The sequence below is a fragment of the Rhodococcus sp. WWJCD1 genome, from assembly GCF_002258735.1.
Taxonomy (GTDB): Bacteria; Actinomycetota; Actinomycetes; order Mycobacteriales; family Mycobacteriaceae; genus Rhodococcoides.
On sequence record NZ_NOXY01000026.1, the window covers coordinates 173015 to 230685 of the forward strand.

Sequence of the window (57671 nt, forward strand, 5' to 3'; positions counted from 1 at the left end):
TCATGTTCTGCTTGTTCCTTTCGTAATTCCGCGATGCGTCGGGGCCCACTGTGTAGAGCTCTTCGGCTTCGTGGCTATCAGGGAAATCGTTGGGCGCGAACAAATCCGACCTGACGATATCGGTGCCTCGCTTACGTGCGAGGCTCGTGAAGGTTGCGATGGACGCTTCGTTGTCCGGGCTGATCGTCGTTTCCAGATGCGTGATGCCCTGTGGTTCGAGGCGGTCGAGCAGCTCCATCAGCATGCGACCGGCAAGTCCCTTGCCACGCTGGTCCGCATCCACGGCGACCTGCCACACGAACAGTGTGCGGGGGGCGTCCTGGCGGATGTATCCGGTGACGAAACCGACTGCGCGGCCGTCGACATCGGATACGACGGTGGTGGCCGCGAAATCACGGCACCACAACACGTACGAGTAGCTGGAATTGAGATCCAGAACTCGCGAATCTCTTGCGATCTCCCAGAGCCGGACTCCGTCGGAGATCTGTGGCTTACGAAACTTCACTGCGTCCGGCGCAGTGAGCGGGGTACCTCTCAGCAATGCGGGCTTCATTGGAAATACAAACGTAACAACGTTGCCCAGGCATATCGACTGCGCCGGGAAATCGACCCCGGAAACGGACATGCTTCCCCAGGTTAACCGTCGAATGTGATGGTGCTCACACGATCGGCGCCCGGCAGGCGGTACCCAGAAATGCGCGGTATAAACCCCGGTCTGCCGAGAATCTTTATTTCGGTGTTGCGAGCGCGAACGGCAACACCGCCGAAGCACCCGCTGACGTCAGAGCAGACGTGGCACAGGTGAACGTCCACCCGGTGTCGGTCAGCAGATCGATCAACAGAATCGGCCCTGGAACGGACGATACGTCCGGAACCTCCCACGAGTCCACCAGCCCGGCGACCCGAAACGCCGAATTGGCGGCCGATACCGGCGGATGACCGGGCCTGACCTGCATCATCCCCAGATCCTGCAACTTGCCGACGGCTGCCAATCGAGTGGCGATCGACCGCACCAATAGCGGGTGGGTGGGGGAGTCGAGGGCGAGAACGGCAGAGGGCCGCTGCTTCCAGTCCCAATTGGCCAGCACTGTGATGCAGGCTTTCTCGAGAGCATCGGTGGCAGGGGCATCGGGCGCGTCCAGCAGAGCCCGCAAGCGGCTACCCCAGCCCAGGTCGGTCAAGCGACCCAACACACGTCCCGGCTCGTGTGGATCGGCGATCTTGCCCGAGAGGGATACACCCAGCTTCTTCATGCCGCTCGGCCACTGCTTTCTCGGCTGCAGGTCGATGCCCGGCCGATCCAGCCGTGCTCTCGCCGAATCGACCGAGGCCGCGTCGACGGAAGCGGACAGGTGCTCACCCGTGCAGTTGTCACACCGTCCGCAGCGATCGGACTCGCTGCCCGGTGCGCCGAGGTCGGGATCGTCGAGCTGCCGACGCAGGAACTCCATCCGGCACCCGTCGGTGCTCTGGTAGTCGAGCATGGCCTGCTGTTCGCGGTCCCTCGCTTGTTCGAGGCGCTCGTAACGGTCCGCGTCGTACGACCACTGCTCCCCGGTGGCCATCCAGCCGCCACGAACGCGTCTGACCGCTCCGTCGACGTCGAGGACCTTGAGGACCATTTCGAGCCTGCTGCGGTTCAGCTCCACCAACGGCTCCAGTGCCTGCGTCGACTGAGCCTTCTCGGTGTTCAAGGCCTCTATGACCTGCCGCACCAGATGTTCGCGGGGGAAGGCGACCGAGGCGAAGTAGCTCCAGATCTGCCGATCCTCGTGGCCGGGAAGCAGCACCACGTCGGCTCGTTCCGTAGCGCGCCCGGCACGGCCGACCTGCTGGTAGTACGAAATCGGAGACGATGGAGCCCCCATGTGCACCACGAAACCGAGATCGGGCTTGTCGAACCCCATGCCGAGCGCGGACGTGGCGACGAGTGCCTTGACTCGGTTGGAAAGCAGATCACCTTCGAGCGATTCGCGCTCCGTGGGGTCCGTTTGACCGGTGTACGACGCAACGACGTGGCCCTGATCGGTCAACAGGGCCGCGAGGTCCTTGGCCGCCGACACCGTCAGGGTGTAGATGATTCCGGACCCGGGCAGAGTCTTCAGGTGATCGCCGAGCCAGGCGGCCCGTTCGGTGGCGTTGTCGATTTTCACCACCGCCATGCGCAGCGAATCGCGGGCGAGCCCGCCGCGCAGTACGAGGGTGTCGCCACCGCCGACACCCAGCTGTGCCGCAACGTCGTCCACCACGCGGTCGTTGGCCGTTGCGGTGGTCGCGAGTACGGGAATACCGTCGCGCAGCTCGGCGATCAGGGTGCGGATACGCCGGTAGTCCGGCCTGAAATCGTGGCCCCAATCCGAGACGCAGTGCGCCTCGTCGACCACGACCAGGCCGGCGTCCCCGGCCAGGGACGGCAGCACCTGATCGCGGAAATCGGGGTTGTTCAAACGCTCGGGACTGACCAGCAACACGTCGAGCTCACCGGAGTTGACCTGCTGGTGAATGTCGTCCCATTCGGTCATGTTCCCCGAGTTGATCGTGGCTGCCCGAACGCCTGCGCGCTCGGCGGAGGCCACCTGATTACGCATCAGCGCCAACAAGGGGGAGACGATGACGGTAGGACCCAGGCCCTGAGCGCGTAGCAGCTTCGCGGCGATGAAGTACACGGCAGACTTTCCCCAGCCTGTTCGCTGCACCACCAGAGCACGTCGACGGTGCACCACCAGGGCCTCGATCGCCGTCCACTGGTCGTCTCGCAGCACAGCGTCGGGGCCGGCGAGCTCGCGCAACAACCTCTCGGCGTCATCGCGCAAGTTGCCCACGGTCGCGTGCGTCGCTGTCGTCATACCGTCCATCGTGCAGCATCGGTACGACAAGGAACCGTGCTGCGTGCTCCTCGTTCGTTCCGCAGGCTCCAGTCAGGCTTGGCTGACGCGCACCATGTTTCCGGCCGGATCGCGGAAGGCTGCGTCGCGCGCACCCCACGGCTGACTCGTCGGTTCCTGCAGAATCTCGGCGGTACCTGCCGCTCGGATCTTTTCGAACGCTCCGTCGAGGTCATCGGCACGGAAGAGCAAGCCCGGCATTTCGCCCTTGGCGAGCAGAGCCGCGATCTGATCGCCGAGCTCCTGCGAGCGGCCCGCGTGCGGCTGCGACAACACGATCTCGATCTCGGGTTGATCACTGGGAGACAACGTGATCCAGCGATAGCCGTCGTTGGCGACCTCGCTCTTCACCTCGAGACCGAGGGCGTCGCGATAGAAGGCCAAGGAGGCATCGGGGTCGTCGGTGTAGATGTGTACGTGGCTCAGTGAGAGTGTCATGACGCAAGGCTAGAACGCCCCGGTCGTCGTTGCTTCTCCGATTCTGCTCGGTTCGGTGGCGGCGTCGGCTGCAGCGGTGCCACGCATCGGCCGACCGAGAACCATGGCTCGGCAACTCGGTACCGCTCGGCTGTCGCGGTGATCACGGGCGCGATATGCGCTGGGCGTCTCGCCGACGATCTCGGTGAACCGTGAACTGAAGGAACCGAGGCTGGTGCAACCCACCGCGAAGCACGCTTCGGTGACGGTCATATCTCCGCGGCGCAGCAGAGCTTTGGCGCGCTCGATTCTTCGGGTCATCAGATGGGCGTACGGCGTCTCCCCGTATGCCTCGCGGAAGCGGCGGCTGAAGTGCGCGGTGGACATCAGTGCCGTGCGGGCGAGGGTCGGCACGTCGAGAGGTTCGGCGAAGTCGCGGTCCATCCGATCACGTGCGCGGCGCAACAGTCGGAGTTCGTTCACGTCCGGAGCGTTCATCGAGCGGCCGCATCGCGAAGTGTGTCTATCTCGGCCCGGGTGCCTGACGAAGCGCTCGCCCCGGGTCTCGTGGCTGCGAAAGAACCTGCAGTGGTTGCCCATTCGACTGCCACGCGTGGTCCGGCGGACCACGATGCAGCGAGCGCCCCGGCGAACGCATCTCCGGCACCGGTGGTGTCGACTGCCTCGATCCGTGGTGCCGACACCTCGAACGATTCGGATCCGCGGTACCGGGCACCCTTGGCCCCCAGGGTGGTCACCACTTGTTTCACGTCGTCCGCTCGGTGTCCGATGCGGGCTTCCTCGGCCTCGTTGACCACGAGTACGTCGGTGGCTGCAATCAGGGCGTCGGGTAAGTCCTGTACCGGTGAGGGATTGAGCATCGTGATCACACCGCGAGCGTGCGCGTACTCGAATGCGGCGACCACGGTGTCGATGGGAATCTCCAACTGGCACAGTAGGATATCGGCGTCGGCGATGACGGTGCGGTCGTCGTCGGTGAGATCGCGGACGGTGCCGTTGGCACCAGGGACGACGACGATGCTGTTCTCGGCACGGTCGTCGACGGTGATGGTGGCGATGCCACTCGAACCAGCGGCCGTACGCACTGCAGTGTCGTCGATGCCTGCGGCCGTGAGCGTGTGGCGCAGCGTTACTCCGAATTCGTCGTCTCCGACTGCTCCGAGGAAGGCGACCGACGATCCGGCTTTCGCAGCAGCAATAGCCTGGTTGGCCCCTTTACCGCCCGGGGTGGTGGTGAAGGACGTTCCCATCACGGTCTCGCCCGGATCGGGCAGGGACGGAGTGCGGGTGATCAGATCCATGTTGATGCTGCCGAGAACGACGATGCGGGGGTTCGAGGCGGACACGAACGAACTGTATCTCTCCACGAGTCCGGCTCGATAAAAATGCTAATTGCAGATTGTTGACAATCGGAAAGGCGTGAGTGACGATGGCAGTCATGACAGCGTCGACTCGTACCCACCTCAGCCCGGCACTCAAGCAGGCGACCCCGATCGTCGTCGATCACGGAAAGGGCAGCTGGATCATCGGTACGGACGGGCGCAAGTACCTCGACTTCACCACTGGAATCGGTGTCACCAGTACCGGGCACTGCCATCCGCGCGTGGTCGAGGCCGCGCGTGAGCAGGTGGGCAAGATCATTCATGCGCAGTACACGACCGTCATGCACCAACCGCTACTGGAGTTGACCGACAAACTCGGCGAGGTACTGCCGGCCGGGCTCGACAGCGTGTTCTACGCCAACTCCGGCTCCGAGGCCGTCGAGGCGTCGATTCGATTGGCACGCATGGCAACCGGGCGACCCAACATCATCGCCTTCCACGGAGGATTTCACGGACGCACGGTAGCGGCCGCATCGTTGACCACCGCTGGAACCAAATTTCGCTCCGGCTTCTCGCCGATCATGGGGGGAGTGCACATCGCACCGTTCCCGTACGCGTTCCGGTACGGCTGGGACATGGACACCGCGGTCGCGTTCGCGTTGAAGGAACTCGACTACCTGCTGATGACGATGTCGAGCCCCGCCGACACCGCCGCGTTCATCATCGAACCGGTTCTCGGTGACGGTGGATACCTGCCCACGCCGCCCGAATTCCTCGAGGGACTGCGGGAACGCGCCGACACGCACGGCATCGTCCTGATCGTCGACGAGGTGCAAGCAGGTGTGGGGCGTACTGGAAAATTCTGGGGGCACCAGCACTCGTCGATCACTCCGGACATCGTCATCACCGCGAAAGGGCTCGCCAGCGGTTTTCCGATCTCTGCCATCGCGGCATCGACCGAGCTGATGAGCAAGGCATGGCCGGGTTCTCAGGGCGGAACCTACGGCGGCAACGCCGTCGCCGCCGCTGCCGGCGTCGCCACCCTCGATGTGGTGCGCGACGAGGGTCTTGTCGCCAATGCAGCCGTCCAGGGCAAGGTTCTGCTCGACGGCCTGCTGGCACTGAAGGCAGAGCACTCGGCCATCGGTGATGCACGTGGACTCGGACTGATGCAGGCGCTCGAATTCGTCGACAGTGCAGGCAATCCCGATGCTGCCGCCGCCCTCCGAGTACAGCAGGGCGCGATCGACGAAGGGCTGTTGCTGCTCACGTGCGGGGCGCTCGGCAACGTGGTCCGGATCATTCCCGCGCTGATCGTGAACGACGACGAGATGCGGCAGGGTATCGACGCGCTGTCGCGAACGCTGAAGAACGTGCTGTGACGTCTGCGCCCATCCGATCCGATGTCCCCGCACTCGTGCATCGAGTGCGGGAGACGGGGATCGATATCGACGACTCGCCTCGGCGCCTGGCAGAGTATTCCTACGACGCCTCGAACTACCGAATTCCGCCTGCAGCGGTCGTGTTCCCGCGCAGCGCCGACGACGTATCCACCGTGGTGTCGCTGTGCACCGAGGCCGGAGTCGCTGTGATCGGCCGCGGCGGCGGAACGTCGATGGCGGGCAACGCCATCGGCCGCGGAATAGTGCTCGACTTCTCTCGTCACATGAATCGGGTGATCTCGGTCGACACGGATTCGCGGACCGCCGTCGTGGAACCGGGCATCGTGATTTCGGAGTTGCAGCGTGAGCTGGTGGCACGCACGTCGGGGGCCTTCACGTTCGCCCCCGACCCGTCCAGCAAAACACGCGCCACGGTGGGCGGTGCAGTCGGCAACGACGCATGCGGTAACCACTCGGTTCGCTACGGTCGCACCTCGGACCACACGGTGGCGATGGACGTGGTGACAGCCGAGGGGCATCTACTGCGGGTCACCCGTAGTGGCGTGTCGGCCGTGCATGCCGAAGATGCGGCAGCAAGCATTGCGGCCGAACGCATTTCGCACGAGTTGCGCACACTTGCGGCCGACAATCTGGCGCTGTTCAGGGTCGAGCTGGGCCGCATTCCGCGACAGGTGTCCGGATTTCATCTGTCGCATCTGCTGCCCGAGAACGGGTTCGACGTCGCGCGTGCGTTGGTCGGCAGCGAAGGCACCTGTGCAGTGATCGTCTCAGTGACCGTCACGGTCGTGCCCGTACCGCCTGCCGCGTTGCTGCTCTGCCTCGGCTACCAGGACGTGGTCGCAGCTGCAGCCGACGTCATGGCGATTCTGGAATTTTCGCCGGCTGCGGTGGAGGGGATCGACGACAACATCGTGCGGACGATGGAGTACCGGCGTGGGCCGGACTCCGTGCGCGGCTTGCCGGCAGGAAATGCCTGGCTGTACGTCGACCTCGACGGGGCCGACGCGGCCGAGGTCGAGGACAAAGCGGCAAGGCTGCTCGGGGAGCTCGGCCGGCTCGGACGGTTGAAGGAAGGTCTCATCGTCACCGACCCGGCCGATCGAACAGCGCTGTGGCGGGTACGTGAAGACGGAGCGGGCCTGGCCACGCGGATGGCCAGTGGAGTCGAGTCCTGGGGCGGGTGGGAGGACGCCGCCGTGGCACCGGAAAACCTGTCGGCGTATCTCGCCGACCTGAATTCGCTACTGGCCGAGCACGAACTGACGGGAGTGATGTACGGCCACTTCGGTGCCGGCTGCATGCACGTGCGCATCACGTTCGATCAACGCACCGAGGCCGGGCGACGGGTGATGTACGACTTCCTTCGCGCCGCAGCGCGGGTCGTCGTCAAGCACGGCGGCAGCCTGTCGGGCGAACACGGAGACGGCCGGGCACGCTCGGAACTACTGCCGGTGATGTACTCGCCGCGCATGCTCGACGCGTTCGCGCGATTCAAGCGCATCTGGGACCCCGGCGGCATTCTCAACCCGGGATCGATCACCGAGCCCGAGCCGATGATGGACAACCTGATGCTGCAGGGTATTCCGCAACGAGAGTGGAAGACGACGTTCGATCTGCACCAGATCGGAACGCGAGAGGATCTGGATCCTTTCGTTCACGCCACCCAATCGTGTGTCGGTGTCGGTAAGTGCCGCACCACCTCCGGAGGCGTCATGTGCCCGAGCTTCCGAGCGACGGGCGACGAGAAGGATTCCACTCGGGGCCGCGCCCGGGTGCTGCAGGAGATGGTGCGCAGCTCGCCGACCGTCGCCGACGGGTGGGGCTCGAAAGACGTGGCAGAGTCGTTGGACCTGTGCTTGTCGTGCAAGGCCTGTTCCTCGGACTGCCCGGTCGGGGTGGACATGGCGACGTACAAATCGGAGTTTCTCGACCATCACTATGCGGGTCGGTTGCGACCGCTCTCGCACTACTCGCTGGGATGGTTGCCCCGCTGGCTGAAGGTGACGCAGCGAACGGCACCGCTGCTCAACCGTCTGCTCATCCCGCGCATCGCGGCACTGGCGGCTCGACTCGGTGGTCTGACCACCGAGCGGCCGTTGCCGCGCTTCGCGTCGGCGAAGGAACTGGCTCACGAAATACGGATGGGCGGAGGCCGCGCCGCCGACGTGGTGCTTGTCGTCGACACCTTCACTCAGGGCTTTCGCCCCGAGGTCGCGGGCGCGGCGCAGCGCGTGCTCGAGGATTCCGGCCGCAGCACCGAATGCCGGACCGACGTGTGTTGTGGTCTGACGTGGATCTCGACGGGCCAGTTGAAGGCCGCCCGCAAACACCTCACGAAAGCCGTTGCTGCGCTCGACGACGGTACCGATCGGCCGATCGTCGTCACCGAGCCGAGCTGTGCCGCGGCATTCCGCAAGGACATGCCCGAGTTGGTACCGACGGCTGCCGCGAGAAGGGTTGCGGCGCGGGTACAGAGCTTCGCGGGAGCGGTGATCGATCAAGCCGCGGCGGGCTGGGTGCCCTCGGCGCAGGTTCCTGCGTCGGTGACGGTCCAGACCCACTGCCACGAATATGCCGTGTTCGGCAACGCGACCCAACGCAACGCTTTGGCCTCCGTCGGTGTCGAGGCAGTGCGGGAAGCCACCGGATGCTGCGGAGTGGCAGGCAATTTCGGCTTCGAGAGCAGTCACTACGAGCTCAGCATGAAAGTCGCCGAACAGGCTCTCGCACCGGCTGTTCGTGCCACCGAGCCCGACACTCCGATTCTGACCGACGGATTCAGCTGCCACATGCAGGTGCGACAACTCACCGGTGAGCTGACCAGTGATGCGTCCGTGCACCTGGCTCAAATACTCGATCCACGTTCGACGAAAGGACCGCGGCAATGACGACCAGCCTCACTCGACCCCCCATGACGACCCCCACCGACCTGTTCATCGGAGGTGTCTGGACAGCCGCAGCCTCGGCTGCCCGGTTCGATGTGATCGATCCCGCCAGCGGTGACGTGATTGCCACGGTGGCCGACGGTGGCATCACCGATGCCGAGAATGCGATGGCTGCGGCAGTCGACGCCGCTGCCGAATGGGCCGCGACTGCGCCCCGTGCCCGCAGTGAAATCCTGCGTAAGGCTTACGAATTGATCATGGCGCGGTCGGAGGAACTCGCCGCGATCATCACCGCGGAAATGGGGAAACCGCTGGCCGACGCGCGTGGTGAAGTGGCGTACGGCGCGGAGTTCTTCCGGTGGTTCTCCGAAGAAGCAGTGCGTATCTCGGGTGATCACACCCTCACCGGAGACGGTAAGAACCGCATCGTGGTCACCCGAGCGCCCGTGGGACCGTGCATCCTCGTCACTCCGTGGAACTTCCCGCTGGCCATGGGAACCCGGAAGATCGGCCCGGCGTTGGCGGCGGGCTGCACCGTGGTGTTCAAGCCGGCCGAACAGACTCCGCTCACTGCCCTGGCTCTGGCCTCGATTCTGCACGACGCGGGTGTCCCGGCGGGCGTCGTCAATGTCGTGACCACCACCGATGCAGCGGGTGTCGTGGGCTCGTGGATGAGCAGCGGTGCGGCCCGCAAGATCAGTTTCACCGGTTCGACTGCAGTGGGAAAGATCCTGCTCGAGCAAGCTGCATCGACGGTGATGCGCACCTCGATGGAGCTCGGTGGCAACGCACCCTTCATCGTCATGGAGGACGCGGACCTCGGCCGCGCCGTGGACGGAGCGATGGTTGCGAAGATGCGCAACATGGGCGAGGCCTGCACCGCAGCCAATCGATTCTTCGTACACCGCAGTGTCGTAGCGCAGTTCGCGGACGAGCTCGCCCAGCGTATGGGTGCATTGACGGTGGGGGCAGGTACTGCACACGGCACAGAGGTGGGGCCGCTGATCGACGATGCGGGCCGGTCGAAGGTGCAGAGACTCGTCGACGACGCACTCGGTCGTGGCGCGCGTGCGATCGTCGGGGGAGCGGCACCGGACGGGCCCGGCTACTTCTACCCGCCGACGGTGCTCACCGACGTCGACTCGAATTCGGATCTGATGTCGCAGGAAATCTTCGGGCCGGTGGCAGCGATCGTGCCGTTCGACACCGAGGACGAGGTGATCGCCCTCGCGAACGACACCGAATGGGGACTGGTCGGGTACGTCTTCACTCAGGACATCGATCGGGCGCTACGGATGGGGGAGCGGCTCGAGGTTGGCATGGCCGGTCTCAACACCGGTCTGGTCTCCAACCCCGCGGCACCGTTCGGTGGCGTCAAACAGTCCGGGCTGGGCCGCGAGGGCGGAAAAGTCGGAATCGACGAGTTCCTGGAGTACAAATACTTTGCCATTCCCCGAGGCTGAAGGAGGCTTTCGATCATGCCCAGTTCGAGAAGACTGACGCCCATCGACGCACGCAACACGTCGATGGTGATTGCCGACCAGATTCGCGATCGCATCATCGACGGGTCCTATGCCCCGGGGGAGCAGATCAACGAGGCGAACGTGGCGGCCGAACTCGAAATTTCGCGGGGCCCGGTGCGTGAGGCGCTCCAGCGCCTCAATCAAGAGGGTCTACTGGTCAGCTACCGCAACCGGGGCGTGTTCGTCGTCGAACTGAGCAGCGACGATGTCACCGAGATCTACGAGTCCCGTGCGGCGATCGAGGTCGGTGCTGCGTGGACGTTGGTACACGGTGATCGCGGCCGGCTGATCACCGCTGCCGACGAGCTCTCTGCCATCGTGATGCAGATGCAGCCGTTCATCGACCGGGCGGACTGGCGAGGTCTGGCCGAACGAGACCTCGCATTTCACACCGCCCTCGTCGCAGCGACGCGCAACAGCCGAATGTCGCGGATGTACGCCACGCTCGCTGCGGAGGCGCGTATCTGTATGGCCAACCTCGAAACCGCGTACTACCGGCCAGAGGCGTTGGTGGAGGAACATCAACTGATCGTCGATCTTCTGCTCGGATCCGATTGGGACGCACTGGAAAAGGGCGTACACGAGCACATGGACACCGCCATCCACGACTTGACCCGGGCGATGGTCGAGGAGCATGCCGAACACTCGGTTCTGGCCACTCCGGGATAGATCGCTCGGCGTGCAACACAGCATTTACATCTGAAGTCTTGCGTACCTCTGGCGTAAGCGCCTAGCCTGATTGTCAACAATCTACTAAATCTCCACGATCGAAGGGGGTGCCCGTGAACGACTCATCCGACTCCGCCTACGTCACCGCAATCGGACCCGAAGACACCGCAGGACGGGCCGCTCCCGGCCTGGCGCGGTACCCCGATGTTCCGAACAGCACGCCGATCACGTTCACCGACGAGGAGTACGCCGCCCGGCTCGCTGCCGTCCGTGAGCGGATGGCAGCGCAGAACCTCACCGCACTCATCGTCACCGATCCCGCCAACCTCTACTACCTGCTCGGGTACAATGCGCTCTCGTTCTACACCCCGCAGATGTTGTACGTCCCGCTCGAGGGCGACATGTATTTCTTCGCCCGCGAAATGGACGCCAACGGCGCGTTTCGCACGTCGTGGCTGCCGCAGGATCGAACGTTCGGCTACCCCGAAACGTTCGTGCAGCGCAAGGACACTCATCCCTTCGTCTGGGTCGCCGCGAAGCTGCGCGAACTGGGGCTGGTGAACAACTTCGAGCACGGCCAAGTGGGTCTGGAGATGGACTCGTACTACTTCAGTCCCAAGGCATTCGAAGCTCTGGTGAAGTCGCTGCCCGAGTACCGATTCACCGACTCCTACGAGCTCATCAACTGGGTGCGAGTGGTCAAGTCGCCCGCGGAGATCGCCCTGATGCGCGGTGCTGCACAGGTGTGCGAATCGGCGATGTCGGCGGCCTACCAGTCGATCTCGGTGGGTGAGCGGCAGTGCGACGCGGCCGCGGCCATCATGAACGCACAGGTGCGGGGCACCGCGGACTTCGGCGGCGATCATCCGGCAATCGTGCCGATGCTGCCCACCGGTGCCGGGGCCGACACCCCGCACCTGACCTGGTCGCATCAACCCTTCGTGCGGGGCGAGACCACCGTCGTCGAACTGGCCGGAGTGTTTCGGCGCTACCACATCCCGATGGCACGCACGATCGTGCTCGGAAAGCCCAGTCCGCGTTTGGATTACCTCGCCAAGTCCACCGGGGAAGCATTGAACGACGTGCTCGCAACCGTGCGGGCAGGCGTCACCGCCACCGAGCTGGCGCAGGTGTGGAACACCAGCCTGGCCAAGCACGGACTGCACAAACCGTCGCGCATCGGCTACTCGATCGGCATCGCCTACGCACCCGACTGGGGTGAGCGCACCGTGAGCCTGCGCACCGACGACGAGACGGTGCTCGCCGAGAACATGACATTCCACATCATCGGCGGAATGTGGATGGACGACTACGGATACGAGGTATCCGAGGCCGTTCGCGTCACCGAGACCGGCCTCGAAACCTTCACTGCATACCCCCGAGAACTACTGACGAAGGAGTGAGCATGACCGCATCCACCCAAGGTCGTTCCGCAGGCTCCACTCCTGCCACACAAGGTCGATCCGCAGGCTCCACTTCTGCCACACAAGGTCGTTCCGCAGGCTCCCCTCCCAGCATTCCGTGGGCCCTGCGAACCGACAAGCTGGTGGGATCGGTGATCGATTCGTCGACATCGCTCCTTGCGGCGCAGAAACACGACATCGTGCGCTTCGCGATGGGATCTCCTGCCGCCGAGACGGTTCCGGCTGCTGCATTCACCGAGATCGCCGCCGGCGTGCTCACCGCGGACGCGTTCGACTACGGTGCCACCGAGGGTGACCCCGGCCTTCTCGACGCATTGCTCGCCTACCTCGAGTCGGTGGGCGAGCCCACGTCCGAGGAGCGAGTGGTGATCACCTCGGGCGGGATGCAGGGCCTCGACATCGCGTGCAAGTTGTTCGTCGATCCGGGCGACTTGGTGATCGTCGAAAGTCCCACGTACACCAACGGAACCGCCACCGTCCTCAGTTACGGGGGCGACATCCTCGAGGCCCCGATGGACAGCAACGGTCTCATCGTCGAGGCATTGCCCGAGCTCGTCGAGCGCGCGGGGCGGTTGCCGAAGATGATCTACGTGATCCCCAACTTTCAGAACCCGTCCGGGGTGACCCTGTCGCTCGAGCGCCGTCGGTTGCTCATCGAATTGGCACACCGTTGGGGATCGGTGATTCTCGACGACGATCCCTACGGTCTGCTCCGTTTCTCGGGTGAGTCGATCCCCAGTTTCGGCACACTCAGTCCCAACGACCCGTTGATCTTCTCCGTGCGCACGTTCTCGAAGATGATCGCGCCCGGCCTACGGGTGGGATGGGTGGACGCCGCCCCCGAGGCGCGGCAACTGATCGTCAACGCCAAGCAGGCAATGGACACGTGCACCAACCTGCCTGCGCAGCGGATGGTCGCCGAGTACATCCGGCGCGGACTGCTCGACGAGCACCTTCGGTCGTTGGCGTCGGTGTACCTGCCGCGCAAGGTCGCGATGCAGAACAGCATCGCCAGACACTTCGGTGACTCGATGTCGACGACCGACCCCGAGGGCGGATTCTTTCTCTGGGCGACGTTGCGCGGCAACGACGTCGACTTCTCTACTCAGGACCTGTTCGAGACGGCGCTCGCCGAAGGAGTGGCCTACATCCCGGGACCGGCACTGTCGGTGGGCGGCAAATTCCACGATTCGCTGCGCCTGTGCTTCGCCTCGTCGACTCCCGAACGCATCGACGAGGGAATCAGAAGACTGGCGGTGGCAGTGGAGAAGTCCAAGCACCTGCTCGCCTCCGATCCCACTCGATGACGGTCACGAGTTCCGAACGTGCCCTTCTCGATTCGATCGACGAGCACGAAATTGTCGGTCTGACAACCGCTTTGATCGATGCGGGCGGTGAGAATCCCGGGGACACCGAGGAGAAGACCGCGAAGGTCCTCGCCGAACACTGTCGCGCACTGGGTTTCGATGTTCGGACCGTCGAGGTCGCTCCTGGTCGGCCCAACGTCTTCGTGTCCATCGGATCCGACAAGCGGCCAGGGGTGCTGTTCGTGGGCCACTCCGATGTGGTCCCCGCTGGTACGGGCTGGACCACCGATCCCTTTTCCGCCGTGGTTCGGGACGGTCGCATCGTCGGCCGCGGGTCTTGCGACATGAAAGGCGGCCTGGCCGCGGTGGTGGCGGCCATGGCCGCCGTGCTGCGTTCCGGTCTCGCGGACGAGCACCCCATGACGTTGGCGTGCCTGGTCGACGAGGAGGACACCGGACTCGGTATCCGAGCTTTCGTCGCCGAATCTCAGCACCGCACGTACAGCTGTTGCGTGGTGGCGGAGCCTACGGATCTGGTCACCATCTACGGCTGCAGAGGGGCGGCGAACCTGGAGATCGAGGTTCGGGGCCGTTCCGCGCATGCGGGGCAGCCGCGCAACGGAGCCAACGCCATCTCTGCTGCAGCACGCATCATCAGAATCATCGAGGGCTCCCAGGCGGAATTGGATGCGAACCCCGACCCCGAACTGGGGCCGGCCACCTGGAATGTGGGGACGATAGCGGGAGGTACGGGCACCTCGATGGTCGCCGACCGGTGTGTCGTCACCGTCGACCGCCGTCTGTTACCCGGCGAGAGCGCCGCCGGAGTCGTAGGAGATCTGCGATCCCGCATCGAATCTGCGGAACTCACCGGGTCCGGTATCGATGTCGAGATCGGTATCGCGATGGAAATGCCAGGCTTTCTGACCAGCGTGAACAACGGATTGGTCACTACCGCAGTGCAATCGGTTATGGACAACGGATTTGGCCGTTCCACTGACATCTGGACGGCATCGTGCGATGGTGGTTTTGTGGCACAGCAGATGGGAATACCCACCGTCGTGCTCGGTCCCGGGGAGATCGAAGAACAAGCACATCGGCCGGACGAGTCCGTCGCCGTGCGGCAATTGACCGACAGCGCAAGGGCGTACGCGTTGATCGCCACCAGAATTGCTGCACTACCAGGACTTTAGCGCTGCACGAGGGGGTTGGCCGAAACGTATGTTCTGTATCGCCGTAATGTCGAACGCTGCGAAGTACCACACCGACGCTCCACTTTGTCCACAAAAGCGAGAGGTATTTCGACCGTGACCGAAAATTCAGGGTCGGCAGCATCGCCGACCGGATATCCCCCCAGTACCGACACCCTGAGCCCGGACGAGACCAAGATTCTCCACCGCGCCATCGGCGGATCTGCACTCGGCAACGCAGTCGAGTGGTTCGACTACGCGGTGTACGGCTATCTCGCCGTCTACATCGCCGCCAACTTCTTTCCGTCCGAGGACGGGGGAGCGAGCCTGCTCTCCACATTCGCCGTGCTGGCCGCGTCGTTCATCATTCGTCCCATCGGCGGCATCGTGCTCGGCCCACTCGGCGACCGCATCGGTCGTCAGAAGGTCCTCGTACTGACCGTCTCGATGATGACGTTGGCCACGGCGGCGATCGGTGTGCTGCCGACATTCGACACCATCGGCATCGCCGCACCGTTGCTGCTGCTCGTCTGCCGTTTGGTGCAGGGCTTCTCTACCGGTGGTGAGTACGGCGGCGCAGCTGTGTTCATGGCCGAGTACGCGCCCGACAAGCGGCGCGGATTCTTCGGATCGTTCCTCGAATTCGGCACCCTAGCAGGCACGGTGGGCGGTGCCACCCTGTGCACCCTGCTCAACGTCGGGCTCGGTGACGAGACCATGGAGGCCTGGGGCTGGCGAATCCCGTTCCTGGTGACTCTCCCGTTGGGCATCGTTGCGCTGTGGTTGCGAACCCGGCTCGAGGATTCTCCGGTGTTCGCCGAAGCGAAAGAAGACGGCGGCACGGTCGAAGAGGGTGCAGGCGGAGCCGTCACCTCACTCAAGGCCACCATGACGTACTGGCAGCGGATCCTGATTCTGATGGGATTCGTGCTGCTACTCAACATCGCGTACTACACGGTGCTGACTTTCTTGCCCTCATACCTGAGCGACACGTTGGGGCACAGCACGACTCAGTCCAACTTCACCCTCGTGGCGATCATGATCATCATGATGGCGATCATCAACCCGATCGGTGCTCTGTCCGACAGGGTGGGCCGAAAGCCGTTGCTGCTGGCGGCCTGCGTCGGGTACTTCGTGTTCAGCGTTCCGCTGTTCCTGTTGATCATCAACACCGGACTGATCGGCCAGAGCATCGGCCTCCTCGGGCTCGGAGTACTGCTGGTCATCATGTGCTCCTGTGTGTCGTCGACACTGCCCGCACTGTTCCCCACTCAGGTGCGCTACGGAGCGTTCGCCATCGGATACAACGTCTCGACGGCGCTCTTCGGCGGTACGGCACCGCTGATTCTGACGTTCCTGATCGACCGAACCGGTTCCAACCTGATCCCGGGTTGGTACATGATGATCGCGGCTGCCATCGCGTTCGTTCCGATTCTGTTGATGCCCGAGACGGCAGGGCGATCACTGCGCGGAACTCAGTGCCCTGGTGACAACGACGACGAGGTCGCTGCGTCCGGCGTCGAGCTCGTCGGCTACAAGAAGTAGAAGTGGCACCGGTTCTCGTCGTTCTGCACGCCGGCGACCTTCCCGGCGGACTAGAGTCCGTCGCGGAGGTTGCCGACGTCAGGTACGCCACGGCCGACACCCTGGCGGATGCAGTCGACGGTGCCGACGCGTTGCTGCTGTGGGATTTCTTCTCGCCTGCAGTCGAATCCGCGTGGCCGCGCTGCGGGTCTCTGAAGTGGATCCATATCGCCGCTGCCGGCGTCGACTCGTTGATGTTCGACGAGCTGGTGGAATCCGATGTGGTCGTGACCAATTCGCGTGGCGTCTTCGATCGACCGATCGCGGAGTTCGTGCTGGCTCAGATCCTCGCGTTCGCCAAGGACTCCGAACGTTCGCGTGCACTGCAGCATTCGAAGATCTGGCAACACCGCGAGACCGAACGTATCGACGGTGCACACGCGATGATCGTGGGCACCGGAGCGATCGGTCGCGCCATCGCCGCTCTCCTGAGTGCAGTGGGAATGTCGGTCTCGGGTGTGGGTCGAACAGCACGAGAAGGCGACCGAGACTTCGGTACCGTGTACGCCAGTGATGATCTGGCGGACGAAGTAGCACGGGCCGATTATCTGGTTCTGGTTGCGCCGTTGACCGAACAGACGAGAGGTTTGGTCGACGATTCCGTGTTGACCGCAATGAAGCCCGGCGCGCGGGTGATCAACGTGGGCCGCGGTGAGCTGCTCGATACCGAGGCACTGTTGAAGCATCTCGGCAGCAGACACATCACCGGTGCCGCGCTGGACGTGTTCGAGACCGAGCCGCTCTCGGCCGACCATCCGTTGTGGACGGCCGAGAACGTGATTCTCACCCCACACATGAGCGGCGACGCGTCGGGGTGGAAGCAGCGACTCGCAGAGGTGTTCGCAGACAACGCACGTCGATACTTCCGGGGCGAACCCCTGCTCAATGTCGTGGACAAGAAGCTCGGCTTCGTGGTGTGAGACCTCAGTAGGCCCGCTCGTACTGCGGTGCCACGGCCGGAGTCATCTCCACACCGAGTTCGCGGGCAGCGCGCCGTGGCCAGTACGGATCACGCAGTAGCTCGCGCGCAAGCAGCACGGCCGTCGCCTCGCCCAGCGAGACGATGTCCTCCGCCTGCTTGGGTTCGGTGATCATGCCGACCGCGGCAGCGGGCATCGTGGTCTCGTTCTGAATTCGCCGTGCGAACGGAACCTGGTAGCCGGGACCGACCGGAATCTTGGCGTGCACGTTTCCTCCGGTGGAGGTATCGACCAGATCCACCCCGTGTTCGGTGAGGATCTGGGACAACGCGACGGTCTGATCGGAGGTCCAACTCGGAGCCTCCAGTTCGGCTGTGCCCTCAGCATTGTCCGGCTCGTCGAGCCAGTCGGTTGCCGACAGACGAACGAACACCGGAAGCTCGGCCGGCCACACCTCACGGACCGCGTCGACCACCTCGATCAGTAGCCGGGTACGGCCGGCGAAGTCGCCGCCGTAGGCGTCGGTGCGGGTGTTGCTCGCAGGCGACAGGAACTGGTGCAACAGGTATCCGTGCGCGCCGTGAACTTCGGCCACCTTGAACCCGGCCTTCAGTGCGCGCTGCGCCGCAGAGCGAAAGTCGTCCACGATCTTCGTGATGTCGTCGTCGGTTGCCTCGCGGGGCGTCGCGTAATCACCGAAGGCGACCGCGCTCGGACCGACGGTCTCCCAGCTACGGGGATCCTCCGCGGGTAGCGACTTGCCGCCGAGCCAGGGAGCAGCGGTGGAACCCTTGCGGCCCGCGTGTGCCAGCTGGATGCCAGGAACGCTTCCGAAGGACGCGATCTCGGCGACGATCTTCGCCAATGCATCGGCCTGGGTGTCGTTCCAGATGCCGAGGTCCGACGGGCTGATGCGACCCTCCGGGCTGACTGCGGTGGCTTCGGTGATGATCAGGCCTGCCCCGCCGACCGCGCGGCTGACCAGATGGGTGCGGTGCCAGTCACCCGCAACGCCGACGTACTGGCCCGCGTCGTCGGCCGAGTACTGGCACATCGGTGCCATCCATACCCGGTTGGGAAAGGTGACCTCGCGCAGGGTCAGAGGCTCGAACAAGGCACTCACAGGTGGTTCCTCCGGTCTGTCGGTATCGACGTCGATGACGTCGGTGATCTCCACGTCGTGCTGCAACGACACGGCGACACCGCTTCATTCCCGGCCCCATTAGTGTGTAGTTCATGACTGCTTCCGTCTCGGCCGAATCGGTGCCCACGACGCTCGACGAGCGTGAGAGCGTGCATGCGGCCGCTCGTCGTGCGCGGATCGCCTCGCGTGCGCTGGCGTTGCTGACGACCGCCGAGAAGGATTCGTTGCTGCATACCGCCGCCGATGCCGTGGTTGCTGCTGCAGATTCGGTCCTGGCTGCGAACGCGGCCGATATCGAGATCGCGCGGGCAGCGGGTACCGACGAGGGTCTGCTGGATCGACTGCGTTTGACCGCATCGCGCATCGAGGGCATCGCGGCGGGCCTGCGACAGGTCGCCGCGCTGCCGGATCCGATCGGCGGGGTCATCCGCGGTTCGACGCTTCCCAACGGGCTCGAGATTCGGCAGGTGCGGGTCCCGCTCGGGGTGGTGGGCATGGTCTACGAGGCGCGCCCCAACGTCACCGTCGATGCGTTCGGTCTCGCGTTCAAGTCCGGCAACGCGGTGTTGCTGCGCGGTTCGTCCTCGGCGGCACAGTCCAATGCAGCATTGGTCGACGCCCTGCAGGGGGCGTTGCGCGAACACGGTCTGCCCGAGGCTGCCGTACAACTGCTGGGCAGTGCGGACCGTGCCACGGTCACCCACCTGATCCAGGCGCGCGGTCTGGTGGACGTGGTGATCCCGCGCGGGGGCGCGGGACTGATCGCTGCCGTCGTTCGCGATGCCACGGTCCCGACCATCGAGACCGGAGTCGGAAACTGCCACGTGTACGTCCACTCCTCGGCCGATCCGGACGTGGCCGAGAAGATCGTGCTCAACGCCAAGACCCGCCGAGTCAGCGTCTGCAACGCCGCCGAGACCGTGCTGGTCGATGCTGCGATCGCCGACACGATGGTGCCGCGGCTGCTGCAGGCGTTCCAGATGCACAGCGTCACGGTGCACGGCGACCTGCCCGGGCTGGTCCCCGCTCATGACGAGGACTGGTCGCAGGAGTACCTCTCACTCGACATCGCGCTGAAGGTCGTGGGCGGCATCGACGAGGCGATCGAGCACATCGATCGATACGGAACAGGACACACCGAGGCGATCGTCGCATCCGATATCGGTGCCGCGCGCGAGTTCACTCGACGCGTCGACGCGGCTGCCGTGATGGTCAATGCCTCCACCGCTTTCACCGACGGCGAGCAATTCGGCTTCGGTGCCGAGATCGGCATCTCCACCCAGAAGCTGCACGCCCGAGGGCCCATGGGATTGCCCGAACTGACCTCGACCAAATGGACCGTGTGGGGCGACGGACACGTCCGAGATGTCTGACGCCTCTGCCGTACCGGCCAAATCCGATCATCAGGAGTTGTGACGTGGATCGTGCCCTACCGACGACACCCCCGCTGTTCGCGAGCGTGAACGACGTCCTCGAGCGTCTGGCAGAAACGGGCTATCTGGCCGACAAGGCCACGGCCACCTCGGTCTTTCTCGCCGACCGCCTCGGCAAGCCGCTGCTGATCGAGGGCCCAGCAGGTGTGGGCAAAACCGAACTCGCTCGTGCCGTGGCCCAGACGACGGGTGCCGAGCTGGTCCGGTTGCAGTGCTACGAGGGCGTCGACGAGGCCCGCGCCCTGTACGAGTGGAACCACGCAAAGCAGATCCTGCGGATCCAGTCGGGAATCGGTGGCGATTGGGATTCGACCAAGCTGGACGTCTTCTCGGAGGAGTTCCTGCTGGCGCGGCCGCTGCTGCAGGCCATTCGGCGTAGCGACCCCACCGTGCTGCTCATCGACGAGACCGACAAGGCCGACGTCGAGATCGAAGGACTGCTGCTCGAGGTGCTCAGCGACTTCGCCATCACCATTCCCGAGCTCGGCACCATCACGGCGGAGCGCACTCCGTTCGTGGTGCTGACCTCCAACGCCACTCGCGAACTGTCGGAGGCCCTCAAGCGCCGCTGCCTCTTCCTGCACCTCGATTTCCCCGACGCGGACCTCGAGCGTCGCATCCTGGCCAGTCGGGTTCCGGAACTGCCCGAGGCGATCGCCGAGCAGATGGTCAAGACCGTCCGTGTGCTGCGGGGCATGCAGCTCAAGAAGTTGCCTTCCGTGGCCGAGACGATCGACTGGGGTCGCACGCTGTTGGCCCTCGGTATGGACACCCTCGACGACGATGCGGTCCGGTCGACGCTGGGAGTGGTGCTCAAGCATCAGTCCGATCAGGTGCGTGCTGCCGCCGAACTGCGGCTGAACTGACATGTTGGCCCCGCACGGAATTCCCGGGCATCTGGTCGGCTTCGTCGAGGCTTTGAGAAAGCGCGGAATCTCGGTGGGGCCGTCGGAAACCGTCGATGCCGGACGCGTCCTGTCGGTCCTGGATCTACTCGACCGGGAAGCCGTGCGCGAGGGGCTGGCCTGCTCGTTGTTGCGACGACCGACGCATCGCGGGGTGTTCGACGCCTTGTTCGACCTGTGGTTTCCGGTGGCGTCGGGCACGAGGGACTCGGGACAGATCGACACTGCGCTGCCCCGCACGGACGGCGGCGAGGTCGACATCGATGCGCTCCGAGAGTTGCTGGTGGATCTGCTGTCCGACGATTCGGCCGAGGCCGCGGAGTTGACCCAGATGCTGGCGGCGCAGATGGTGGAGGAACTCGGTCAGTACAAATCCTCGAACGGGCCGTCGTTCTCGGCCTATCAGGCCCTGCGCGATGTTGCCCCCGATACGTTGTTGCGCAAGATCCTCGACGGGCTACTCGGCCGCGCCGACGACACACCGGATCGGCCCACCGACGACTACGAATCGGAAGTGGCCAAACGTACTGCAGCGCAACGAATCGCAGACCTTCGCAAGATGGTCGAGAACGAGACGAGGCGGAGGTCGGCCGAGAAGCTGGGCCGCGAGCGGGTGGCGAGTTACGGTGTGCCCAAGCTGGCCGAGGAGGTCGACTTCCTGCGGGCCTCGGACACGGAGATGGCGGCGCTGCGACGCAACGTCACCCCGCTGGCCCGGCTGCTTGCCTCACGACTTGCGGTGCGGCGCAGCAGAAGCAGGCACGGCTCGATCGATCTGCGACGCACCCTGCGCAAGTCGATGTCCACCGGCGGCATTCCGATCGACTTGGTGGAGCGCAAGCCGCGTCGAGCACGCCCCGAATTGGTTGTGCTGTGCGATGTCTCTGGCTCGGTGGCGGGATTCAGTAACTTCACCCTGTTGTTGGTACACGCACTGCGAGAGCAGTTCTCGCGCGTTCGAATCTTTGCCTTCATCGATTCCACCGACGAGGTGACGCGATTCTTCGACTCCGGCTCCGACCTCGGTGCCGCGATGAGCCGCATCATCCGGGAGTCCGATCTGGTGACGTACGACGGCCACTCGGACTACGGACACGCGCTGACGACGTTCGACGAGAAGTACGCGCATGCGGTCACCAGTCGCAGTTCGGTGTTGATTCTCGGCGACGCCCGCACCAATTACCGCGAACCCAAGCTGCCCGCGTTGGCCCACATCGTCTCGGTGGCCAAGCATGCGTATTGGCTCAATCCCGAACCGAAAGCGCAGTGGGGATCCGGCGATTCGGCGGCCAAGGTGTACGCCGACGTGATCGCCATGCACGAGTGCCGATCCGCCCAGCAGCTCGCCACCGTGGTCTCACGTCTGCTGCCGGTGTGAGGCGTGTGACGCCCGGTAACGCCGCGGACGTAGAATCGACGGTTGTGCAGCACGAATACGACCCCGGTGACGACACAGGGAAGCAGTCCGTTCGCCGCTTGGGCGTGATGGGTGGCACCTTCGACCCGATACACCACGGGCACCTCGTCGCGGCCAGCGAAGTGGCGAACAAGTTCGGTCTGGACGAGGTCATCTTCGTCCCCACCGGAAACCCCTGGCAGAAGGAAGGGACCTCGGTCAGCCCAGCGGAAGACCGCTACCTGATGACCGTGATCGCGACCGCGTCCAACCCCCGATTCTCCGTCAGCCGCGTGGACGTCGATCGCGAGAAGTCGACCTACACCGTCGACACCCTGCGCGATCTGCGGGCGCAGCACCCCAATGCCGAGCTGTTCTTCATCACCGGCGCGGACGCCCTCGAGTCGATCCTGACGTGGCAGAACTGGGAGGAGCTGTTCGAGCTCGCCAAGTTCGTCGGAGTCTCGCGTCCGGGGTTCGAGCTGGGCGTCGAACATCTGGCCAACCACCTCCGGTCGTTGCCTGCCGGCACCCTCACATTGATGGAAATCCCGGCACTCGCGATATCGTCGACGGACTGTCGACTTCGAGCCGGTGAGAATCGGCCGGTCTGGTACCTCGTACCGGACGGCGTCGTGCAATACATCTCGAAGAGAAATCTCTACAGACCACGAGGCGCGCTGCGCCTCGACGGATCCGTCACCATGTCGGAGCCGGCACCCCAGAAGAAGCAACCGGAAGGGCCGGTCACCAGCGCAATGACCGCGAACCCGAACCATACGAGTGGGAGTACACCCAAGTGACTGCAACAGCCGAAGCCGCCGAGATGGCGCGTATCGCCGCGCTCGCAGCCGACGACAAACTGGCCAGCGACGTGGTGATCCTCGACGTCTCCGACCAGCTCTACATCACCGATTGCTTCGTGATCGCCTCAGCGCCCAACGAGCGTCAGGTCAACTCGATCGTGGACAACATCGAGGATCAGCTGCGTGAAGCCGGACACAAGCCGGTCCGCCGTGAGGGCACCAAGGAAGGTCGCTGGGCGCTGTTGGACTACTCCGACATCGTCGTCCACGTCCAGCACAACGAAGAGCGCAACTTCTATGCCCTCGAGCGGTTGTGGAAGGACTGCCCGACCATCGAGGTTCCCGGTCTCGGACAGCACCCGGCTGCGGAATCGGAGCAATGATCCGACGGCTCATCCTGCTTCGGCACGGTCAGACGGAATACAACGCCACCGACCGCATGCAGGGTCAGCTCGATACCGATCTGTCCGAGCTCGGTCGCACCCAAGCCAAGACGGCCGCTGCCGAGCTGGCGACGCGTGAGCCGATTCGGATCGTCTCTTCCGACCTCCGCCGGGCTCTCGACACCGCCGTTGCCCTGGGCGACGCTGCCGGTGTTTCGGTGACGCAGGACGAGCGCCTGCGCGAAACCCATCTCGGTGAGTGGCAGGGTCTAACCCACACCGAGGTCGACGACATCGCACCCGGCGCTCGGCCGGCGTGGCGAGCCGATGCCACCATCGCTCCACCGGGCGGGGAGAGCCGTATCGACGTCGCCCGTCGCAGTGTTCCCCTGGTTCGCGAGCTGCTGAGCGGCGTCCCCGAGTGGGGTGCCGGTGGCGACCAGCGGCCACTGGTACTCGTGGCGCACGGGGGCCTGATCGCGGCCCTGACGGCAGCGTTGCTCGATTTGCCGACGGACCGGTGGCCGGTGCTCGGCGGGCTCGCCAACACCAGTTGGGTGCAGCTCGGCGCGCACGGAGCGGGCGTTCAGCCGTCCTGGCGCCTGGACGTGTGGAACGCCTCGGCGCGAGTGGCCAGTGACGTCCTCTGACGAGACGGCGGTGCGCCCCACGCTGCTCGTGCTCGCGGACTCGCTGAGTTATTACGGACCCGAGGGCGGGCTGCCGGTGGACGATCCGCGGCTCTGGCCCAATCTGGTTGCAGCCGAACTCGGTTGGACGGTGGATTTGGTTGCGCGCATCGGCTGGACGAGTCGTGACGCATGGTGGGCTCTGACTCAGGATCCGCGAGTGTGGGCCGCGATTCCCCGTGCCGGTGCCGTCGTGTTCGCCATCGGTGGCATGGATTCGCTTCCTTCGCCGTTGCCTACCGCGCTGCGGGAGCAGATCCGGTACATCAGACCGCCGGCTCTGCGACGCGTCGTTCGCGCGGGATATCAAGCGGTGCAACCAGTTCTGTCGCATCTGGGTTGGCCGGTTGCACTGCCGCCGCGGCTCAGCGTCGACTACCTGGAGCAGGCCCGCGCGGCCTTGGCCTACGTACGTCCCGAGCTTCCCGTCGTCGGCACCTATCCGTCGGTGCACCGCTGCGATGCCTACGGGCGGGTGCACTCGGGCCGCGAGCCCGCGGTACGTGCGTTGCGGGCGTGGAGTACGGACAAGAACGTTCCGATGGTCGATCTCGCCGACGCGGTGCGCCCGAACATCGAATCCGAGAACGCGAACCCCGACGGCATCCACTGGGGGTGGGACGCGCACCGTGCGGTGGCAGAGGCGATGCTCGAGGCGTTGCGACCGGTGGCTGCCTCGGCGTCGACCGCGAACCCTGCAGCGACCCCGAAGCCATGACCGTCGCCGTCGTCACCGACTCCTCGTCCTGCCTGCCCGCCACGCTTGCGGCCGAGCGGGGAATCTCGGTGGTGCCCTTGCACGTACTGGTGGACGGAATCGACCATCGTGAGAGTGTCGACGAGATCCCCGAGCACTCCGCCTCGGGAAGTCCGATGACCACCGCCGGCGCGTCACCGGGCGAGCTGGCCGAGGTGTACGCCGCGGCTCTCGAACGCAGTCGAGGGGACGGTGTGGTTGCGCTGCACATCTCCCGGGGGCTCTCGAGCACGTGGGAAGCAGCGCGCCAGGCCGCGGACGAGGTCGGCCCAGCCGTTCGAGTGGTCGATTCCGGTTCTGCAGGAATGGGATTGGGCTTTGCCGCGCTGACGGCTGCCGGTTCGGCTGCCGGGGGAGCAGACCTGGACACGGTTTACCACTGCGCCGTCGCTGCGTCGACGACCTCGAGGTGCTTCATCGTCGTCGATCGCCTCGACCATCTGCGACGCGGAGGTCGAATCGGCACTGCCGCAGCCCTCCTCGGCACCGCACTGGCCATGAAGCCGGTGTTGCACATCAGCGGCGGCGCGCTCGTGCTGCGGGAGAAGACGCGGACCTCGTCCAAGGCGTTGCACAAGCTGGTCGACGCAGCCGTCGCCGCCGCATCCGAGGTCGGTGACGATTCGGGGGTTGCGCTCGCCGTGCACCATATGTTGTGCGCGGAGCGTGCCGACGATGTCGCTGCAATGCTGACCGCCCGCATTCCGGGCTTCACCAGCATCGACGTGTATCCCTTCGGTGCCGTGCTAGGAGCGCACGTCGGCCCCGGTGCCGTCGGCGTCGTCGTGGCACCGGGACACCGATAGTCGCGCCGATCCCACCGATCATCCACAGGTAGCGAGTTGTGCACAGGGCAATTCGCGACCAGCGTCTCGTGGCGTGTGAGCCTTACCGCCGGAACTAGCGTCCTGATGCATGGGCGGTGACGACGATCGGGCGCACACGGTGGCGCGACTGAATGCCGTGCGCAGACAACCTGATTCCGCACGCCCGGATGGGATACCCGCGCAAGTCGAGACGCAGGAATCCAGCCCTGACGTGACGACCCCGGAACCGGATTGGCTGATCTCGAGTTCGCCGAGGCTCGGTTCCCCGTGGTCGTCCGTACTTCCACAGCGATGGCGTTCCGCTCGGGTGGACCCGGGAAGGCAGGGTGCCATCGCCCTGGCAGCAGCCGGAGTCTTTGTCGTGCTCGTCGCGGCATTCGCGGTGTTTCGAGATGCGCCGACGCCTGCACCCGCTCCACCGCTGGCCGTGGTTGCATCCGATACGAAGAATTCGGACGTCCTGGCCGAACCGGTACCGGCAGTGGAAGCCGAGCTGGTCGTGAGCGTCGTCGGCCTGGTGGTACAGCCCGGACTGGTTCGGCTGCAACCGGGTTCGCGAATCGCCGACGCGGTCGCCGCGGCAGGAGGACCTGTCGAGGGTGCCGATCTGTTGGCGCTCAACATGGCCGCGCGAGTGGCCGACGGTGATCAGATCGTCGTCGGTGTCGTGCAGCCACAGGCTGCCCCGCCGTTGAGTAGTACGACCTCGGTAGACGGCCCGGTGACCGCGGGCGGGGCGCAGGCCGCTCCCGAAGGCTCCGCACCGGCCGGGACGGTGGACCTCAATGCCGCCACCGCCGCCGAACTGGACGCCTTGCCCGGTGTCGGACCGGTGACCGCAACCTCGATCGTGAGTTGGCGAGAGACCAACGGCCGCTTCGTCTCTGTCGATCAGCTCGCCGAAGTGGACGGAATCGGGCCTGGGAGGCTGGCGAAGATCCGCGATCTCGTGCACATCGGATGAGCACCGACGCCGCATCGACCGCCACTGCGCAGGCCGAGGAGTTTCTGCCGTTCGATATACGTTTGGTTCCGGCTGTGGTGGTGTGCTGGTCGATCACCGCGGTCGCAATTCTCGGCGGCCCCGGTGCGGCGGTGGCGGCCACGGCGTCGACCTCGGTGGTGGTGCTGCTCGGTTCGCTGGCGCTGCGACGGCTGGCGACACGATGCGCCGCGTCCGGTCCCAGCTGGGCGGGAGTGGCCACGGTGATCGCACTCGCGCTGTGCTTCGGCGGAGCGATCTGGCTTCAGATGTGCGCAGTAGCAGATCATCCCGTGGCTGCTGCCGCGGAGAAGCGTGCGTGGATCACCGCGTCGGTGCGGCTGGAGGAGGACCCACGACGACTGACGTCCGCAGGACCCTCGATGGTGATGACGAAGGCCGAGTTGATTCGCGTGGACGTCGGAGGTGAGGCGCTGTACGTCGGCGGACGCGTCTCGATCATCGCCCCGGAGTCGAGTTGGTCCACTCTGCTGCCGGGTCAACAGATCACCGTCCGGGGCAGGCTCGGCGAACCGATTCGACCGGACATGACTGTGGCGGTGATCCGCGTATCGGGACCACCCGTCACCGTCGGTGACCCCGGGGCGATCTCTGCCGCAGCCGGCACCTTCCGGTCGAATTTGGCTGCAGTGGCGCAGAATTCGATGCCACCGGATCGTGCAGGTCTGCTACCCGGTCTCGTGGTCGGGGATGTGTCCCGATTGGACGAGACTGTGGCCGAGAACTTCCGGGCGGCCGGACTGACGCATTTGACCGCTGTGTCGGGCGCAAACTTTTCCATCGTGATCGGTGCGGTTCTGCTGGTGTTGCGAAGCATCGGGATCGGACCACGAGCGACGGTCGCAGTTGCGTTCGTCGTGCTCGTCGCGTTCGTGATCGTGGCTCGCCCATCGCCGAGTGTGCTTCGTGCGGCGGTGATGGGTTCGATCGGGTTGTTGGCCCTCGTCACCGGCAGGCGGCGGCAGGCCGTTCCGGCCCTGTGCGGCGCAGTGCTGGGCTTGCTCGCATGGTGGCCGAGGCTGGCGGTGGACGTCGGGTTCGTCCTGTCGGTGTTTGCCACCGCCGGACTCGTCCTGGTCGCGCCGATCTGGGTCGACTGGCTCCGAGCCCGCGGCTGGCCGAGGGCAGCCGCGGAGGTATCGGCCGTCGCTGCAGCCGCGCACGCGGTGACGGCACCGGTGGTCGCGGCGATGACGGGAACGATCAGTGTGGTGGGCGTCGTTGCGAACGTGTTGGTGGCACCGGTCGTCGCTCCGATCACGGTGGTGGGCATCGTGACGGCCGTGATCGCCACCGTCAGCACGTCTGTCGCCGAGCTGACGGCGCAGCTGGCGTCGGCACCACTGTGGTGGTTGATCACGGTGGCCGAGCGGGCCGCGTCGGTGCCTGTTGCCGGCATCCGCGTCCCCGACGGTCTCCTGGGTGCAGCACTGGCAGCCTGGGGAACGGCCGCACTGCTCGTGGCGTTGCGGTTTCGGGTGCTGCGGTGGGGTGCTGCAGTGGTGGCGATAACGGCACTGGCCATGTGGACTGCGCACCTGCTGTGGTGAGTGCTGGGGCTGTGCTGCTCGAAAGGAAGCGGATGCCCGAGCTGTCGGCCCCACATGGCACGATCACGGGTGTGACTTCGAGTGTGGCTCCTCTGCATCTGGTTCTCGGCGACGAGGAACTTCTGATGGATCGCGCGGTGGCGTCGATCGTGACGCAGGTGCGTGCCAATGCGGCGATTCCGGGGGAGGACCTGCCGGTCACACGGTTGCGCACCGGCGACGCCAGTGCCCCGGAACTTGCCGAACTGCTCAGTCCGTCGCTGTTCGCGGAGGATCGCGTGGTTGTGCTCGAGGCAGCGGCCGAGGCAGGCAAGGATGCTGCAGCTCTGGTGCTCGACGCCGCAACCGATCCGCCCGAGGGCGCGGTCGTGGTGGTCATGCATTCCGGCGGCGGTCGGGCCAAGGCCATGGTCGGTGCTCTGCAGAAGTGTGGCGCTCAGGTGCACGAGTGCGTGAAACTCACCAAGCCCGCCGAACGCATCGACTTCGTGCGCGGTGAATTCCGTGCGGCCGACGTTCGAGTGAGCGGCGAGGTGATCGAGGCTGTCGTCGAATCGGTCGGCAACGAACTCCGCGAATTGGCCTCGGCCTGTTCGCAGCTGGTCTCCGATACCGGCGGCAAGGTCGATCTGGCTGCAGTGCGCCGGTATTACTCGGGCAAGGCGGAAGTCTCCGGGTTCGACGTCGCCGACAAAGCGGTGATCGGAGACAGAGCCGGCGCGCTCGAGGCTGTTCGCTGGGCGATGCATCGGGGAGTGGCGCACGTGCTGTTGGCCGACGCCTTGGCCGATGCCGTCCGCACCATTGCGCTCGTGGGTTCGGCCGGTCGCGGCGACCCGTTCCGAATGGCAGGTGAATTGGGCATGCCGCCGTGGAAGATCAAGAAGGCGCAGGGTCAGGCCCGAGGCTGGAACGGTCGATCCATCGCGCAGGCGTTGCGGGTTGTGGCGCAACTGAACGCCGACGTCAAAGGTCAGGCAGCGGACGCAGACTACGCGGTGGAAAAGGCGGTGTCAGAGGTCGCGGGGCTGGGCCGGTAGCGCTCGGGGCCCCAGCGTTGTGACAAGTCCAGGGCACGAAAAACTCAGGGCACGAGAAAGCCCGCTGCCTCCGTGTCGGATGCAGCGGGCTCGGTCGAGCTCAGCGGTGAAATCAGAGCTTGTTGACTGCGAGAGCCAGTGCCGACTTCTTGTTGGCAGCCTGGTTCTTGTGGATGACGCCCTTGCTGGCGGCCTTGTCGAGCTTACGGCCTGCGTCGAGGAGAATCTCGGAAGCCTTGTCCTTGTCGCCCGCAGCCTGTGCCTCGCGGAACGAGCGGATGACGGTACGAAGGGAGGACTTCACCGACTGGTTGCGCAGGCGTGCACGCTCGTTGGTGAGAATCCGCTTCTTCTGGGACTTGATATTGGCCACGCGTAAAATCCTTCTTGTCTTCGTCGGTATTCCGGTCAGGGCGATCCATGCTGGAATGCCCGAAGTCTGCTGCAGAGCTTTGGAGCCCTGCGCCGAAGATCGAGAATACCAGCCCGGCGGGGCAGAACCCAATTGGGTGCACCCGTGACGATGCGTTTCAAGAATTTAACGCTTCTACCGCGCCTAACTCCAGTCTCTGTAGCAACATGACCAGAATGAGTCCGCGATCGGCAACGCATGCCGCCACCAAGGCCAAAGCGACCAAAACCAAGTCAGCGGATCGCGTCGAACCCGAGGTCGACGGGGTGTTCGGGGGTTATTCCGACGTCGGAAAGTACAGTCTCGCCTTCGACGAGATGTTCGACGCGGACGGACGAACCAGGACTCCCTACAAGGGCATTCACACAGCCCTTGCCCCGGCGAACGCGTCCGACCTGGACGCGAGATCCGACGCACTGGGACGCGCATTCGTGGACCAGGGCATCACGTTCTCCCTGTCCGGCCAGGAGCGCCCGTTCCCGCTCGACCAGGTTCCCCGCGTCATCGCCGCCGGGGAGTGGTCACGGCTCGAGCGCGGCATCAAGCAGCGCGTCAAAGCGCTCGAGATGTTTCTCGCCGACATCTACGGCGATCAGGAAATCCTCCGCGACGGTGTGGTGCCGAAGCGACTGATCACCTCCTGTGAGCACTTCCACCGCGAGGCCGTCGGCATCACGCCACCCAACGGCGTGCGCATCCACGTCGCCGGAATCGACCTGGTCCGTGATGCACAGGGCACGTTCCGCGTCCTCGAAGACAATCTGCGTTCGCCCTCCGGTGTGTCGTACGTCATGGAGAACCGGCGCACCATGGCCCGGGTGTTCCCGGATCTGTTCGCCAGCCACCGCGTGCGTGCCGTCGGCGATTACGCCTCGCATCTGTTGCGCGCACTGCGCTCCGCCGCGGCTCTCAACGAAGCCGACCCCACAGTGGTGGTGCTGACCCCCGGTGTGGCCAACTCCGCGTACTTCGAGCACTCGTTGCTCGCCCGGCTGATGGGCGTCGAACTCGTCGAGGGACGCGATCTCTTCTGCCGGGACAACATCGTCTACATGCGCACCACCGAGGGCGAGCGCCAGGTCGACGTCATCTATCGACGCATCGACGACGACTACCTCGACCCGATGCAGTTCCGGCCGGATTCGGTCCTGGGCGTGGCAGGCCTCGTCAACGCCGCCCGCGCAGGCAACGTCGTGATCTCCAGCGCCGTCGGAAACGGCGTCGGCGACGACAAGCTGGTCTACACGTACGTGCCCACGATCATCGACTACTACATGGGCGAGAAGCCGTTGCTGGCCAACGTCGACACGTTCCGGTGCTGGCTGGACGACGAGTGCGAGGAAGTCCTGGACCGCATCGACGAACTGGTGATCAAGCCGGTCGAAGGGTCGGGTGGTTACGGCATCGTCTTCGGCCCCGACGCCTCGCCGAAGGAATTGGCGACCATCAGCAAGAAGGTTCGCGCGGATCCGCGTGGCTGGATCGCGCAACCCGTCGTGCAGCTCTCGACGGTGCCCACCAAGATCGGTGACCGGTTGGTTCCCCGGCACGTGGACCTGCGGCCGTTCGCAGTCAACGACGGCGACGACGTCTGGGTGTTGCCCGGGGGTTTGACGCGAGTTGCACTGCCGGAGGGGTCGTTGGTGGTCAACTCGAGCCAGGGCGGCGGCAGTAAGGACACCTGGGTGCTCGCCACCCGAACCTCGCAGGAGGAGCAGGAACTGGCAGGCGAGGAGATCGTCAGCGTTCCGCCGGAGTCGCCCATGGTCGAACAGGGCCCGGAGCTGACGATGGACCAGCAGATGAATCAGCAACAGCAACAGCAACAACAACAGCAGGCAACGAACTCGGACTCGAACGGCGGTGGACAGTAAATGCTCGCGCGCAACGCAGAGTCGCTCTACTGGATCGGACGGTACGTCGAGAGAGCGGACGACACTGCCCGCATTCTCGACGTCACCGTCCACCAGCTTCTCGAAGACGCCACGGTCGATCCCGACCACATCTCGCGAGTGTTGTTGCGAGTACTCGGTTTCAAGCACGAGCCGGACGTCTCGCTCGACGTGTGGTCGCTCACCGAGTTGGTGGCGTTCAGCCGTGACGGGCTCGGCTCCATCGTGGACTCGCTGTCGAGTGCACGCGAAAATGCCCGTGGCGCTCGCGAAGTCACGTCGAGTGAGATGTGGGAGTGCCTCAACACCACGTACAACGGACTGAACGAGCGCATCAGGGCGTCCAAGCGCACCGGCCCGGCCGAGTTCTTCAGCTACATCGAGGAACGGGCCGCGATGTTCGCCGGTCTCGCGGATTCCACCCTCAGTCACGACGACGGCTACCGCTTCCTGTTGCTCGGTCGCTCGGTCGAGCGCATCGACATGATCGTTCGGCTGCTTCTCTCGCGCGCCGGCGATCGACCGTCGTCGCCGGCCTGGGTCACCGTTCTGCGATCCGCAGGTGCCCACGACACCTACCTGCGTACCTACCGCGGCGCGCTCGACGCCCAGCGAGTTCTCGAATTCATGTTGCTGGACAGGCTCTTTCCGCGTTCGGTGTTCTATGCACTCAACGAAGCGGAACGGTCGCTCGATCAGCTCGACCACCAGCCGAACAGTCGAGTCGGTGCGCGGGCCGAAGCTCAGCGGCTACTGGGTCGCGCGCGTAGCGAACTCGAATTCCTGCGTCCCGGTGAAATTCTCGACGATCTGCAGGAGCGCCTGCTCTCTCTGCAGGAAACCTGCCGTGAACTCGGGGAGGCGATCTCCAAGCAGTACTTCCACGCCGCTCCGTGGGTTGCGTGGACGGACGCCGGCTCCGGAACATTCGAAGATCAATTGGAAGGTGAACTGTGAGCTGGCGTATGCGTGTCGTACACACCACGGGCTATCAGTACGACGCACCGGTGACCTCGTCCTACAACGAAGCTCGGCTGACGCCGCGAAGTGACAACCGGCAGAACGTGATTCTGAACCGAGTCGAGACGAACCCGGTGACGCGGTCCTACCGCTACACCGACTACTGGGGTACGGCGGTGACGGCGTTCGATCTGCACGCACCGCACACCGAGCTCGAGGTCACCGGATCCTCGGTGGTCGAGACCGATCCCTTCGTCTATCCGGACGAGAACGCGTCCTGGGAGGAATTGGCCAGCGAGCCGGTGACCGACCGCTTCAACGAGGTGCTCGACAACACGGTCTACGTGCCGAAGAACCGCCAGCTCGCGTCGGTGGCGAAGAAGCTCTCGAAGGGATTGCCGCCGCAGGAATCGGTGGTCGAGATCTCGAACTGGGTCAACCAGGAGATGTCGTACGTCCCGGGGACCACCGGGGTGCACACCTCGGCCGTCGAGGCGTGGTCGGAGAAGAAGGGCGTCTGCCAGGACTACGCCCACCTGACTCTGTTGATGCTGCGCAGCATCGGTATCCCCAGCCGGTACGTCTCGGGATACCTGCACCCGAAGAAGCAGGCGGCGATCGGCGCGACCGTCGAGGGCCAGAGCCACGCCTGGATCGAGGCCTGGACCGGTGCCTGGTGGGGTTACGACCCCACCAACGCCATCGCCGTCAACGAGCAGCACGTCTCGGTGGGACTGGGCCGCGACTACGCCGACGTGCCCCCGCTCAAGGGCATCTTCTCCGGCGGCGGCTCGACGGCTCTCGACGTCGTCGTGGAAATCACGCGACTGGCCTAGCCTCGCGCGCGTTGTGCGTATCCGTGGGTCGCACAACGCGCACGTGGTTCAGTTCCAGCCGAAGTCTCGACGCAATCGAGCTGCGACGGAGTCGAATTGGGGCTTGCTCAGAATCGCGCCCTCGCGGCGGATGCCGTCCTCGGGCACGTCGAGAACGCGATCCAGACGAATCCAGCTCGGTCGGCCCTCGGCGTCCCAGGAACCGGAGCCGATCGACTGCCAGTCGCGGTCGCCGTCGCGGCTGCTCTGGCTCGACAGCATCAGACCGAGTAGGTCGTTGCCCTCGCGCCCGATGACCAACACCGGGCGGTCCTTGCCCTGACTGGCGTCTTCTTCGTAGGTCACCCAGGTCCAGACGATTTCGCCCGGATCGGCCTTGCCGTCGAGATCGGGGGAGTACTCGATGGTGCGGGCGCGCTGGGCCGTCGGCCTCGTCTGTGACGCCACCGGGCGGCCGGGACGCGGAGCCGGAGCGGACGTGTTGCCTGTAGTTCCACTGATCGCGTCCTTGCCCTTCTGCAGGGCACCGGACTTCTGCAGTTGACGCAGCAGCCGAGGGCCTTCACGCATCGCGATCTTGCCCAGTTCTTTGCCGAATCTGCTCCAATTGCCAGCCATGCGGCGAGTGTAGCCACCCTGACGTTGCTGCTCACAGCCCAGACCGAGGCGACGTAGAAGCCGGAGTCGGACAGCCGGGGACGGCGCATCGTTCTCGGCGTGGGACGATGGACACACCCGTTCGCTCATTTCGAACACGCCAGCCGAAGGATACGAGTGCCCAGCTTCGCCGACACGACGTTCACCGATCCGTCCAGGATCAGGAACTTCTGCATCATTGCCCACATCGACCACGGTAAGTCGACGTTGGCGGACCGGATGTTGCAGCTCACGGGCGTCGTCGACGACCGGTCGATGCGCGCGCAGTACCTGGACCGGATGGATATCGAGCGTGAGCGCGGAATCACCATCAAGGCGCAGAACGTACGGCTGCCGTGGGTCGTCGACGGTGAAGAATTCGTCCTGCACCTCATCGACACTCCCGGTCACGTCGACTTCACCTACGAGGTCTCCCGCGCCCTCGAGGCCTGCGAAGGAGCAGTGTTGCTCGTCGACGCCGCGCAGGGCATCGAGGCGCAGACGCTGGCCAACCTGTATCTGGCTCTCGACAAAGAGCTCACGATCATTCCGGTGCTCAACAAGATCGACCTTCCCGCTGCCGACCCGGATCGCTACGCCGCCGAGATCGCGCACATCATCGGGTGCGAGGCCGACGACGTACTGCGCGTATCGGGTAAGACCGGTGTGGGCGTGGAGGAACTGCTCAACGAGGTCGTCAAACTGGTCCCGGCTCCGGTCGGCAACCCGGACGGCCCGGCCCGCGCGATGATCTTCGACTCGGTCTACGACACTTACCGCGGCGTCGTCACCTACGTGCGAGTGGTCGACGGCGCGCTCAACCCGCGCGAGAAGGTCACGATGATGTCGACCGGCTCGACGCACGAGTTGCTCGAGGTCGGCATCGTCTCGCCCGATCCCAAGGCCACCAAGGGCTTGGGAGTCGGCGAGGTCGGTTACCTCATCACCGGAGTCAAGGACGTCCGTCAGTCCAAGGTCGGCGATACCGTGACGACCTTCCGCAAGGGCGCAACCGAGCCGCTGACCGGCTACCGCGAGCCTCGGCCGATGGTGTACTCCGGCCTCTACCCGCTCGACGGCTCGGACTACCCGGACCTGCGTGATGCTCTCGAGAAGCTGCAACTCAACGACGCGGCCCTGACCTACGAGCCTGAGACCTCCGTTGCTCTCGGCTTCGGATTCCGCTGCGGCTTCCTCGGGCTGCTGCACATGGAGATCACCCGCGAGCGACTCGAGCGTGAGTTCAACCTGGACCTGATCTCGACCTCGCCGAACGTGGTCTACCGCGTCGAAATGGAAGACGGTGCCGAGCACATCGTCACCAACCCGTCGTACTGGCCCGAGGGCAAGGCGCGAGAGGTGTTCGAGCCGATGGTCAAGTGCACCATCATCTCGCCCAGCGAGTTCATCGGTTCCATCATGGAACTGTGCCAGGGACGACGCGGAGAACTCGGCGGCATGGACTACCTGTCCGAGACCCGAGTCGAGCTGCGCTACACGATTCCCATGGCCGAAATCATCTTCGACTTCTTCGACATCCTCAAGTCCCGTACCCGCGGATACGCCAGCCTCGATTACGAGGAGATCGGCGAGCAGGCCGGTGCGCTGGTCAAGGTCGACATCCTGCTGCAGGGTGAGGCCGTGGACGCGTTCTCGGCGATCGTGCACAAGGACAATGCCGCGGCCTACGGCAACAAGATGACGACCAAGCTCAAGGAACTGATTCCGCGTCAGCAGTTCGAGGTGCCGATTCAGGCCGCCATCGGATCGCGGATCATCGCCCGCGAGAACATCCGTGCGATCCGAAAGGACGTGCTGGCCAAGTGCTACGGCGGCGACATCAGCCGTAAGCGCAAGCTGCTCGAGAAGCAGAAAGAGGGCAAGAAGCGCATGAAGACGATCGGTCGCGTCGAGGTGCCGCAGGAAGCCTTCGTCGCCGCACTGTCCTCGGAATCTTCGTCGGACAAGCCCAAGAAGTAGCGCAGGGGCCGGAAGTAACCTCACACCCTTTTCACCGACCGCGCGCCCCCGCTCGCATCGGAACGGGGGCGCGCAGTCGTCAACAGGGGCGCGCGGTCCCCACCGAAGCCTGTCGGGAATGGTGGGCGAGTACATTTCGAACCTGTGACTACGCCGATCCTGAAGCAGCTGCGTGTGCCCGTCGTCGGTGCGCCCATGGCGGGTGGCCCGAGTACTCCCGAGCTCGCTCGCGCGGTCTCGGAGGCGGGTGGGCTCGGCATGATCGCGGGCGCATTGCTGACACCTGAAAGCTTTGCAGCGCAGATCGATTCGGTTCGAGGACTGCCGTTCGGTGTCAACCTCTTCCTGCCGGAGGAGCCGTCCGGTGCCGACGTGGCGTCCTATGCCGAACACCTGGCATCCTGGTTCGAGCGGTTCGATGCCGAACCGGGGGAGCTGCTGCGACGAGACGACTTCTACGCCGAGAAGTTCGCTTGGCTGCTCGAGCACCCGGTACCGCTGGTCTCGAGCACGTTCGCGACGTTCGATGCGGACGAGGTAGCCCAACTGCACGCCGTCGGGACCGAGGTGTGGGCCACCGTCGCCACCGCGTCCGACGCGTCGGTGGCCACCGCCAACGGCGTCGACGCTCTCGTCGTGCAGGGACCGGAAGCCGGTGGGCATCGAGGTACGTTCGACGGGTCGGCCCCGGAGGAGCCGTTGGCCGAGCTGCTCGTTGCGGTCCGCGAGATCTCGGAGCTCCCTCGTATCGCAGCCGGCGGATTGATGGACGGCAACGACATTGCGCCACTGTTGGATTCGGGTGCAGCTCATGCCGTGCAGCTCGGGACGGCTTTCCTGAACACGCCTGAGGCCGGCACCAAACCTGTGCACCGCGAACAGCTGACACTGGCTCCGAACACCGAAGTGACGAGGGCCTTCTCCGGCCGTCCTGCGCGGGGTCTGGTGAACGAGTTCATGCACGCGAACTCGGACGCCGCTCCGCTGGCGTATCCCGATCTGCACTACCTGACCGCGCCGATGCGCGCGAAGGCCGCAGCAGCGGGCGACCCGTCGGGACTGTCGATGTGGGCCGGGACCGGCCATCGCCGCGCTCAGGCCAAGCCCGCGGCCGAGCTGATCGCCGAATGGGCGAGACAACTCGGCCGCTGAAACCACACGCGGCGACTACCGAACTTCCCGCTCAGGGGTTGGCGTGGGCGGGCTGGAAGTGTCCGGACGCCTGGGCTTCCTCGGCCCGGATGACGTGCACTACTGCGTTGATGAGGGCAAGGTGGGTGAACGCCTGCGGGAAGTTGCCGAGGTGACGGCCGGTGCGGTGGTCGATCTCCTCGGCGTAGAGCTTGAGTGGGCTTGCGTAGCCGAGTAGCCGTTCGCAGAGGTGCTTCGCGCGGGGCAGTTCGCCGATTTCCACCAGGGCAGAGACCAGCCAGAACGAGCAGATCGTGAACGTTCCTTCCTCGCCGGCCAATCCGTCGTCGGTGGTGTCGGTTCGGTAGCGCAGAACCAATCCGTCCTCGGTCAACTCGTCGGCGATGGCGAGCACCGTGGCACGGATTCGCTCGTCGTCGGCCGGCAGGAATCGCAGCAGCGGTGCCAGCAGCAACGACGCGTCCAGCGACGGGTCGCCGTAGCGCTGCGTCAGCACTCCGCGTGAGTCGGTGCCGTTTTCGAGAATGTCGGCCTTGATCTCGTCCGCGATCTCGTTCCACTGGTCGGAGTAGTCCTGCTCGCCGTGGATGTCGGCGAGCTTGGCACCGCGATCGAGCGCGACCCAACACATGAGCTTCGAAGACGTGAAGTGCTGCGGTTCGCCGCGCACCTCCCAGATGCCACGGTCCGGTTTGCGCCAGTTGGCGATCGCTTCCTCGACCTGACGTTTGAGTAGCGGCCACAGGAATTCCGGGACGTGCTCACGCGACTTGACATGCAGGTATACCGAGTCGAGCATGGTGCCCCAGATGTCGTGCTGCTCTTGGTCGTAGGCCCCGTTGCCGATGCGTACCGGCCGCGCGCCGTCGTATCCGGACAGGTGCGGTAGCTCGCTCTCGTCGAGGGTCTTCTCGCCGCCGATGCCGTACATCACCTGCAGCGGATTGACCTCGCCGTTCGCCGTCGTCGCCACATCGGACATGAACGCGAAGAAGTCGTTGGCTTCACGGTCGAGTCCGAGCGTGTAGAGGCCCCACAGTGCGAACGTCGAATCGCGGACCCAGGTGTAGCGGTAGTCCCAGTTGCGTTCTCCGCCAGGTGTTTCCGGGAGCGACGTGGTCGATGCCGCCAACAGGGCACCGGTGGGCGCGTAGGTCAGGCCCTTGAGTGTCAATGCGCTGCGCTGCAGGTAGCCCCGCCACGGGTGGTCGGGGAACCGGCCGATCGTGATCCACTGCCGCCAACATTCGGAGGTGCGCCACATCTTCTCCGCTGCTTCCTCGAATGTTTGCGGCGCAGGAAGGTCGGACCAGGACAGAGCGACGAAAACATTGTCGCCCTCGGTCATTCGGGTTCGGGCCCGAGCCTCACGGCCCTCGATGCCGATCCGAAGATTGGTGGTCAACTTCAGCGTGGGCTGGTCACCGTCCGCGCTCGCCTCGCAGGTTGCGGTGGTCTCCTCGTATACCTTGCCGGTGTACTCCCAGTTCGCGGGTGCCCGGTGGTAGTCGAAGGCCGGCTCGCAGCTCATCTCCAATTCGACTGTGCCGCTGACGCATTTGATGGTGCGCAGCAGTATGTGTTCGGCATCCCAGTCGCTCGGTGCGCGCTTGTGGGTGCGAGAGCGTTGATCGGTGTTGTGCCACGGTCCCATGATGAGGGCGTCGCGCACGATCAACCAGCCGGTCTCGGTCTGCCATGTGGTCTCGACGATCAGACCGCCGGGCAGATAGCGCCGCGCCGCGGGGACCGACTGACCGTAGGGGCCGACGCGAAAGTGGCCGGCACTGCGATCGAGAATCGCTCCGAAAATGCTGGGGGAGTCCGGCCGGGGCACGCACATCCACTCGACGGATCCGTTTCGCGCGATCAGACAGGTGGTCTCGCAGTCCGAGAGGAATGCGTAGTCGTCGATCGGCGGAAAGGCGCTGCGGTAGGACGTCAGGGTGGACACCGGTGCGTCGGTACTGCCCAATACTCCCTGAACTTCGATCCCGCCCAACTCTGGGTGTCCAGATCCCATCGCGGGCTCGTCGGCCACCGGAGGCACGGGCGAAACATCTTCGAATGCCGTCATGGCGTAATCATCGACTCATCGGTGGCAGTCGTCCACTGCTGGTCGTCGATCGGCGTGGCGTGGGCACCGGACGCGCTGGTTTAAGCTGCGAGGGTGGAACCGGTTGCGCGTTGGTGGGACGGCGTCGAACTGTGGGTGACGGGCCTGCCGTTCGTACCGCAGGCGATCGTCGTGCTGCTGGTCATCGTGCCGACTGCGTTCCTGCTGGCACGGGTGTTCGATCGCCTTCTTGCGGTGGTCCTACGCCTGCTCGGTCGCGACGCCCGCGCTGCTCGCGAGGCGGAGTCGACGGCTGGTGCCTCCACCACGACGAAGGATGGACAGTAATGCCACGGTCTCGGGTAACGCTGGCGCTCATCGCGCTGCTGGTGCTGGTTGTCATCGCCTGGCTGCTCACTCGGTAGGGCCTCGTCGCCACGGCTCGGCCGACGGCTGCGCCGTCGAGTCGCCGGGCGCGTCCGCTGAATTAGAGTCCGTCCGAAACCTCTGCTAGATTTCTGACCGTGTCTTCTGCCGCCGAGTACCGCGTCCGCCATCAGTTGGCGTTGATTGCTGTCGGCATGTTGGCAGTCGCCGATATCGACTGTTGTTGATTCTTTCCTCAGTCGAATCGATTCCTCGGGTCGCCTAGGTGTTGCCGTGCTGTGCGCCTGCTCGGGGCCCAGCTCTCCTCGGCCCTGGGCTGGGAGGATTTCTGGAATCTTCGTTGCGGGTTTCGTCTCGTCTCGGTTCGACAGTCCTCCTGTCCGTTCTTCCCAGTCTCTTCTTCGTCACATCACGAAAGGCCACTCCACAATGAGGCATAGTTCTCGTTACCTTCTGACCACGTTCGCGGCTGTGGGAACTCTGCTACTGACTGCCTGCGGTGGCGGCTCGAGCGATGCTGTCGGTGGCGGATCGGACACCGCCAGCGGTCCTGCCTTGACTCTCGTGGGATACGCCGTCCCCAAGAACGGTTGGGACGCAATCGGTCCCGCTTTCGCAGCCACCGAGGACGGCGAAGGAACCGCCATCAACGCCGACTACGGCGCATCGGGCAACCAGTCTCGCAAGGTGGCCGACGGTGCACCCGCCGACATCGTCAACTTCTCGGTCGAACCCGATGTCACACGACTCGTCAAGGCCGGCAAGGTCGATGAGGACTGGAACCAGAACGCCTACGGCGGAGTGCCGTTCGGCTCCGTGGTGACCATCGTCGTGCGCGAGGGCAACCCGAAGAACATTCGTACCTGGGACGACCTGATCAAGCCCGACGTACAGGTCATCAGTCCCAGTCCGCTCAGCTCCGGCTCGGCCAAGTGGAATCTCCTTGCTCCGTACGCGGCGAAGAGCAACGGCGGCCAGGACAAGCAGGCCGGTCTCGATTTCGTCCGTACCCTCGTCTCCGACCATTTCCCGGTTCAGCCCGAATCCGGCCGCGCGGCAACCGAAGCCTTTCTGCAGGGCCAGGGTGACGCACTGCTGAGCTACGAGAACGAGGCGCTGCTGATCGAGGAACAAGGACAGAAGGTGGAGCACGTCGACGTTCCCGTCACGTTCCGCATCGACAATCCCGTGGCAGTGATCAACAGCAGTGCCAACCTCGATCGAGCCAATGCTCTGAACGATTTCATCTACACCGACGAGGGGCAGAAGATCTGGGCCGAGGCAGGCTTCCGGCCGACCAACCCGGACATCGCCTCGGAGTACTCCGACAAGTTCTTCACCCCCGAAAAGCTCTACACCATCGACGATCTCGGTGGCTGGACGCAGGTCGACGCCGACCTGTTCGGCGACAACGGCGCAATCACGACGATCTATCAGGAAAGTACTCGGTAGAGATCGATGCCATCTTCGACCACCGAAACCGCAACTGCGGGTTCGCCGGTCCCGCCCGGTACGAGACCTCGGTTTCGTGCCGGGCGGGAAGGCCGAAAGTTCAGGGGCCCTGGGTCGGTGGGGCCGCTCGGTCTCGGGGTCGCCGTGTTGTGGCTCAGCGTCATCGTGCTGCTTCCGTTGGCCGCGTTGACGGTTCAGTCGTTCGACGACGGTCTGGCCGGCTTCTGGGATGCGATAACCGTGCCGCGTGCCCTGGCCACATTCAAGGTCACCCTCTTGGTGTCCGTCGCGGCCGCAGTGATCAATCTGTTCCTGGGCACCCTCATCGCGTGGGTCCTCGTGCGGGACGAGTTTCCGGGTAAACGATTCGTCAACGCCTTGATCGATCTGCCGTTCGCATTGCCGACCATCGTCGCCAGTTTGGTGTTGCTGTCTCTTTACGGACCGGCGAGTCCGATCGGGCTGGTATTCAACGCAACCAAGCCCGCGGTCATTGTCGCTCTGCTGTTCGTCACGTTGCCGTTCGTGGTGCGTGCGGTGCAACCGGTGCTGATCGAGTTGGACAAAGACGTCGAGGAGGCGGCCGCGTCGCTCGGAGCCAACAACTGGACCATCTTCCGACGCATCGTTCTGCCGGTGTTGTTGCCGGCAGTGCTGTCGGGCGGGGGCCTCGCGTTCGCCCGCGCGATCGGGGAGTTCGGCTCGGTGGTGCTCATCGGCGGCAACATCCCCAACGACACTCAGGTGGCGTCGCAGTACATTCGCGAGCTGATCGAGTACGACCGCCCGATCGACGCTGCAGCTATCTCGGTAGTGCTGTTGGCTATTGCGTTTGCAGTGCTGTTCTTGCTTCGCATCATCGGAAACCGGCTGGCCAGACGTGAGGAGCAGCTCTCGTGAAGATCAGCCTCCCGGTCAAACTGTCCCTGCGCACGATTGCGTTGATCTATCTCGCCGTACTCGTGCTCTTTCCGCTCGCCGCGATCCTGTATCGAACTTTCGAGGACGGCGTCGTGTCGTTCTTCGAGCAGATCACCACTCCTGCGGCACAATCGGCCTTGCAACTGTCACTGCTGATCGTTGCCATCGTGGTACCGATCAACGTCGTCTTCGGTGTGGTCACCGCGCTGGCGTTGGTACGAGGGCGGTTCCGCGGTAAAGGCGTACTCGAGGCGATCGTCGATCTGCCTTTCGCGGTGTCGCCGATCATCACCGGTGTCGCGCTGATTCTGCTGTGGGGTGCCAACGGGTGGTTCGGAGGAGTGGAGAGTCTCGGCTTCAAGGTGATTTTCGCACTTCCCGGCATGGTGATAGCGACCATCTTCGTGACGCTGCCGTTCGTCGTGCGCGAAGTCGAACCGGTTCTGTACGAGATCGGCGAAGAGCAGGAAGAAGCAGCATCGACCTTGGGCGCAAGCTCCTGGCAGACGTTCTGGCGCATCACCCTTCCGGCGATCCGATGGGGCCTGACCTACGGTGTCGTACTCACAGTCGCTCGTTCGCTCGGCGAGTTCGGTGCCGTCATCATGGTCTCGACCAACCTCCCCGGCATTTCGCAAACACTGACGTTGCTGGTCAATTCACGCTACGAGGACTTCAATCAACAGGGCGCATACGCCGCGTCCACACTGCTGATGGCGATCGCCGTCATCGTGCTGTTGCTGATGACGGTTCTCGACAAGAAGAGGACGAAGTAATGACCGAGAAATCCTCCGAGATCGAGATCTCCGTTGTCGGTGCCAACAAGCACTACGGCGATTTCGCTGCTCTCGACAATGTCAGCATCGACATCCCCAAGGGATCGTTGACGGCGCTGCTCGGCCCCAGCGGCTCGGGCAAGTCCACTCTGCTGCGCTCGATCGCCGGCCTCGAACAACTCGACTCCGGTCGGGTGGTGCTCGCAGGCCAGGACGTGACGTGGGTCAGCCCGCAGCGACGCGAGATCGGCTTCGTCTTTCAGCACTACGCGGCGTTCAAACACCTCACGGTGCGCGACAACGTCGCGTTCGGTCTGCAGATCCGGAAACGGCCCAAGGCCGAGATCGCCAAGAAGGTCGACGAGCTGCTCGAGATCGTCGGGCTGGCCGGCTTCCAGACTCGCTACCCGGCGCAGCTCTCCGGTGGACAGCGTCAGCGCATGGCGCTGGCTCGCGCGCTCGCGGTCGACCCACAGGTACTCCTGCTCGACGAGCCCTTCGGCGCGCTCGACGCCAAGGTCCGCGCCGATCTACGGACGTGGCTGCGCCGCCTGCACGACGAGGTGCACGTCACCACTGTTCTGGTGACTCACGACCAGGAGGAGGCCCTCGACGTCGCGGATCGGATCGCGGTGCTCAACAAGGGCCGGATAGAGCAGGTCGGCACCCCGGAGGATCTGTACGACCGTCCGGCCAACAACTTCGTGATGTCGTTCCTGGGCCAGGTCGCGAAGCTGAACGGACTTCTCGTGCGGCCGCACGATATTCGCGTCGGGCGTGATCCTTCGTTGGCGCAGGCCCAGGCCAGTGGTACCGCAGAATCGGCCGGTGTGACGCGTGCCGTCGTCAAGCGCGTGGTGCATCTCGGTTTCGAGGTGAAGGTCGAGCTCGAGAACGCGGCCACGGGTGAACTGTTCGCCGCGCAGATCACGCGCGGTGACAGTGAGGCCCTCGGTCTTCGTGAGGGCGAGACCGTCTACGTGCGAGCGACTCGGGTGCCGACGATCGCCGACGCCACCGACGCGGCGCGGGCAACTGCCGAGTCGTAGCGCCGCGATACCAGTTCGGCCAGAGCTGGGTGAGCTCCGATCACGTCGGCGTGCACCACATCCGGTCGGTCCGACAGTGATGCTTCGATCCGATCGGTGAGCAGTCCCGGAGCCAGGAACCACGGTGCCACGACGATTCGAGTGGCACCCATCGTGCGCAAGTGCGCGACGGCGTCCTCGGGGGACGGCTCGACGGACGTGGCAAAACAGGTCACGGCACCGGCCCAGCCAGTCCCGGCGAGCAATTTCTGGGCGACCACTCGGGTGCGCTGATTCGCCGGTGACACCGAGGATCCGACCGCAGTCAATGCGATGCCCACAGTCGGATCGTCCAGTGCGACACCGGTATCGAGGATGCGATCACGCACTGCCTCGATCAGGAGGCGGTCGTCGCCCAGCACGTCGGCCTGCACGATCGACACGTGCCGATGCCGGGTGCGTGCGTCGGCCAGCAGCTCCGGCAGGTCGACCTTGGCGTGAAAGGCCTTGCCCAGCAACAACGGGACACTGACGATGCGGGTGTGTCCAGCGTCGACCACGGCGTCCACGACGTGCCCGACGCCGGGCTCGGTGAGGTCCAAGAACGCGACGCGTACGTCCAGATCCGGTCGCCGCCGACGGAGGACGTCGACGGCGCGGTGGATCGCCGCGCCGGAGCGCGGGTCACGACTGCCGTGGGCAACCGCGATCAGTGCGGTCACGCCGGAACTGCCGACCCCAGCTCGACTGCAGCCAGAGCATTGCCGACGAGCCCGGCGGCCAGGGTGTTGCCGCCCGCAGGATCGATCAGCAAGAAGCTGCCCGTGTGCCGGTTGACGGCGTAGTCGTCTGCCACGATCGGTTCGGCGACCCGCACCGAGATGCGGCCGATCTCGTTGAGCTCCAACGATTCCGGGCTTTCCTGTGCGGTGAGCTGCTGTTCGTCGAACCGCTCGATCAGAGTCCCGACGATGGCCTGGGTGGTGCGGGTTCCGTGCTTGAGCAACAGGCGAGCGCCTGGGCGAAGCGACTTCTCCGCGAGCCAGCACACGGTGGCCTCGAAATCGCCGATCGGCTCGGGTGCGTCCTGCGGGGAGGCGATGGTGTCGCCGCGCGAGACGTCGACGTCGTCGGCGAGGACGAGTGTGACACTGCGTCCAGCGTGAGCTGTGCGCAATTCGCCGTCCGCAGTATCGATGCGCTCGACCGTGGTTCTGGTACCGGAGGGCAGAATGACGACCTCGTCGCCGACGTCCACAGTGCCGGCCGCCACCTGCCCGGCGTACCCGCGGTAGTCGGGGAAGTCGGCTGTGCGAGGACGGATCACGTACTGCACGGGGAAACGCAGACCGACGCGGTGCGGTTCGGCGTCGACCGGTACCGACTCGAGGTGCTCGATGAGGGTGGGTCCGTCGTAGTACGGGGTCTTGTCGGACTTCACCGCGACGTTGTCGCCGTGCAGCGCGGACACCGGAATTTCGATGACGTCCTCGGTGGACCAGCCGAGCGAGGAGGTCAGCGAATTGAACTCGGCTGAAATGTCGGCGAAGACGGTCGCGGGGTCCTCGACCAGATCGATCTTGTTGACGGCGAGCACCAGCCGCGGAACGCCCAGGAGGGCCAGAACCGCCGCATGCCTGCGGGTCTGGGTGATCACGCCTTTGCGGGCATCGACGAGCAGGATGACGAGCTGCGCCGTCGACGCACCGGAGACGGTGTTGCGGGTGTACTGCACGTGGCCGGGAGTATCGGCCAGTACGAACGAGCGGTGCGGCGTCGCGAAGTAGCGGTAGGCGACGTCGATGGTGATGCCCTGTTCACGCTCGGCGCGTAGGCCGTCGACCAGTAGGGACAGGTCCGGTGTCGCCAGTCCCTTGTCCACCGAAGCCCGCGTGACGGCATCGATCTGGTCGGCCAGAACGGATTTCGTGTCGTACAACAGCCGTCCGACGAGGGTGGACTTACCGTCGTCGACGCTACCTGCGGTGGCGAGGCGAAGAAGCTGCGTTCCTGTGCTGCTCATCAGAAGTATCCTTCTCGTTTGCGATCTTCCATGGCAGCCTCGGACACGCGGTCGTCGCCGCGAGTGGCTCCGCGTTCGGTCAGCCTGGACGCGGCGACCTCGGCGAGGATAGCCTGGTTGTCGGAGGCTTCGGACAACACGGCACCGGTAGTGGATCCGTCGCCGACGGTGCGGTAGCGCACCGAGAGCGTCTGCAGCTCCTCGTTCTCGGCCGGTCCGCCCCACACACCCGGGGTCATCCACATGCCGTCGCGCTGGTAAACGGGGCGCTGGTGTGCGTAGTAGATGCTCGCCAGTTCCACGTCGTCTCGCGCGATGTAGCGCCAGATGTCGAGCTCGGTGAAGTTGCTGAGCGGGAACACGCGCACCTGCTCGCCGGGGGAATGCCTGCCGTTGTACAGATTCCACAGTTCGGGGCGCTGCTTCTTCGGCTCCCACTGACCGAATGCGTTGCGCAGAGAGAAGATTCGCTCCTTGGCGCGGGCTCGTTCCTCGTCGCGTCGCGCACCGCCGAAGACTGCGTCGAATCTGTTCTCGGAGATCGCGTCGAGAAGAGGCACGGTCTGCAGCGGGTTGCGGATGCCGTCGGGACGCTCGGTGAGGCGGCCGTCGGCGAGGTACTCCTCGACGCTGGCCACGTGCAGGCGCAGGTTGTACTTCGCGACCACGTGATCGCGGAAGTCCAGCACCTCCTGCAGGTTGTGACCGGTGTCGACGTGCAACAGCGCGAACGGGAGGGGAGCGGGCCAGAACGCCTTGATCGCCAGGTGCAGCAGTACGGTCGAGTCCTTGCCGCCGGAGAACAGAATGACGGGGCGCTCGAACTCGCCCGCCACCTCACGGAAGATGTGGATGGCTTCGGATTCGAGTGCGTCGAGGGTGTCGAACCGATCTGCATCGAGATGTGTTCGACCGACGGTGGCCGAGGTGAGATCGAGTGTCATGAGGCGTGCAACCCACATTCGGTCTTGGCCTTGCCGGCCCATCGACCGCTACGTGGGTCGGCGCCGGGGGCTGGTTTGACGGTGCACGGTGCGCACCCGATGGACGGATATCCCTCGTCGACGAGGGGATTGACCAGAATCGAATGTTCGTCGATGTAGGCCTGCATCTGCTCGTCCGACCACGGTGCGATCGGGTTGATCTTCACCAGGCCGAAGGCGTCGTCGAAAGAGATGAGCGGGGCGTTGGCCCGGGTGGGGGCCTCGACCCGACGGATGCCGGTGACCCACGCGCTGTAGTTCGCCAGCTCCTTCTTCAAGGGCGCGACCTTGCGCATCGCGCAGCAGCGATTGGGCTCGCGGGCGAACAGGTCCTTGCCCTCGATCGAATCCTGTTCTGCGACAGTCTTCTCGGCGCGGGCGTTGACCACGTGAACACCGTAGACTGCCTCGACGGCGTCGCGCGTTCCGATGGTCTCGGCGAAGTGGTAGCCGGTGTCGAGGAACAGCACGTCCACACCCGGGTGAACCTGTGCAGCGAGGTGAACGAGAACCCCGTCCTGCATGTTGGAGGCGACGATGAAGTCGTTACCGAAGTTGTCCTCGGTCCACTGCAGCAGCTCCAGTGGGCTGGCACCGTCGAGTTCGCGGGCACCGCGCTCGGCGATGTCCTTCAATTCCTCTACCGTCAAATTCAGCCTGGTACTCATCGCAAATCCGCCTCGTCTGCTCGCACGGCCCACTGAGCGAACCGTTCGCCGTCCTCGCGGTGCTTGTCGAAATTGCGCACCACTCTGTCGATGTAATCTCCCAGCTCGGAGCTGTTGACCTTGTGCTGGCGCAACTTCCGGCCGAACGCACTGTCCAGACCGAGGCTGCCTCCGAGATGAACCTGGAAACCCTCGATCTGATTCCCGGCCCCGTCGTCGACCAACTGACCCTTGAAGCCGATATCTGCGATCTGCGACCGCGCGCACGAGTTGGGGCAGCCGTTGATGTTGATCGTGATCGGAACGTCGAGTCGACTGTTGATGTCGGACAAGCGCTCTTCGAGCTCGGGGACGAGAACCTGTGAGCGCTTGCGGGTTTCGGCGAACGAGAGCTTGCAGAATTCGATGCCGCTGCACGCCATCAGGTTCTTGCGCCAGTGCGAGGGCCGGGCAGGCAGGCCCAGCGCATCGAGGTCGGAGATGAGCTGCTCGAGCGTCTCGTCCGGAACATCGAGGACGATCAGCTTCTGGTACGGCGTGAACCGGACGCGATCCGACCCTGCCTTCTCCGCAGCGTCGGCGACGGCGGCGAGGATAGTGCCGGACACGCGGCCGGCGATGGGTGCAACACCGACGGCGTTGAGCCCGTTCTTGAGCTTCTGGATCCCGACGTGATCACGGGGCCGAGCGGGCTTCTCGGGCGCCGGGCCGTCGATGAGCTTGCGGTGCAGGTACTCGTCCTCGAGGACCTGGCGGAACTTCTCGATGCCCCAGTCCTTGATGAGGAACTTCAGGCGCGCCTTGGTGCGAAGCCGGCGGTAGCCGTAGTCACGGAAGATCGAGACGACGCCTTCCCAGACGTCGGGAACGTCCGCGAGCGGAACCCAGACGCCGACTCGCTGCGCGAGCATGGGGTTGGTGGACAGTCCACCGCCGACCCACAGGTCGAGGCCTGGTCCGTGTTCGGGATGTACGACGCCGACGAATGCGCAGTCGTTGATCTCGTGCACCACGTCCTGCAGGCCCGAGATCGCCGTCTTGAACTTGCGCGGCAGGTTGGAGTACTCCGGCTTGCCGATGTAGCGCTCGACGATCTCGTCGATGGCGGAGGTGGGGTCGAGGATCTCGTCGACGGCCTCGCCCGCGAGCGGGGAACCGAGCACCACGCGCGGGCAGTCGCCGCACGCCTCGGTGGTCTTCAGGCCGACGGCTTCGATCCGACGCCAGATCTCGGGGACGTTCTCGACCTCGATCCAGTGGAACTGCACGTTCTCTCGATCGGACAGGTCGGCGGTGTCGCGACCGAACTCCTGAGAGATTCCCGCGAGCACACGCAGTTGCTCCAGGTTCAGTGCGCCCGCGTCGCAGCGGATGCGCATCATGAAGTACTTGGCCTCGAGCAGGTCGATGTTGTCGTCACCGGTGAAGGTGCCGTCGTACCCCTGTTCACGCTGGGTGTAGAGGCCCCACCAGCGGAAGCGGCCGCGAAGGTCGCCCTTGTCGATGCTGTCGAAGCCCTGCTTGGAGTAGATGTTCTCGATGCGGGCCCGCACGTTGAGCGGGTTGTCGTCCTTCTTGGACTGCTCGTTGGCGTTCAGTGGCTCCCGGTAACCCAGTGCCCACTGGCCCTCGGCTCGACGCTTGGTCGGCCGCGGCGTGCGCTCCCGTGGTGTGGCGGAGGCAGCGTCGGTGGTCGCGTCGCTGGTCGACGACATGCATTGCTCCTGCATCTTCTGTGCTGGCCGGCTTCCGTGCTGGCAGTCTTCGGGTCGTCGCGCGAGGCGCTCGCGACACGAGTGGGAAGCCGGTGGATCGAATGGACGTGCTCGAAGGAGGCTGGGTCAGCAGCCGGTCGTGTGTCGACACGACGCGCTGCAGACACGGCCGAGATCGACATGGCGGCGCGCCACGAGTCGAATTCCTGAGTCGGTCACGGGTGCCATTGTGCCACGTCATCGGGGCGACGGAAGACTGCGGCGGCTATTTACCCCGATTTCGGGGTAAATAGGCTGGCAGGGCTGCTGCGATTGCTCTCGGCGGCGGGTGGGGAGAAGGGCCTGCACTCTCTGGGAGACTGGAGACCGTGAATACCGTCGTACCCGTCCCGTCCACCTTCGAGTTGCCGACCGAGGCGTTCGACGGCGTGGGGGACCGGGCGTTCGGGATCTACGTGCACGTTCCGTTCTGCGCCACGCGATGCGGCTACTGCGACTTCAATACCTACACGGCTGGGGAGCTCGGTACGTCGGCGTCGCCGCAGTCCTGGTTGGAGGGCTTGCGCCGCGAACTCGACATCGCCGCGGGTCTCATCGAAGCGGGAACGGGTCGCGTTCCGACGGCCGACACCGTCTTCGTCGGCGGTGGCACACCGTCGCTGCTCGGGGGCGACGGGTTGGCCGACGTACTCGGGGCGGTCCGGTCGAGTTTCGGCGTCACCGACGGCGGCGAGGTGACCACCGAATCGAACCCGGAGTCGACGTCTCCGGAGTTCTTCGACCGACTCCGCACCGCGGGCTTCACCCGGGTCTCGCTCGGAATGCAGTCCGCCGCACCGCATGTGCTCGCAGTTCTCGATCGCACCCACACGCCAGGTCGAGCGGTCGCTGCGGCGAAGGAGGCTCGCGCGGCCGGGTTCGAGCACGTCAACCTCGACCTCATCTACGGCACTCCGGGCGAGCGAGACAGCGACCTCGATCAATCTCTTGCCGCCGTGCTCGAGGCCGGCGTCGACCACGTCTCGGCGTACGCGCTGATCGTCGAGGACGGTACGGCCATGGCCCGCAAAGTGCGCCGCGGTGAGCTGCCCGCCCCGGATGACGACGTGCTTGCGAGTCGATACGAACGCATCGACACGGCTCTGAACGCAGCCGGCCTTTCCTGGTACGAGGTGTCGAACTGGGCCACCGATGCCGACGCGCAGTGCCGCCACAACATCGGCTACTGGGACGGCGGCGACTGGTGGGGCGCGGGTCCGGGCGCACACAGCCACATCGGCGGCACCCGGTTCTGGAACGTCAAACACCCGGCGGCATACGCCGATCGCCTGGCCACCGGGGTACTGCCGGTGCACGGCAGCGAATTACTCAGCGCCGAGGATCGACACCTGGAGGAGCTGATGTTGACCGTCCGACTCCGCACGGGAGTGCCGGTGAGCGTGCTCGGGCCGGCCGAGCGCGCCGCTGCCGAACAGGCGGTCGTAGACGGGTTGATGGCGGCGCGGGGGGACCATCTCGTGCTGACCGACCGAGGACGATTGCTCGCCGACGCGGTAGTGCGCAGCATCGCAGCGGCGTAGCGCAGACCTACTCAGGCACTCAGCGCCTACTCAGGCACTCAGCGTTTCCAGGACCTTCGTACCCTCAGGCACCCAGGGCGTCGTAATCGAACACTCTGGCGTGCAACACCGTTCGGTTCCGCAGTGCTGCACGCACGGCTCGGTGCAGACCGTCTTCGAGATAGATGACGCCGCGGAATTGCACGGCGTGGGGGAAGAGGTCGCCGTAGAAGGTGGAGTCCTCGGACAGCAATCGGTCGAGTTCGAGCACCTTTGTCGTGGTGACGATCTCGTCCAGACGGAGCTGGCGTGGCGGGATTCTCGACCAGTCGCGGATGGACAGGCCGTGCTCGGGGTACGGCTTACCGTCACGAACACCCTTGAAGATCATCGCGAGGCCTGAGCCGCTGGACCGAATCGAAAGAACGTTTCCACCCGGACCACAGTAAGGCCTTGCACGAGCATGCGTGCCTCGGCTACTAGACTCGAGCGACGATTGGAAACGAGAACGGAGGTGGGCACCGATGTCGAGCACCGACGACAGGCGGTTCGAGGTTCTACGAGCGATCGTGGCGGACTACGTGTCCACCCAGGAACCCGTCGGTTCACGGGCGTTGGTCGAGCGACACAACCTCGGCGTGTCGAGTGCCACCGTGCGCAACGACATGGCTGTGCTCGAGGCCGAGGGGTACATCGCTCAACCGCACACCAGCTCCGGACGGGTACCGACCGACAAGGGGTATCGCCAGTTCGTCGATCGGATCGCCGACGTCAAGCCGCTGTCGGCGGCCGAACGCCGGGCCATCCTGGAATTCCTCGAGAACGGCGTCGACCTGGACGATGTACTGCGGCGCGGCGTCCGACTGCTGGCTCAGTTGACTCGTCAGGTTGCCGTGGTGCAGTACCCCACACTGTCGGCGTCATCGGTTCGGCACCTCGAGGTGGTGGCGCTCACCCCGGCTCGGTTGCTGCTGGTGCTCATCACCGACTCGGGTCGGGTCGATCAGCGCATCGTCGAGCTCGGTGACGTCCTCGACGACGAGAACCTGTCGCAGCTGCGTCGCCTGCTCGGCAGCGCGCTGGAAGGAAAGCGACTGGCCGCCGCGTCCGTCGCGGTGGCCGAACTCGCCGAGAACGCTCCGGCCGGGCTGCGGGACGCCATGATCCGATCGGCCACGGTGCTGGTTGAATCGCTGGTCGAGCACCCCGAGGAACGCCTGGTACTCGGCGGAACGGCGAACCTGACGCGCAACGCCGCGGACTTCGCCGGCGACGCGGGGTTTCCCGGATCGCTCCGAGCGGTACTCGAGGCGTTGGAAGAGCAAGTGGTGGTGCTCAAACTGCTCGCAGTGACGCAGGACACCCGCACCGTGACCGTGCGGATCGGTGAGGAAACGCAGGTCGAGGAGATGCGTGGAACGTCGGTGATTTCCACCGGCTACGGGTCGGCTGGCATGGTCCTCGGAGGAATGGGTGTTCTGGGGCCGACCCGGATGGACTACCCAGGAACAATTGCATCGGTCGCCGCGGTTGCCAGGTACATCGGCGAGGTCCTGGCCGAGCGCTGAGACGAGCGAGAACCGATCGAAGACCGGCAGCGGGGGCACGGGCCGCCGGCACGCAGCATCAACGAACGAGATTCATCTTCTAGGACGAAAGAGACGACGTGGCACGGGATTATTACGGGACTTTGGGCGTCGGCCAGCAGGCGACTGACCAGGAGATCAAGCGCGCCTACCGAAAACTGGCGCGAGAACTGCACCCGGACGTCAATCCGGACGAGGCCGCACAGGCCCGGTTCAAGGACATCTCCACCGCCTACGAGGTGCTCTCCGATCCGGAGAAGCGTCGCATCGTCGACCTCGGCGGCGACCCGCTGCAGCAGGGCGGCGGAGGCGGCGGTGGGTTCGGTGGAGCCGGATTCGGCGGTGGCCTGGGGGATGTTTTCGAGGCATTCTTCGGCGGCGGTGCCGGTGGGGCCCAGCGCGGGCCCAAGGGGCGTGTGCAGCCGGGAGCGGATTCGCTGCTGCGGACCAAGCTGACCCTCGACGAGTGCGCCACCGGCGTGACCAAGCACATCACCGTCGACACCGCGATCCTGTGCGACCTGTGCACCGGCTCGGGCACCAACGGCGACTCCAAGCCGGTTCGGTGCGAAACCTGCGGCGGTGCCGGTGAGGTGCAGTCGGTGCAGCGCTCGTTCCTCGGCCAGGTCATGACCAGCCGCCCGTGCCCCACCTGCCGCGGTGCAGGCGAGACCATTCCCGATCCTTGCCGCAAGTGTGGCGGCGACGGGCGGGTGCGCTCGCGTCGCGACATCTCGGTCAAGGTTCCCGTCGGCGTGAGCAACGGCATGCGGATCCGTCTTGCCTCGCAGGGTGAGGTCGGCCCGGGCGGTGGCCCCGCGGGAGATCTGTACGTGGAAATCGTCGAACAGCAGCACGAGGTGTTCGTCCGCGACGGCGACGATCTGCACTGCACCGTCCGAGTTCCGATGGTCGACGCCGCACTCGGCACCTCGGTGAACATCGATGCGATCATCGACGGGCCTACCGAGATTTCGATAGAACAAGGCACACAACCGAATTCGACGACCGTGTTGCGCGGGCACGGTATGCCCAAGCTACGTTCCGGTATTCGCGGTGACCTGCATGCCCACCTCGAGGTCATCGTGCCGACCAAGCTGGACAGCAAGCAGACCCAACTGCTCGAACAGCTCAAGTCGATGCGAGATCGCGACTCGGCCGAGGTCGTCACCACCGGTTCCGCACACAGCGGTGGACTGTTCTCGCGGTTGCGGGAAGCGTTCAGCGGTCGTTGATCCATGGCCCCCACGGTCTTCTATCTCTCGCCGCTGCCGAAGGTCGGCGATATCGCCGTGCTCGACGGTAAGGAGGGGCATCACGCCGCGACGGTGCGACGCATTCGCGTCGGAGAGCGGGTGCTTCTCGGTGACGGCGCGGGCGGCTTGGCCGATACGGTCGTCGTCGCAGCGGAGAAGAACCGACTGGAACTGACCGTGCAGTCGCGCAGCGAGATGCCGCGTCCCACTCCGGTGGTGACGCTCGTGCAGGCATTGCCGAAGGCGGACCGATCGGAACTCGCCATCGAGCTGGCCACCGAGGCAGGCGTCGACGCTGTTGTGCCCTGGCAGTCCGCGCGCTGCGTGGCGCGCTGGGAAGGACCCAAGGCGATCAAGGGCGTCGCACGGTGGCGCAGTACTGCGGCCGAGGCAGCCAAGCAGTCGCGTCGGGCATACATCCCCGAGGTCTCCGACCTGCATGATTCGCGTGCCGTGTATGCCCTGGTCGGCGCGATCATCGCGCGCGGCGGGGTTGTTGCCGTGCTGCACGAGGGTGCCACCTCGGCGTTTCGGGACCTGCCGTTCGACTCGGTTCCCGAGGTTGCGCTCGTCGTCGGACCCGAAGGTGGCCTCGACGACCGGGAAGTTGCTGCTCTCACCGAAGCCGGGGCGACCCCGGTGGTGCTGGGACCCACGGTGCTGAGGACGTCGACGGCAGGAGCTGTGGCACTCGGCGCGCTGGGGGTGCTCACCTCTCGCTGGACGCAACTGCCCCCGGATTTTCGGAACGCATGAGCGCACGGATCAAGATTGCCTACGGCGATCATGCCGAGCAATTCGGCCATCTCTATCTGCCGCCCGAGCCCGTCGATGCGTCGACGCCGGTCGTCGTGGTGATACACGGCGGATTCTGGAGCGGGCAGTACGGATCGAACCTCGGCACCCAATTCGCGCGCGCTGTCGCGGCAGCCGGGGCGGTGGCGTGGAACATCGAGTACCGACGCGTCGGCGCAGGTGGGCACTGGCCGGAGATGCAGTCCGACGTCCTCGCAGCTCTCGACGTCGTTGCCGGTGCGGTGCAACACCACGCCCCGGCCGGCATCGACGACGTTCGCGTCATCGGACACTCCGCAGGCGGACACCTGGCAGTGTGGCTCGGCGGCGAAACGAGTACGACAGTGCGGCCGTCGCGCATCGTCTCGCAGGCCGGCGTCCTCGACCTGGAACCGCGTGGTGCGTCGGGTCGAACCAATCCGGCGGTCGAGGCGTTGCTGCAGGCTCGATACGAGGACGACCCCGCGCTGTACCGATCGGCCTCGCCTGCTGCCCGTGCACCCATCGGTATCCCGACGATCTGCCTGCACGGGTCCGAGGACGTTCAGGTCCCGGCGGTGCAGAGCGAGCGGTACGTCGAGACGGCGAGAGCAGCCGGAGACGACGCGCGGCTGACGATGGTCCCTGGCGAGGACCACTTCGCGTTCCTGAACCCGGATTCGCGGTGTTGGGCACTCTCGCTCGACGCCGTGCTGGGCCGAAGCGGCGAGTAATAGGAATGCGCATCGATGCTGCGGCGTTAAACTTCATTCGAACACCGCCCCATGTCTCCACAACCGAAACAAGAGAGCAGGCCATAGCCACCACGTGAGTGAACACAGCGAATTTCCCGCCGAGCGTGATGTTCGGTCCACCTTGGAGCTCGCCCCCGAAGCAGTGATGCCACTGCTGGGACAGTCCGACGAGAACCTGCGGGCGCTCGAGCAGATGCTGACGGCAGACATCCACGTACGAGGAAACGCCGTGACGCTCACCGGAAAAGTGGCCGACGTGGCGCTGGCCGAACGGGTGATCTCCGAGTTGGCCGCGATCGCCAAGCGCGCCCAGCCGCTGACTCCCGACGCCGTCCGCCGCTCGATCGCCATGCTCACCGAGGGCGTGTCGGATTCGCCGGCCGAGGTCCTGAGCTTGGACATCCTCTCGCGTCGCGGCAAGACGATCCGGCCCAAAACGCTGAACCAGAAGCGGTACGTGGACGCGATCGACTCCAACACCATCGTGTTCGGCATCGGACCTGCCGGTACCGGCAAGACGTACCTCGCGATGGCCAAGGCCGTTCAGGCATTGCAGACCAAGCAGGTCAGCCGCATCATCCTGACGCGTCCGGCAGTGGAAGCGGGGGAGCGCCTCGGCTTTCTGCCCGGTACCTTGCACGAGAAGATCGACCCGTACCTGCGCCCGCTGCACGACGCGTTGCACGACATGATGGACGACGAAGCGATCCCCAAGCTGATGCAAGCAGGGGTCATCGAAGTCGCCCCGCTCGCCTACATGCGCGGCCGCACGCTCAACGACGCGTTCATCATTCTCGACGAGGCGCAGAACACCACGGCCGAGCAGATGAAGATGTTTCTGACGCGTCTGGGGTTCGGCTCGAAGATCGTGGTCACCGGCGACGTCACCCAGGTCGACCTTCCGGGTGGCGCAAAATCGGGATTGCGTGCCGCATCCGAGATTCTCACCGACCTCGACGACATCCACTTCGCGCAGCTCACCAGCAGTGACGTGGTGCGGCATCGCCTGGTCTCGGAAATCGTCGACGCATACGAGCGCTTCGAGTCGGCATCGGAAGGTGTGATTCCCAACCGCGAGCAACGCCGCAGCGGTGGACCGCGTTCGGCGAGAAGATGATTCAGGTGTACGAAACGACAGGCAACGAGAGCGTGGGTAGTGGCTAGATGAGTATCGAAGTGTCCAACGAGTCGGGGATGGACATCTCCGAACCCGAGCTGGTCTCGGTCGCACGGTTCGCGATCGCCGGCATGGACGTGCATCCCGCCGCGGAACTGTCGATGGTGCTGGTGGATTCGGCCACGATGGCGGACCTGCACATGCGGTGGATGGATCTGCCCGGCCCCACCGACGTGATGTCGTTTCCGATGGACGAGCTCGAGCCGGGCGGTCGTCCCGATGCGCCCGAACCCGGACCGGCCATGCTCGGCGACATCGTGCTGTGCCCGTCGTTCGCTGCGGATCAGGCTGCTGCTGCGGGCCATTCGCTCGAGCACGAGCTCGCATTGCTGACGGTGCACGGAGTGTTGCATCTGCTCGGCTACGACCACGCCGAGCCGGACGAAGAAAAAGAAATGTTCGAGCTGCAGAACCGTCTGCTCGCCGAATGGTACGAGGATGCCAGGCGCGCCGAGCAGGCCGCAGAACAGGCTGCTCGCGATGCACGGTTGCTCGGAAAAGCCGGTTTCGTCGACGGTGTCGATCGGTGATGTGCCTGTTCGGACCGGTCGAAGTGCGGGGTTCCGACGCGTGAGCAGTGCTGTTGCACTCATCGTTTTCGCTGTCCTTCTGGTGCCTCTCGGTGGAATGTTCGCCGCCGTCGATTCCGCGCTGAACACGGTGTCGCGTGCGCGGATCGACGACATGGTCAAGGACGAGCGACCCGGTGCCACCGGACTCGTCGTTGTGGTCGCCGACCGTCCTCGCTACGTCAACTTGATGGTGCTACTGCGCATCCTGTGCGAAATCGGCGGCACCGTCCTGCTCGCGGGCGGCCTGACACAGCTGATCGATTCCACGACGGCCCTGGTCATCACCGCAGTGGTCATGGTGCTGGTCAGCTACGTCGTGATCGGTGTCGGACCGCGAACCCTCGGCCGGCAGAACGCGTACTCGATCGCTCTCGCGGCAGCGTTTCCGCTGCGCGCGCTCGGGTGGCTCCTCGGACCGATCAGCAGGCTGCTCATTCTCATCGGTAATGCGATCACCCCGGGTAAGGGATTTCGCAACGGCCCGTTCGCATCCGAGATCGAACTGCGCGAGTTGGTGGACATGGCCCGCGAGCGCGGCGTCGTGGCCGACGACGAGCGGCGGATGATTCAATCCGTGTTCGAGTTGGGGGACACCTCCGCCCGTGAGGTCATGGTCCCGCGGCCCGAGATGG

At 65.0% G+C, this 57671-nt stretch carries 54 protein-coding genes and 1 pseudogene (2 of these 55 running past the window's edge); 39 read left to right on the forward strand and 16 right to left on the reverse strand.

Going from position 1 to position 57671, the window contains the following annotated elements; genetic code table 11:
- From ectB to CH286_RS18915, 6 genes and pseudogenes are all read right to left on the reverse strand, one after another.
- Positions 1-4: the 5' portion of a diaminobutyrate--2-oxoglutarate transaminase gene (gene ectB, locus CH286_RS18895; protein WP_052058464.1), read on the reverse strand. It extends 1274 nt beyond the left edge of the window; 4 of the gene's 1278 nt are visible here — the first part of the coding sequence; the start codon lies at positions 2-4; the stop codon falls past the left edge of the window.
- A 48-nt stretch (positions 5-52) separates the two neighbouring features.
- Positions 53-625, reverse strand: a pseudogene (gene ectA / locus CH286_RS28270) (diaminobutyrate acetyltransferase); the annotation flags it as partial.
- Positions 626-728: 103 nt separating this feature from the next.
- Positions 729-2846, reverse strand: coding sequence for a RecQ family ATP-dependent DNA helicase (locus tag CH286_RS18900; protein WP_094610125.1), 2118 nt, complete (start codon positions 2844-2846; stop codon positions 729-731).
- Positions 2847-2918: 72 nt separating this feature from the next.
- Positions 2919-3323 (reverse strand): VOC family protein, encoded by a 405-nt coding sequence (locus tag CH286_RS18905; protein WP_032402394.1) that lies wholly within the window; start codon positions 3321-3323, stop codon positions 2919-2921.
- Positions 3324-3332: 9 nt separating this feature from the next.
- Entirely contained in the window at positions 3333-3800 is a 468-nt protein-coding gene (locus tag CH286_RS18910; RefSeq protein WP_032402395.1) for a helix-turn-helix transcriptional regulator, read from the reverse strand.
- Positions 3797-4669 carry a ribokinase gene (locus CH286_RS18915; RefSeq protein WP_094610126.1) on the reverse strand — a complete coding sequence of 291 codons (873 nt, stop codon included), beginning with the start codon at positions 4667-4669 and terminating at the stop codon, positions 3797-3799. The genes CH286_RS18910 and CH286_RS18915 overlap by 4 nt, the downstream gene beginning before the upstream one ends.
- Positions 4670-4761: 92 nt before the next feature.
- On the opposite strand from CH286_RS18915, the gene CH286_RS18920 reads away from it, so the two are divergent.
- The 9 genes from CH286_RS18920 (at position 4762) to CH286_RS18960 (ending at position 17550) form a co-directional block, all read left to right on the forward strand.
- Positions 4762-6027: an aspartate aminotransferase family protein gene (locus CH286_RS18920; protein ID WP_037151288.1), complete on the forward strand. Its 1266-nt coding sequence runs from the start codon at positions 4762-4764 to the stop codon at positions 6025-6027.
- A complete protein-coding gene (locus tag CH286_RS18925) occupies positions 6024-8936 on the forward strand; it encodes an FAD-binding and (Fe-S)-binding domain-containing protein (protein ID WP_094610073.1) in 2913 nt (970 codons plus the stop codon). Before CH286_RS18920 ends, CH286_RS18925 begins: the two co-directional genes overlap by 4 nt.
- Positions 8933-10396, forward strand: coding sequence for an NAD-dependent succinate-semialdehyde dehydrogenase (locus tag CH286_RS18930; RefSeq protein ID WP_094610074.1), 1464 nt, complete (start codon positions 8933-8935; stop codon positions 10394-10396). The genes CH286_RS18925 and CH286_RS18930 overlap by 4 nt, the downstream gene beginning before the upstream one ends.
- 15 nt (positions 10397-10411) lie before the next feature.
- Positions 10412-11125 (forward strand): GntR family transcriptional regulator, encoded by a 714-nt coding sequence (locus tag CH286_RS18935; protein WP_230592415.1) that lies wholly within the window; start codon positions 10412-10414, stop codon positions 11123-11125.
- 224 nt (positions 11126-11349) lie between these two features.
- On the forward strand, positions 11350-12528 hold the full coding sequence (locus tag CH286_RS18940; RefSeq protein WP_037151285.1) for a M24 family metallopeptidase: 1179 nt from the start codon (positions 11350-11352) through the stop codon (positions 12526-12528).
- Between the two features lie 2 nt (positions 12529-12530).
- On the forward strand, positions 12531-13856 hold the full coding sequence (locus CH286_RS18945; protein WP_255182708.1) for an aminotransferase-like domain-containing protein: 1326 nt from the start codon (positions 12531-12533) through the stop codon (positions 13854-13856).
- Positions 13853-15049 (forward strand): M20 family metallopeptidase, encoded by a 1197-nt coding sequence (locus CH286_RS18950; RefSeq protein WP_094610075.1) that lies wholly within the window; start codon positions 13853-13855, stop codon positions 15047-15049. Before CH286_RS18945 ends, CH286_RS18950 begins: the two co-directional genes overlap by 4 nt.
- 114 nt (positions 15050-15163) lie before the next feature.
- Positions 15164-16591: an MFS transporter gene (locus tag CH286_RS18955; protein ID WP_230592416.1), complete on the forward strand. Its 1428-nt coding sequence runs from the start codon at positions 15164-15166 to the stop codon at positions 16589-16591.
- 2 nt (positions 16592-16593) lie between these two features.
- Positions 16594-17550: a D-2-hydroxyacid dehydrogenase gene (locus CH286_RS18960; RefSeq protein WP_094610076.1), complete on the forward strand. Its 957-nt coding sequence runs from the start codon at positions 16594-16596 to the stop codon at positions 17548-17550.
- 4 nt (positions 17551-17554) lie between these two features.
- Here CH286_RS18960 and CH286_RS18965 read toward each other — a convergent pair whose 3' ends face one another.
- Positions 17555-18673 (reverse strand): NADH:flavin oxidoreductase/NADH oxidase, encoded by a 1119-nt coding sequence (locus tag CH286_RS18965; RefSeq protein ID WP_032402547.1) that lies wholly within the window; start codon positions 18671-18673, stop codon positions 17555-17557.
- A gap of 113 nt (positions 18674-18786) precedes the next feature.
- Here CH286_RS18965 and CH286_RS18970 point away from each other — a divergent pair, with 113 nt between their 5' ends.
- The 11 genes from CH286_RS18970 to holA all read left to right on the forward strand — a co-directional run bounded on the left by CH286_RS18970 (position 18787) and on the right by holA (position 29483).
- On the forward strand, positions 18787-20067 hold the full coding sequence (locus CH286_RS18970; RefSeq protein WP_094610077.1) for a glutamate-5-semialdehyde dehydrogenase: 1281 nt from the start codon (positions 18787-18789) through the stop codon (positions 20065-20067).
- 44 nt (positions 20068-20111) lie between these two features.
- Positions 20112-20993, forward strand: coding sequence for an AAA family ATPase (locus CH286_RS18975; protein WP_094610078.1), 882 nt, complete (start codon positions 20112-20114; stop codon positions 20991-20993).
- 1 nt (position 20994) lies between these two features.
- On the forward strand, positions 20995-22410 hold the full coding sequence (locus CH286_RS18980; RefSeq protein WP_032379194.1) for a vWA domain-containing protein: 1416 nt from the start codon (positions 20995-20997) through the stop codon (positions 22408-22410).
- Positions 22411-22517: 107 nt separating this feature from the next.
- Positions 22518-23231 carry a nicotinate-nucleotide adenylyltransferase gene (gene nadD, locus CH286_RS18985; protein ID WP_052058460.1) on the forward strand — a complete coding sequence of 238 codons (714 nt, stop codon included), beginning with the start codon at positions 22518-22520 and terminating at the stop codon, positions 23229-23231.
- Positions 23228-23617, forward strand: a complete 390-nt coding sequence (gene rsfS / locus CH286_RS18990) for a ribosome silencing factor (RefSeq protein ID WP_032379193.1) — start codon at positions 23228-23230, stop codon at positions 23615-23617. Before nadD ends, rsfS begins: the two co-directional genes overlap by 4 nt.
- A complete protein-coding gene (locus CH286_RS18995; protein ID WP_094610079.1) occupies positions 23614-24267 on the forward strand; it encodes a histidine phosphatase family protein in 654 nt (217 codons plus the stop codon). The genes rsfS and CH286_RS18995 overlap by 4 nt, the downstream gene beginning before the upstream one ends.
- On the forward strand, positions 24254-25024 hold the full coding sequence (gene octT, locus CH286_RS19000; protein ID WP_037151028.1) for a diglucosylglycerate octanoyltransferase: 771 nt from the start codon (positions 24254-24256) through the stop codon (positions 25022-25024). Before CH286_RS18995 ends, octT begins: the two co-directional genes overlap by 14 nt.
- Entirely contained in the window at positions 25021-25869 is an 849-nt protein-coding gene (locus tag CH286_RS19005; RefSeq protein ID WP_094610080.1) for a DegV family protein, read from the forward strand. The genes octT and CH286_RS19005 overlap by 4 nt, the downstream gene beginning before the upstream one ends.
- A 109-nt stretch (positions 25870-25978) precedes the next feature.
- On the forward strand, positions 25979-26854 hold the full coding sequence (locus CH286_RS19010; RefSeq protein WP_094610081.1) for a ComEA family DNA-binding protein: 876 nt from the start codon (positions 25979-25981) through the stop codon (positions 26852-26854).
- The gene (locus CH286_RS19015; RefSeq protein WP_094610082.1) at positions 26851-28443 is read left to right on the forward strand and encodes a ComEC/Rec2 family competence protein; all 1593 of its coding nucleotides are present in this window, start codon (positions 26851-26853) and stop codon (positions 28441-28443) included. The genes CH286_RS19010 and CH286_RS19015 overlap by 4 nt, the downstream gene beginning before the upstream one ends.
- Positions 28444-28475: 32 nt before the next feature.
- The gene (gene holA / locus CH286_RS19020; RefSeq protein ID WP_176458294.1) at positions 28476-29483 is read left to right on the forward strand and encodes a DNA polymerase III subunit delta; all 1008 of its coding nucleotides are present in this window, start codon (positions 28476-28478) and stop codon (positions 29481-29483) included.
- A gap of 112 nt (positions 29484-29595) precedes the next feature.
- Here holA and rpsT read toward each other — a convergent pair whose 3' ends face one another.
- Complete coding sequence (rpsT, locus tag CH286_RS19025; RefSeq protein ID WP_027497522.1) at positions 29596-29856, reverse strand: 30S ribosomal protein S20; 261 nt, start codon at positions 29854-29856, stop codon at positions 29596-29598.
- A 356-nt stretch (positions 29857-30212) separates the two neighbouring features.
- Between rpsT and CH286_RS19030 the strand changes: the two genes are divergently transcribed.
- Genes CH286_RS19030 through CH286_RS19040 form a run of 3 tightly spaced genes read left to right on the forward strand, consistent with a single transcriptional unit; the run spans position 30213 to position 33583 of the window.
- The gene (locus CH286_RS19030) at positions 30213-31769 is read left to right on the forward strand and encodes a circularly permuted type 2 ATP-grasp protein (protein WP_242640376.1); all 1557 of its coding nucleotides are present in this window, start codon (positions 30213-30215) and stop codon (positions 31767-31769) included.
- Positions 31770-32744 (forward strand): alpha-E domain-containing protein, encoded by a 975-nt coding sequence (locus CH286_RS19035; protein ID WP_032379188.1) that lies wholly within the window; start codon positions 31770-31772, stop codon positions 32742-32744.
- 8 nt (positions 32745-32752) lie between these two features.
- Positions 32753-33583 carry a transglutaminase family protein gene (locus CH286_RS19040; RefSeq protein WP_032402405.1) on the forward strand — a complete coding sequence of 277 codons (831 nt, stop codon included), beginning with the start codon at positions 32753-32755 and terminating at the stop codon, positions 33581-33583.
- Positions 33584-33631: 48 nt separating this feature from the next.
- Here the strand turns inward: CH286_RS19040 and CH286_RS19045 are convergent, their stop codons facing one another.
- A complete protein-coding gene (locus tag CH286_RS19045) occupies positions 33632-34201 on the reverse strand; it encodes a type II toxin-antitoxin system PemK/MazF family toxin (protein ID WP_032379186.1) in 570 nt (189 codons plus the stop codon).
- Positions 34202-34351: 150 nt separating this feature from the next.
- On the opposite strand from CH286_RS19045, the gene lepA reads away from it, so the two are divergent.
- Entirely contained in the window at positions 34352-36199 is a 1848-nt protein-coding gene (lepA, locus tag CH286_RS19050) for a translation elongation factor 4 (RefSeq protein WP_371829190.1), read from the forward strand.
- A gap of 144 nt (positions 36200-36343) precedes the next feature.
- Positions 36344-37351, forward strand: a complete 1008-nt coding sequence (locus CH286_RS19055) for a nitronate monooxygenase (protein ID WP_032402407.1) — start codon at positions 36344-36346, stop codon at positions 37349-37351.
- A 31-nt stretch (positions 37352-37382) separates the two neighbouring features.
- Here CH286_RS19055 and CH286_RS19060 read toward each other — a convergent pair whose 3' ends face one another.
- Complete coding sequence (locus CH286_RS19060; RefSeq protein ID WP_032402408.1) at positions 37383-39428, reverse strand: glycoside hydrolase family 15 protein; 2046 nt, start codon at positions 39426-39428, stop codon at positions 37383-37385.
- Between the two features lie 93 nt (positions 39429-39521).
- Between CH286_RS19060 and CH286_RS19065 the strand changes: the two genes are divergently transcribed.
- From CH286_RS19065 to CH286_RS19085, 6 genes are all read left to right on the forward strand, one after another.
- Positions 39522-39755 (forward strand): hypothetical protein, encoded by a 234-nt coding sequence (locus CH286_RS19065; protein ID WP_032402409.1) that lies wholly within the window; start codon positions 39522-39524, stop codon positions 39753-39755.
- A 176-nt stretch (positions 39756-39931) separates the two neighbouring features.
- Positions 39932-40021 carry an Ms4533A family Cys-rich leader peptide gene (locus CH286_RS28445; protein WP_310180897.1) on the forward strand — a complete coding sequence of 30 codons (90 nt, stop codon included), beginning with the start codon at positions 39932-39934 and terminating at the stop codon, positions 40019-40021.
- Between the two features lie 202 nt (positions 40022-40223).
- Positions 40224-41246, forward strand: coding sequence for a sulfate ABC transporter substrate-binding protein (locus CH286_RS19070; RefSeq protein ID WP_032379181.1), 1023 nt, complete (start codon positions 40224-40226; stop codon positions 41244-41246).
- A 6-nt stretch (positions 41247-41252) separates the two neighbouring features.
- A complete protein-coding gene (gene cysT / locus CH286_RS19075; protein WP_176458295.1) occupies positions 41253-42146 on the forward strand; it encodes a sulfate ABC transporter permease subunit CysT in 894 nt (297 codons plus the stop codon).
- On the forward strand, positions 42143-42943 hold the full coding sequence (gene cysW / locus CH286_RS19080; RefSeq protein ID WP_032379180.1) for a sulfate ABC transporter permease subunit CysW: 801 nt from the start codon (positions 42143-42145) through the stop codon (positions 42941-42943). Before cysT ends, cysW begins: the two co-directional genes overlap by 4 nt.
- A complete protein-coding gene (locus CH286_RS19085; RefSeq protein ID WP_094610084.1) occupies positions 42943-43992 on the forward strand; it encodes a sulfate/molybdate ABC transporter ATP-binding protein in 1050 nt (349 codons plus the stop codon). The genes cysW and CH286_RS19085 overlap by 1 nt, the downstream gene beginning before the upstream one ends.
- Here CH286_RS19085 and CH286_RS19090 read toward each other — a convergent pair.
- The 5 genes from CH286_RS19090 to CH286_RS19110 are packed head-to-tail and all read right to left on the reverse strand — an operon-like array spanning position 43920 to position 49360.
- Positions 43920-44693, reverse strand: coding sequence for a sirohydrochlorin chelatase (locus tag CH286_RS19090; protein ID WP_032402412.1), 774 nt, complete (start codon positions 44691-44693; stop codon positions 43920-43922). The two genes, CH286_RS19085 and CH286_RS19090, sit on opposite strands and share 73 nt — an antisense overlap.
- Positions 44690-45994 (reverse strand): sulfate adenylyltransferase subunit 1, encoded by a 1305-nt coding sequence (locus CH286_RS19095; protein WP_094610085.1) that lies wholly within the window; start codon positions 45992-45994, stop codon positions 44690-44692. The genes CH286_RS19090 and CH286_RS19095 overlap by 4 nt, the downstream gene beginning before the upstream one ends.
- Positions 45994-46938, reverse strand: a complete 945-nt coding sequence (cysD, locus tag CH286_RS19100) for a sulfate adenylyltransferase subunit CysD (RefSeq protein ID WP_032402552.1) — start codon at positions 46936-46938, stop codon at positions 45994-45996. The genes CH286_RS19095 and cysD overlap by 1 nt, the downstream gene beginning before the upstream one ends.
- Positions 46935-47645, reverse strand: a complete 711-nt coding sequence (locus CH286_RS19105; protein ID WP_032379572.1) for a phosphoadenylyl-sulfate reductase — start codon at positions 47643-47645, stop codon at positions 46935-46937. The genes cysD and CH286_RS19105 overlap by 4 nt, the downstream gene beginning before the upstream one ends.
- Positions 47642-49360, reverse strand: a complete 1719-nt coding sequence (locus CH286_RS19110; RefSeq protein WP_037151270.1) for a nitrite/sulfite reductase — start codon at positions 49358-49360, stop codon at positions 47642-47644. The genes CH286_RS19105 and CH286_RS19110 overlap by 4 nt, the downstream gene beginning before the upstream one ends.
- Before the next feature lie 368 nt (positions 49361-49728).
- On the opposite strand from CH286_RS19110, the gene hemW reads away from it, so the two are divergent.
- Complete coding sequence (gene hemW / locus CH286_RS19120; RefSeq protein WP_094610087.1) at positions 49729-50940, forward strand: radical SAM family heme chaperone HemW; 1212 nt, start codon at positions 49729-49731, stop codon at positions 50938-50940.
- 64 nt (positions 50941-51004) lie between these two features.
- On the opposite strand, the gene CH286_RS19125 is transcribed toward hemW, so the two are convergent.
- A complete protein-coding gene (locus tag CH286_RS19125; RefSeq protein WP_008715485.1) occupies positions 51005-51310 on the reverse strand; it encodes a type II toxin-antitoxin system VapB family antitoxin in 306 nt (101 codons plus the stop codon).
- A 133-nt stretch (positions 51311-51443) separates the two neighbouring features.
- On the opposite strand from CH286_RS19125, the gene hrcA reads away from it, so the two are divergent.
- The 7 genes from hrcA to CH286_RS19160 form a co-directional block, all read left to right on the forward strand.
- The gene (gene hrcA / locus CH286_RS19130; RefSeq protein ID WP_032379171.1) at positions 51444-52487 is read left to right on the forward strand and encodes a heat-inducible transcriptional repressor HrcA; all 1044 of its coding nucleotides are present in this window, start codon (positions 51444-51446) and stop codon (positions 52485-52487) included.
- A 98-nt stretch (positions 52488-52585) separates the two neighbouring features.
- Entirely contained in the window at positions 52586-53740 is a 1155-nt protein-coding gene (dnaJ, locus tag CH286_RS19135; protein WP_094610088.1) for a molecular chaperone DnaJ, read from the forward strand.
- Between the two features lie 3 nt (positions 53741-53743).
- The gene (locus tag CH286_RS19140; RefSeq protein WP_094610089.1) at positions 53744-54517 is read left to right on the forward strand and encodes a 16S rRNA (uracil(1498)-N(3))-methyltransferase; all 774 of its coding nucleotides are present in this window, start codon (positions 53744-53746) and stop codon (positions 54515-54517) included.
- Entirely contained in the window at positions 54514-55269 is a 756-nt protein-coding gene (locus CH286_RS19145) for an alpha/beta hydrolase family protein (RefSeq protein ID WP_094610090.1), read from the forward strand. Before CH286_RS19140 ends, CH286_RS19145 begins: the two co-directional genes overlap by 4 nt.
- Positions 55270-55363: 94 nt before the next feature.
- The gene (locus CH286_RS19150) at positions 55364-56407 is read left to right on the forward strand and encodes a PhoH family protein (protein WP_094610091.1); all 1044 of its coding nucleotides are present in this window, start codon (positions 55364-55366) and stop codon (positions 56405-56407) included.
- 47 nt (positions 56408-56454) lie between these two features.
- Positions 56455-56997 (forward strand): rRNA maturation RNase YbeY, encoded by a 543-nt coding sequence (ybeY, locus tag CH286_RS19155; protein ID WP_032379166.1) that lies wholly within the window; start codon positions 56455-56457, stop codon positions 56995-56997.
- A gap of 40 nt (positions 56998-57037) precedes the next feature.
- Positions 57038-57671, forward strand: the beginning of a protein-coding gene (locus tag CH286_RS19160; protein WP_094610129.1) for a hemolysin family protein. The gene runs 689 nt beyond the window's last position; 634 of the gene's 1323 nt are visible here — the first part of the coding sequence; it begins with the start codon at positions 57038-57040; its stop codon lies beyond the right edge, outside the window.

Excerpts from the sequence above, each read along its gene's own strand:
- CH286_RS18900 (WP_094610125.1), bottom strand. The coding sequence starts at position 2,846 with ATGACGACAGCGACGCACGCGACCGTGGGCAACTTGCGCGATGACGCC.
- CH286_RS18905 (WP_032402394.1), bottom strand. The coding sequence starts at position 3,323 with ATGACACTCTCACTGAGCCACGTACACATCTACACCGACGACCCCGAT.
- CH286_RS18910 (WP_032402395.1), bottom strand. The coding sequence starts at position 3,800 with ATGAACGCTCCGGACGTGAACGAACTCCGACTGTTGCGCCGCGCACGT.
- CH286_RS18920 (WP_037151288.1), top strand. The coding sequence starts at position 4,762 with ATGACAGCGTCGACTCGTACCCACCTCAGCCCGGCACTCAAGCAGGCG.
- CH286_RS18930 (WP_094610074.1), top strand. The coding sequence starts at position 8,933 with ATGACGACCAGCCTCACTCGACCCCCCATGACGACCCCCACCGACCTG.
- CH286_RS18935 (WP_230592415.1), top strand. The coding sequence starts at position 10,412 with ATGCCCAGTTCGAGAAGACTGACGCCCATCGACGCACGCAACACGTCG.
- CH286_RS18945 (WP_255182708.1), top strand. The coding sequence starts at position 12,531 with ATGACCGCATCCACCCAAGGTCGTTCCGCAGGCTCCACTCCTGCCACA.
- CH286_RS18950 (WP_094610075.1), top strand. The coding sequence starts at position 13,853 with ATGACGGTCACGAGTTCCGAACGTGCCCTTCTCGATTCGATCGACGAG.
- CH286_RS18970 (WP_094610077.1), top strand. The coding sequence starts at position 18,787 with ATGACTGCTTCCGTCTCGGCCGAATCGGTGCCCACGACGCTCGACGAG.
- CH286_RS18980 (WP_032379194.1), top strand. The coding sequence starts at position 20,995 with ATGTTGGCCCCGCACGGAATTCCCGGGCATCTGGTCGGCTTCGTCGAG.
- nadD (WP_052058460.1), top strand. The coding sequence starts at position 22,518 with ATGGGTGGCACCTTCGACCCGATACACCACGGGCACCTCGTCGCGGCC.
- CH286_RS18995 (WP_094610079.1), top strand. The coding sequence starts at position 23,614 with ATGATCCGACGGCTCATCCTGCTTCGGCACGGTCAGACGGAATACAAC.
- CH286_RS19005 (WP_094610080.1), top strand. The coding sequence starts at position 25,021 with ATGACCGTCGCCGTCGTCACCGACTCCTCGTCCTGCCTGCCCGCCACG.
- CH286_RS19010 (WP_094610081.1), top strand. The coding sequence starts at position 25,979 with ATGGGCGGTGACGACGATCGGGCGCACACGGTGGCGCGACTGAATGCC.
- CH286_RS19015 (WP_094610082.1), top strand. The coding sequence starts at position 26,851 with ATGAGCACCGACGCCGCATCGACCGCCACTGCGCAGGCCGAGGAGTTT.
- holA (WP_176458294.1), top strand. The coding sequence starts at position 28,476 with ATGCCCGAGCTGTCGGCCCCACATGGCACGATCACGGGTGTGACTTCG.
- CH286_RS19030 (WP_242640376.1), top strand. The coding sequence starts at position 30,213 with ATGTTCGACGCGGACGGACGAACCAGGACTCCCTACAAGGGCATTCAC.
- CH286_RS19035 (WP_032379188.1), top strand. The coding sequence starts at position 31,770 with ATGCTCGCGCGCAACGCAGAGTCGCTCTACTGGATCGGACGGTACGTC.
- CH286_RS19040 (WP_032402405.1), top strand. The coding sequence starts at position 32,753 with ATGCGTGTCGTACACACCACGGGCTATCAGTACGACGCACCGGTGACC.
- CH286_RS19045 (WP_032379186.1), bottom strand. The coding sequence starts at position 34,201 with ATGGCTGGCAATTGGAGCAGATTCGGCAAAGAACTGGGCAAGATCGCG.
- CH286_RS19060 (WP_032402408.1), bottom strand. The coding sequence starts at position 39,428 with ATGACGGCATTCGAAGATGTTTCGCCCGTGCCTCCGGTGGCCGACGAG.
- CH286_RS19070 (WP_032379181.1), top strand. The coding sequence starts at position 40,224 with ATGAGGCATAGTTCTCGTTACCTTCTGACCACGTTCGCGGCTGTGGGA.
- cysT (WP_176458295.1), top strand. The coding sequence starts at position 41,253 with ATGCCATCTTCGACCACCGAAACCGCAACTGCGGGTTCGCCGGTCCCG.
- CH286_RS19085 (WP_094610084.1), top strand. The coding sequence starts at position 42,943 with ATGACCGAGAAATCCTCCGAGATCGAGATCTCCGTTGTCGGTGCCAAC.
- CH286_RS19095 (WP_094610085.1), bottom strand. The coding sequence starts at position 45,994 with ATGAGCAGCACAGGAACGCAGCTTCTTCGCCTCGCCACCGCAGGTAGC.
- cysD (WP_032402552.1), bottom strand. The coding sequence starts at position 46,938 with ATGACACTCGATCTCACCTCGGCCACCGTCGGTCGAACACATCTCGAT.
- CH286_RS19105 (WP_032379572.1), bottom strand. The coding sequence starts at position 47,645 with ATGAGTACCAGGCTGAATTTGACGGTAGAGGAATTGAAGGACATCGCC.
- CH286_RS19110 (WP_037151270.1), bottom strand. The coding sequence starts at position 49,360 with ATGTCGTCGACCAGCGACGCGACCACCGACGCTGCCTCCGCCACACCA.
- CH286_RS19125 (WP_008715485.1), bottom strand. The coding sequence starts at position 51,310 with ATGATCTTCAAGGGTGTTCGTGACGGTAAGCCGTACCCCGAGCACGGC.
- hrcA (WP_032379171.1), top strand. The coding sequence starts at position 51,444 with ATGTCGAGCACCGACGACAGGCGGTTCGAGGTTCTACGAGCGATCGTG.
- CH286_RS19140 (WP_094610089.1), top strand. The coding sequence starts at position 53,744 with ATGGCCCCCACGGTCTTCTATCTCTCGCCGCTGCCGAAGGTCGGCGAT.
- CH286_RS19145 (WP_094610090.1), top strand. The coding sequence starts at position 54,514 with ATGAGCGCACGGATCAAGATTGCCTACGGCGATCATGCCGAGCAATTC.
- ybeY (WP_032379166.1), top strand. The coding sequence starts at position 56,455 with ATGAGTATCGAAGTGTCCAACGAGTCGGGGATGGACATCTCCGAACCC.